This is a genomic window from Ruegeria sp. YKSD179, from assembly GCF_059612885.1.
In genome coordinates, this window is sequence record NZ_JBXWRL010000032.1 from 1 (window position 1) to 57,671 (window position 57,671).

At 53.1% G+C, this 57,671-nt stretch carries 46 protein-coding genes, 1 tRNA gene and 1 pseudogene; 35 read left to right on the forward strand and 13 right to left on the reverse strand.

Annotated features, from left to right (window positions below; genetic code table 11):
• From AC2FNE_RS15090 to AC2FNE_RS15135, 10 genes are all read left to right on the forward strand, one after another.
• On the forward strand, positions 1-1,115 hold a 1,115-nt coding region (locus AC2FNE_RS15090; protein WP_496805699.1), incomplete at its 5' end, for a hypothetical protein.
• A gap of 10 nt (positions 1,116-1,125) precedes the next feature.
• Complete coding sequence (locus AC2FNE_RS15095; RefSeq protein WP_496805700.1) at positions 1,126-2,613, forward strand: heme biosynthesis protein HemY; 1,488 nt, start codon at positions 1,126-1,128, stop codon at positions 2,611-2,613.
• A 466-nt stretch (positions 2,614-3,079) separates the two neighbouring features.
• Complete coding sequence (locus tag AC2FNE_RS15100) at positions 3,080-4,180, forward strand: MHYT domain-containing protein (protein WP_496805701.1); 1,101 nt, start codon at positions 3,080-3,082, stop codon at positions 4,178-4,180.
• Between the two features lie 138 nt (positions 4,181-4,318).
• The gene (locus tag AC2FNE_RS15105) at positions 4,319-5,152 is read left to right on the forward strand and encodes an FAD binding domain-containing protein (protein WP_496805702.1); all 834 of its coding nucleotides are present in this window, start codon (positions 4,319-4,321) and stop codon (positions 5,150-5,152) included.
• 14 nt (positions 5,153-5,166) lie between these two features.
• Complete coding sequence (locus AC2FNE_RS15110; protein WP_496805703.1) at positions 5,167-5,661, forward strand: (2Fe-2S)-binding protein; 495 nt, start codon at positions 5,167-5,169, stop codon at positions 5,659-5,661.
• Entirely contained in the window at positions 5,658-8,075 is a 2,418-nt protein-coding gene (locus tag AC2FNE_RS15115; protein ID WP_496805704.1) for an aerobic carbon-monoxide dehydrogenase large subunit, read from the forward strand. The genes AC2FNE_RS15110 and AC2FNE_RS15115 overlap by 4 nt, the downstream gene beginning before the upstream one ends.
• Positions 8,076-8,129: 54 nt before the next feature.
• A complete protein-coding gene (locus tag AC2FNE_RS15120; RefSeq protein WP_496805705.1) occupies positions 8,130-8,996 on the forward strand; it encodes an AAA family ATPase in 867 nt (288 codons plus the stop codon).
• Positions 8,996-10,183 carry a vWA domain-containing protein gene (locus AC2FNE_RS15125; RefSeq protein WP_496805706.1) on the forward strand — a complete coding sequence of 396 codons (1,188 nt, stop codon included), beginning with the start codon at positions 8,996-8,998 and terminating at the stop codon, positions 10,181-10,183. Before AC2FNE_RS15120 ends, AC2FNE_RS15125 begins: the two co-directional genes overlap by 1 nt.
• Before the next feature lie 11 nt (positions 10,184-10,194).
• Positions 10,195-11,004 carry an XdhC family protein gene (locus tag AC2FNE_RS15130; RefSeq protein ID WP_496805707.1) on the forward strand — a complete coding sequence of 270 codons (810 nt, stop codon included), beginning with the start codon at positions 10,195-10,197 and terminating at the stop codon, positions 11,002-11,004.
• 105 nt (positions 11,005-11,109) lie between these two features.
• Complete coding sequence (locus AC2FNE_RS15135) at positions 11,110-11,562, forward strand: SRPBCC family protein (RefSeq protein ID WP_496805708.1); 453 nt, start codon at positions 11,110-11,112, stop codon at positions 11,560-11,562.
• Between the two features lie 269 nt (positions 11,563-11,831).
• On the opposite strand, the gene AC2FNE_RS15140 is transcribed toward AC2FNE_RS15135, so the two are convergent.
• On the reverse strand, positions 11,832-14,417 hold the full coding sequence (locus tag AC2FNE_RS15140) for a glycosyltransferase (RefSeq protein ID WP_496805709.1): 2,586 nt from the start codon (positions 14,415-14,417) through the stop codon (positions 11,832-11,834).
• 793 nt (positions 14,418-15,210) lie between these two features.
• Between AC2FNE_RS15140 and AC2FNE_RS15145 the strand changes: the two genes are divergently transcribed.
• The 11 genes and pseudogenes from AC2FNE_RS15145 to AC2FNE_RS15195 all read left to right on the forward strand — a co-directional run bounded on the left by AC2FNE_RS15145 (position 15,211) and on the right by AC2FNE_RS15195 (position 27,150).
• Complete coding sequence (locus AC2FNE_RS15145) at positions 15,211-16,983, forward strand: glycosyltransferase (protein ID WP_496805710.1); 1,773 nt, start codon at positions 15,211-15,213, stop codon at positions 16,981-16,983.
• Positions 16,984-17,382: 399 nt separating this feature from the next.
• Positions 17,383-17,514 (forward strand): annotated as a pseudogene (locus tag AC2FNE_RS15150) (Arm DNA-binding domain-containing protein); the annotation flags it as partial.
• 42 nt (positions 17,515-17,556) lie between these two features.
• Positions 17,557-18,447, forward strand: a complete 891-nt coding sequence (locus AC2FNE_RS15155) for a tyrosine-type recombinase/integrase (RefSeq protein ID WP_496805733.1) — start codon at positions 17,557-17,559, stop codon at positions 18,445-18,447.
• Positions 18,434-19,483: a hypothetical protein gene (locus tag AC2FNE_RS15160; RefSeq protein WP_496805711.1), complete on the forward strand. Its 1,050-nt coding sequence runs from the start codon at positions 18,434-18,436 to the stop codon at positions 19,481-19,483. Before AC2FNE_RS15155 ends, AC2FNE_RS15160 begins: the two co-directional genes overlap by 14 nt.
• A 515-nt stretch (positions 19,484-19,998) precedes the next feature.
• Positions 19,999-21,009, forward strand: coding sequence for an AraC family transcriptional regulator (locus tag AC2FNE_RS15165; protein WP_496805712.1), 1,011 nt, complete (start codon positions 19,999-20,001; stop codon positions 21,007-21,009).
• A 106-nt stretch (positions 21,010-21,115) separates the two neighbouring features.
• Positions 21,116-22,180, forward strand: a complete 1,065-nt coding sequence (locus AC2FNE_RS15170) for a DUF1214 domain-containing protein (RefSeq protein ID WP_496805713.1) — start codon at positions 21,116-21,118, stop codon at positions 22,178-22,180.
• 61 nt (positions 22,181-22,241) lie between these two features.
• Positions 22,242-23,750, forward strand: coding sequence for a DUF1254 domain-containing protein (locus AC2FNE_RS15175; RefSeq protein ID WP_496805714.1), 1,509 nt, complete (start codon positions 22,242-22,244; stop codon positions 23,748-23,750).
• Positions 23,751-23,848: 98 nt separating this feature from the next.
• A complete protein-coding gene (locus tag AC2FNE_RS15180; protein ID WP_496805715.1) occupies positions 23,849-25,240 on the forward strand; it encodes a DUF1214 domain-containing protein in 1,392 nt (463 codons plus the stop codon).
• Positions 25,241-25,309: 69 nt separating this feature from the next.
• Complete coding sequence (locus tag AC2FNE_RS15185; RefSeq protein ID WP_496805716.1) at positions 25,310-26,224, forward strand: DUF1254 domain-containing protein; 915 nt, start codon at positions 25,310-25,312, stop codon at positions 26,222-26,224.
• A 144-nt stretch (positions 26,225-26,368) separates the two neighbouring features.
• On the forward strand, positions 26,369-26,734 hold the full coding sequence (locus tag AC2FNE_RS15190) for a DUF1214 domain-containing protein (protein ID WP_496805717.1): 366 nt from the start codon (positions 26,369-26,371) through the stop codon (positions 26,732-26,734).
• 272 nt (positions 26,735-27,006) lie between these two features.
• Positions 27,007-27,150 (forward strand): VapE domain-containing protein, encoded by a 144-nt coding sequence (locus tag AC2FNE_RS15195; RefSeq protein ID WP_496805734.1) that lies wholly within the window; start codon positions 27,007-27,009, stop codon positions 27,148-27,150.
• 766 nt (positions 27,151-27,916) lie between these two features.
• Here the strand turns inward: AC2FNE_RS15195 and gntH are convergent.
• Positions 27,917-29,062, reverse strand: a complete 1,146-nt coding sequence (gene gntH, locus AC2FNE_RS15200; RefSeq protein WP_496805718.1) for a guanitoxin biosynthesis MBL fold metallo-hydrolase GntH — start codon at positions 29,060-29,062, stop codon at positions 27,917-27,919.
• Between the two features lie 308 nt (positions 29,063-29,370).
• Between gntH and AC2FNE_RS15205 the strand changes: the two genes are divergently transcribed.
• Positions 29,371-29,877 (forward strand): TetR/AcrR family transcriptional regulator, encoded by a 507-nt coding sequence (locus tag AC2FNE_RS15205; protein ID WP_496805719.1) that lies wholly within the window; start codon positions 29,371-29,373, stop codon positions 29,875-29,877.
• 646 nt (positions 29,878-30,523) lie between these two features.
• Here AC2FNE_RS15205 and AC2FNE_RS15210 read toward each other — a convergent pair.
• Positions 30,524-31,423, reverse strand: coding sequence for a DUF3387 domain-containing protein (locus tag AC2FNE_RS15210; RefSeq protein WP_496805735.1), 900 nt, complete (start codon positions 31,421-31,423; stop codon positions 30,524-30,526).
• A 275-nt stretch (positions 31,424-31,698) separates the two neighbouring features.
• Positions 31,699-31,785 (reverse strand) — tRNA-Leu (locus AC2FNE_RS15215).
• A 208-nt stretch (positions 31,786-31,993) separates the two neighbouring features.
• On the opposite strand from AC2FNE_RS15215, the gene AC2FNE_RS15220 reads away from it, so the two are divergent.
• A complete protein-coding gene (locus tag AC2FNE_RS15220) occupies positions 31,994-32,977 on the forward strand; it encodes a complex I NDUFA9 subunit family protein (protein ID WP_170606583.1) in 984 nt (327 codons plus the stop codon).
• Here the strand turns inward: AC2FNE_RS15220 and AC2FNE_RS15225 are convergent, their stop codons facing one another.
• A complete protein-coding gene (locus tag AC2FNE_RS15225; protein WP_496805720.1) occupies positions 32,978-33,781 on the reverse strand; it encodes an undecaprenyl-diphosphate phosphatase in 804 nt (267 codons plus the stop codon).
• Positions 33,782-34,010: 229 nt separating this feature from the next.
• Between AC2FNE_RS15225 and AC2FNE_RS15230 the strand changes: the two genes are divergently transcribed.
• From AC2FNE_RS15230 to AC2FNE_RS15260, 7 genes are all read left to right on the forward strand, one after another.
• A complete protein-coding gene (locus tag AC2FNE_RS15230) occupies positions 34,011-35,444 on the forward strand; it encodes an NAD(P)-dependent oxidoreductase (protein ID WP_170481228.1) in 1,434 nt (477 codons plus the stop codon).
• A 28-nt stretch (positions 35,445-35,472) separates the two neighbouring features.
• Entirely contained in the window at positions 35,473-35,910 is a 438-nt protein-coding gene (locus AC2FNE_RS15235) for a GFA family protein (protein ID WP_496805721.1), read from the forward strand.
• The gene (gltB, locus tag AC2FNE_RS15240) at positions 35,907-40,439 is read left to right on the forward strand and encodes a glutamate synthase large subunit (protein ID WP_496805722.1); all 4,533 of its coding nucleotides are present in this window, start codon (positions 35,907-35,909) and stop codon (positions 40,437-40,439) included. The genes AC2FNE_RS15235 and gltB overlap by 4 nt, the downstream gene beginning before the upstream one ends.
• 307 nt (positions 40,440-40,746) lie before the next feature.
• Positions 40,747-41,487, forward strand: coding sequence for a monofunctional biosynthetic peptidoglycan transglycosylase (gene mtgA / locus AC2FNE_RS15245; protein WP_170481234.1), 741 nt, complete (start codon positions 40,747-40,749; stop codon positions 41,485-41,487).
• 58 nt (positions 41,488-41,545) lie between these two features.
• Positions 41,546-42,211, forward strand: a complete 666-nt coding sequence (fzlA, locus tag AC2FNE_RS15250) for an FtsZ-binding protein FzlA (protein ID WP_170606593.1) — start codon at positions 41,546-41,548, stop codon at positions 42,209-42,211.
• Between the two features lie 76 nt (positions 42,212-42,287).
• Positions 42,288-43,325, forward strand: coding sequence for a tRNA epoxyqueuosine(34) reductase QueG (gene queG / locus AC2FNE_RS15255; protein ID WP_170606595.1), 1,038 nt, complete (start codon positions 42,288-42,290; stop codon positions 43,323-43,325).
• A 71-nt stretch (positions 43,326-43,396) separates the two neighbouring features.
• Positions 43,397-45,400 carry a hydantoinase/oxoprolinase family protein gene (locus tag AC2FNE_RS15260; RefSeq protein ID WP_496805723.1) on the forward strand — a complete coding sequence of 668 codons (2,004 nt, stop codon included), beginning with the start codon at positions 43,397-43,399 and terminating at the stop codon, positions 45,398-45,400.
• A gap of 28 nt (positions 45,401-45,428) precedes the next feature.
• Here the strand turns inward: AC2FNE_RS15260 and msrA are convergent, their stop codons facing one another.
• Together msrA and msrB are read right to left on the reverse strand one after the other, a co-directional pair.
• Positions 45,429-45,941 carry a peptide-methionine (S)-S-oxide reductase MsrA gene (msrA, locus tag AC2FNE_RS15265; protein ID WP_496805724.1) on the reverse strand — a complete coding sequence of 171 codons (513 nt, stop codon included), beginning with the start codon at positions 45,939-45,941 and terminating at the stop codon, positions 45,429-45,431.
• Positions 45,938-46,387: a peptide-methionine (R)-S-oxide reductase MsrB gene (msrB, locus tag AC2FNE_RS15270; protein ID WP_170606601.1), complete on the reverse strand. Its 450-nt coding sequence runs from the start codon at positions 46,385-46,387 to the stop codon at positions 45,938-45,940. The genes msrA and msrB overlap by 4 nt, the downstream gene beginning before the upstream one ends.
• Before the next feature lie 143 nt (positions 46,388-46,530).
• On the opposite strand from msrB, the gene AC2FNE_RS15275 reads away from it, so the two are divergent.
• The gene (locus tag AC2FNE_RS15275) at positions 46,531-47,052 is read left to right on the forward strand and encodes a glutathione peroxidase (protein ID WP_496805725.1); all 522 of its coding nucleotides are present in this window, start codon (positions 46,531-46,533) and stop codon (positions 47,050-47,052) included.
• Here the strand turns inward: AC2FNE_RS15275 and AC2FNE_RS15280 are convergent.
• From AC2FNE_RS15280 to AC2FNE_RS15300, 5 genes are all read right to left on the reverse strand, one after another.
• Positions 47,028-47,915 carry a DMT family transporter gene (locus AC2FNE_RS15280; RefSeq protein ID WP_496805726.1) on the reverse strand — a complete coding sequence of 296 codons (888 nt, stop codon included), beginning with the start codon at positions 47,913-47,915 and terminating at the stop codon, positions 47,028-47,030. The two genes, AC2FNE_RS15275 and AC2FNE_RS15280, sit on opposite strands and share 25 nt — an antisense overlap.
• 327 nt (positions 47,916-48,242) lie before the next feature.
• Positions 48,243-48,530: an HU family DNA-binding protein gene (locus AC2FNE_RS15285; protein WP_010442901.1), complete on the reverse strand. Its 288-nt coding sequence runs from the start codon at positions 48,528-48,530 to the stop codon at positions 48,243-48,245.
• Between the two features lie 130 nt (positions 48,531-48,660).
• Positions 48,661-50,124, reverse strand: coding sequence for an AMP nucleosidase (locus AC2FNE_RS15290; protein ID WP_496805727.1), 1,464 nt, complete (start codon positions 50,122-50,124; stop codon positions 48,661-48,663).
• Entirely contained in the window at positions 50,121-51,923 is a 1,803-nt protein-coding gene (gene ade, locus AC2FNE_RS15295; RefSeq protein WP_496805736.1) for an adenine deaminase, read from the reverse strand. The genes AC2FNE_RS15290 and ade overlap by 4 nt, the downstream gene beginning before the upstream one ends.
• A 149-nt stretch (positions 51,924-52,072) precedes the next feature.
• Positions 52,073-52,972, reverse strand: a complete 900-nt coding sequence (locus tag AC2FNE_RS15300) for a LysR family transcriptional regulator (RefSeq protein WP_170606608.1) — start codon at positions 52,970-52,972, stop codon at positions 52,073-52,075.
• Positions 52,973-53,091: 119 nt separating this feature from the next.
• Here AC2FNE_RS15300 and AC2FNE_RS15305 point away from each other — a divergent pair, with 119 nt between their 5' ends.
• Positions 53,092-53,847 carry a class II aldolase and adducin N-terminal domain-containing protein gene (locus AC2FNE_RS15305; RefSeq protein WP_496805728.1) on the forward strand — a complete coding sequence of 252 codons (756 nt, stop codon included), beginning with the start codon at positions 53,092-53,094 and terminating at the stop codon, positions 53,845-53,847.
• A 22-nt stretch (positions 53,848-53,869) separates the two neighbouring features.
• Positions 53,870-54,859 (forward strand): sterol desaturase family protein, encoded by a 990-nt coding sequence (locus AC2FNE_RS15310; protein ID WP_496805729.1) that lies wholly within the window; start codon positions 53,870-53,872, stop codon positions 54,857-54,859.
• A gap of 17 nt (positions 54,860-54,876) precedes the next feature.
• Here the strand turns inward: AC2FNE_RS15310 and AC2FNE_RS15315 are convergent, their stop codons facing one another.
• A complete protein-coding gene (locus AC2FNE_RS15315; protein WP_496805730.1) occupies positions 54,877-55,509 on the reverse strand; it encodes a class I SAM-dependent DNA methyltransferase in 633 nt (210 codons plus the stop codon).
• A gap of 86 nt (positions 55,510-55,595) precedes the next feature.
• Here AC2FNE_RS15315 and AC2FNE_RS15320 point away from each other — a divergent pair, with 86 nt between their 5' ends.
• Positions 55,596-56,486: an SDR family oxidoreductase gene (locus AC2FNE_RS15320; RefSeq protein ID WP_170606614.1), complete on the forward strand. Its 891-nt coding sequence runs from the start codon at positions 55,596-55,598 to the stop codon at positions 56,484-56,486.
• 40 nt (positions 56,487-56,526) lie between these two features.
• The gene (locus AC2FNE_RS15325; RefSeq protein WP_496805731.1) at positions 56,527-57,510 is read left to right on the forward strand and encodes a glycosyltransferase family 2 protein; all 984 of its coding nucleotides are present in this window, start codon (positions 56,527-56,529) and stop codon (positions 57,508-57,510) included.
• Positions 57,511-57,671: the final 161 nt, after the last annotated feature.

The window sequence follows — 57,671 nt, forward strand, 5'->3', positions numbered from 1 at the left end:
CCGAAGCCGAAGCCGAAGCCGAAGCCGAAGCCGAAGCCGAAGCCGAAGCCGAAGCCGAAGCCGAAGCCGAAGCCGAAGCCGAAGCCGAAGCCGAAGCCGAAGCCGAAGCCGTTGAGGAAAAGACCATTGAGCGCCCCGTTGAAAGACGAGGCGGGTTTGTTCCTGCGCTGATTGGTGGCGTGATCGCGGCGGCGATAGGTTTCGTCGCTGGGCGCGGAGATTTTTTGCCAGGTGGTTCAGATTCGACAGACGCGATTGCGACGCTTGAATCGAAATTGCAGGACCAATCCGCTCAAATAGAAAAGCTTTCTGGTTCACTGACCGACGGTTCGGAATTGTCCGCTCTAAAGGATCAGTTGACGGCTCTGACCGCTAAATTGCCACCAATTGAAGCCGATCTAGACAGCGCAAAATCCAATATCGACGAACTGAATAGCAAGTTAGATCCTTTGGCAGACCGTTTGGCCGAAATGGAGAAACGACCAATCACCCAAGGTGCCTCGGCCGAAGCAGTTGCCGCTTATGAGGCAGAGCTCAAAAAGCTGCAGCAATCGCTTGCAGCGCAAAGGGCGGAAGTCGAAAAGATGGTTTTGGACGCCCAGGCCCTAGAAGCAAAAGCTGCCGCTGAAGCACGTGCAGCCACCAACACGGCGACGTTGACTCGGCTAAAAGGAAAACTGGATACCGGACAACCTTATACGGATTTAGTTACCGAACTTCAGTCGGGGGGGTTGACGGTACCGGATGCACTGATTGCGACTGCTGAAAAAGGTGTGGCAACTACCTCAACGTTAAACGCGTCATTCCCTCCGGCGGCCCGAAAGGCGCTGGCGGATGCGCGCCATGCGGAAAAGGGCACTGGTTTGGTCGCATTTTTGCAGCGTCAGACGGGTGCACGGTCGGTAACGCCACAGGATGGGGACGACCCGGATGCAATTCTTTCGCGCGCGCAGGCGGCACTCTCAAATGGAGATGTTTCTGCCGCCTTAAGCGAACTTGAATCCCTGCCTGAATCGGCTCGAAGCGCGATGGCGGGTTGGGAAGAGGCCGCTCAGGCCAGAGTTGCCGCAGTGGACGCCGCAAATACGCTTGCTTCAAGCGTAAACTCGAACTGAAGGACCTGCCATGCTTTGGTCACTGTTAAAGATCCTTGTTTTTGTTGCGATTATCGGCTTGCTGGCCATGGGTGCTGGGTTTCTGATGGAATCCAGCGGAGGCGTGCAAGTCACCGTGGCAGGTACGGAGTACACGCTAGGGCCCCTGCAATCAGTCATCGCGCTGTGCCTGCTTGTTTTTGCGGTCTGGCTGTTCTTCAAATTGCTTAACTTGCTGATTGCGACCCTGAAATTCCTTAACGGAGATGAAACTGCCTTGTCGCGATACTTCGACCGCAGTCGGGAACAGCGTGGTTATCAAGCTTTGTCTGATGGAATGATGGCGCTTGCCTCGGGCGAGGGTCGGGCAGCTATAACAAAAGCGCAAAAAGCGGAACGCCTACTGAACAAGCCTGAATTGACCAATTTGCTGGTTGCGCAAGCTGCCGAAATGAACGGAGATACCAAGAAAGCCTCAGAGACGTACAAGAAGCTGGTTCAAAACAATGCGACCCGTTTTGTCGGCGTGCGGGGTATTATGAAACAGAAACTGGCTGAAGGCGACGACGAAACCGCCCGAAAACTGGCGGAAAAGGCACTTGCTTTGAAACCCCGCCATGAAGAGACACAAGACGTCCTGTTGAACCTGCAGACCAAGGCGCAAGACTGGGCAGGTGCCCGCTCGACGCTGACTTCCAAGCTAAAGGCCGGGTATTTGCCTCGGGATGTCTTTAAACGGCGCGATGCGATTCTGGCTCTTTCCGAAGCTAAGGATATTCTGGACGACTCTGCATCGGTAGAACAGCAGGAACACGCAATTGAGGCCAATCGGCTTTCACCAGACTTAGTTCCCGCCGCTGCAATGGCTGCGCGGGCTTATATCGAAAAGGGCAAACCGCGTTCTGCATCGAAGATCTTAAAAAAAGCGTGGGAGGTTCAGCCCCATCCTGACCTTGCCCATGCATTTGCGGAGATTGAACCAGATGAAACCCCGGAGCAACGCATCAAGCGGTTCACAGCCCTTACCCGGGTCCATCCTCAGGATCCCGAGACTCGTTTAATTTTGGCCGAGTTGAATATTGTTGCCGAGGACTTCCCGGAAGCCCGGCGCGTGTTGGGCGACCTGGTTGAAAATCAAGCAGACGCCCGGGGCTACACCCTGATGGCTGCAATCGAACGGGGAGAGGGTGCGTCGGATGCGGTCGTGCAGGGTTGGCTTGCAAAGGCGCTGAACGCTCCTCGTGGTCCGCAGTGGGTTTGTAACAACTGCCATGACATTCAGCCAGAGTGGGGACCTGTTTGTCAAAACTGCAACAGCTTTGACACGCTCAGCTGGCAAACTCCGCAAACGCCAGAAATTGCCACGGCGACAGGTGTTCACATGTTGCCCCTAATCGTTGGGGCGATTGAGGACCAGCCTGAACCGGAGCCTGAGGAAGCGCGCGAGGTCGACGAACCCGAGATCGATGAGGTGATCGAAGCGAATGCTGAGCCGGTTGAGGCCGAGAAGCAGTCCTGACCTGAGCTAATGTTTTGACGAACCAGATTGCATAACGCTGCGTGGCCGGCGAGTTTCTTTCGCTTCACTCATTGCTTTGGTGAATCTACCTGACCGAGACTTTTTGAAACGGTTGGGGCGCCAATCGAACGAGAATAGCAAACGGGTCCGCAGGAACGAGGCGACGCATATTCAGATCTTATTCTGTAACTACTAGATCGCTGCGGTTAACTGCTTCGGCTACGAAAAACAAACTGCAAAACAAGACATTCTCGTTCTGTATTTTCTTTAATTTTTGAGTGAAGTGAAAGCGGAGAAGCTCTTTTCGGCTTTCTGAAACGCGCCGCGATCGCAGCAGTTCCGTCATAGTGACAACCAGGTTCGGGATCGCTCGCGAAGCCGTAAGTCCGCCACACAATGGCGGTGCCCAATTGTCGCATTCAAATCTGTTTGTTAACGTCCCTCTCTAAGGGGGGTGTAAGCCCGTATGTTGGACTACTCACATAACGCCATTTTGGTGGTGGCGTCGCTTGGCGTTGCATTGATGGCCGGGTTCACTGGGCTGTATTTGACGCATGGCGCGAACAGGCTGGACAGCCAAAGACGCAAGTTTGTCGTCGCGCTGGCTGCGGTCATCCTGGGCGGCGGTATCTGGTCCATGCATTTCGTTGCGATGCTAGGTCTGCAATTACCAATCTTGTTTTACTACGACGCGCTTGTAACACTGATTTCGGCGTTAGTTGCCATTCTGATGGTTGGCCTCGCACTTTTGCTGCTTCATTTTCGGCGGCGCACGATGCAAACAATCGTTGGCGCAGGTGTCATTGTCGGCATGGGGATCGTCGTGATGCATTACGTCGGCATGGCCGGAATGCAACTGTGTCGTCCGGTCTACAGTATTTGGGATGTTGCAATCTCGACGCTCGCGTCGGTCGTCCTGTCTGTGCTGGCGATATGGGTTGCTTATGATAATCGCACACAGCGCAATATTTTGCTGGGGACCTTTTGTTTCGGGGTCGCGGTTTTCACCATGCATTTTGTTGCAACTGGATTGACTGATTTTGTCGTCAGTGACGATCCCAGCGGCGCCGGACCAGAGTTAAATAATCAGGTCCTGGCGATGGGAGTCACGGTTTCAGTATTCTTAATTTGCTCGGCATTTTTGTTAACCGGCATTACCTTCATTGGCCCAAGCCAGGAGGCTGAACCCGCCGGAGACTCCGAGCCTGCGCATGAGCCAGAATTATCGGTTTTGCGCGCGGGCGTCCCGTTCGAGCGGGAAAGTCAGACTTTCTTTGCTGAACCCTCCCGTATCGCCGCAATTCGCGCCGAAGGCCACTACACCATCCTTTACATGGATTCTGAAAAATTATTTTGTCCGTGGTCAATTACTGAGGCTGAAACACGCCTTTTATCGGACGGCTTTCTGCGGGCGCATCGCAGCTATTTGGTTAATCCAAAACATGTGTCGTGTTTCGAGCGTCACAAGGACAACGGAACCTGTTATTTTGACGGTGTCGAGGCGTTGACAAAGGTTCCAGTGAGTCGCTCACGCCTAGCGGATATTCGCAGCGCGTTGGGATTGTGATCGCAACTCGTGCAGCCCATTCGCATTTCGTGAAACAGAAGGCGTCCCCTGTTCTCGTGTGCTGGAACATATAACCCATTAACCTTTTTCCTTACTCTAGGGAGTTTAAGGCGTTTTGCCGTACCCAGGGAGGAAAACATGATACCAGCCGGTTTTGAGTACCACCGGCCAGGCGACATTGCCTCGGCTATTGGCATTCTACAGGAACACGGAGACGAAGCTCGCGTCATAGCTGGCGGGCACAGCCTTATTCCGATGATGAAACTGCGAATGGCAGAAATGGGCCATCTCGTTGATCTTCAGGCGATCGACGAACTCAAAGGGATAGAAGTGGGTGCCGAGTCAGTTACGCTTGGCGCGATGGTAACCCAGCATGAGTTGATAACTCATGGAGGTCTGGCATCCGCCATTCCATTGATACGCGATGCCGCGCTCCAGATCGCGGACCCTCAGGTGCGCTACATGGGAACGGTTGGTGGAAACGTGGCCAACGGTGATCCGGGCAACGACATGCCGGGATTGATGCAGTGTTTGGATGCAACGTTTGAACTCAAGGGCCCCGACGGAACACGTAACGTAGCAGCGCGTGACTTTTACGAAGCTGCATATTTTACCACGCGCGAGGACGAGGAAATTCTGACGCGTATTTCGGTTCCTATACCGGGCGCCGGTGTCGGCCAAGCCTACGAAAAGCAAAAGCGCAAGATTGGAGATTATGCCACAGCTGCGGCGGCGGTCTTGGTCGGTAATGGCAAAGCATCGATCGCCATGACCAATTTGTCCGACACTCCGATCTGGTCTGCAGAAGCCAGCAACGCACTTGCCGGGGGTGACGTCGACGGTAGCGTCGGCGCGATGCTCGATGCAATTGACCCTGTCGCCGACAACCGCGGACCTGTGGAGTTCAAAAAACACGTAGCTGCCGTGATGTTGCGCCGCGCCATTGGCCGGGCGCAAACCCGCGCGGGCTGAGGGGAGTAAAACCAATGTCGAAAATGCACGTCAAACTTACAGTAAACGGCAAGCAGTTCGAAGGTCTGGCCGAGCCGCGTACACTTTTGATTCATTTCCTACGAGAAGATCTAAAAATTACTGGTCCGCACATTGGCTGCGAAACCAGCCATTGTGGTGCTTGCACCGTCGATATTGACGGGAAGTCGGTGAAATCCTGCACAACCTTTGTTGCTCAGGTAAACGGAGCTGACGTCACGACCGTCGAAGGGCTGACCAACGACGACGGCAGCTTAGGCGTCCTTCAAGAGATGTTCCGTGAACATCACGGGCTGCAATGCGGATTCTGCACACCGGGCATGATCACCCGTGCGCATCGCCTGCTGCAGGAAAACCCGAACCCTACAGAAGAGGAAATCCGTTTTGGGATGGCTGGTAACCTCTGCCGCTGCACCGGTTACCAGAACATCGTAAAGGCCATCTCGGCTTCCGCCGACATGCTTAATGCTCAGAAGGAGGCCGCGGAATGAACGACCAGACAATGACACCCGAAGAACGCGCCGCCAATCTCAAAGGAATGGGCAGTTCGCGCAAACGCGTGGAGGACGTGCGATTCACTCAAGGCAAAGGCAATTATGTCGATGACATCAAGTTGGACGGAATGCTGTTTGGCGACTTTGTGCGCTCTCCTTACGCACATGCCCGTGTCGTCAGCGTAAACAAGGATGCAGCGCTTGCTCTGCCAGGCGTAATTGCAGTGCTGACCGCCGAGGACCTGTCGCCGCTGGGTCTCCATTGGATGCCGACTTTGGCAGGTGACAAACAGATGGTACTGGCCGATGGAAAGGTTCTGTTCCAAGGTCAAGAAGTCGCCTATGTCGTCGCCGAGGACCGCTATATTGCTGCAGACGCTGCAGAACTGGTTGAGGTTGAGTACGAAGAACTGCCAGTTCTGACCGATCCATTCGAAGCGTTGAAGTCCGACGTTGTCCTGCGCGAAGACCTTGAGGGTCAAACCGAAGGAGCCCACGGGCCCAGAAAGCACCACAATCATATCTTCACCTGGGAACAAGGCGACAAGGACGCGACCGAGTCCGTTCTGGCAGAAGCCGACGTGGTGGCCGAAGAGATGGTGTATTACCACAGAACACATCCTTGCCCACTGGAAACCTGTGGCTGTGTAGCGTCGATGGACAAAGTGACCGGCAAATTGACGCTTTACGGTACGTTCCAGGCTCCGCATGCGATCAGGACGGTCGTTTCACTGATATCTGGCCTTGCCGAACACAACATCCGCGTTATTAGCCCTGATATCGGTGGCGGTTTTGGCAACAAGGTTGGTGCCTATGCGGGTTACGTTTGTTCAGTAGTCGCATCTATTGTCACGGGAAAACCCGTTAAATGGGTCGAGGACCGGATGGAAAACCTGATGTCCACCGCATTCGCACGCGATTACTGGATGCAGGGCAAGATCGCTGCCACGAAAGAGGGTAAGATCACAGGCCTCTGGTGCCATACGACGGCGGACCATGGAGGATTTGACGCCTGTGCTGATCCAACCAAATTTCCCGCTGGGTTCATGAACATCTGTACCGGATCCTATGATATTCCGACGGCATATCTGGCGGTAGATGGTGTTTATACTAACAAGGCACCCGGTGGCGTAGCGTATCGTTGCTCTTTCCGCGTGACCGAGGCCGCATACTTCATCGAGCGCATGATCGAGGTTTTGGCCATCAAGCTGAACATGGATGCGGCCGAGTTGCGCCGGATCAATTTCATTAAGGCCGATCAGTTTCCGTATCAATCTGCGCTGGGCTGGGAATACGACTCGGGCGATTACCATACCGCTTGGGACAAGGCGCTGGAGGCCGTCGACTACAACGGCCTACGGACTGAACAGGCACAGCGGATTGAGGATTTCAAAGCTGGCAAGACCCGCAAACTGCTTGGGATTGGGCTAACGCACTTCACAGAAATCGTTGGCGCAGGTCCGGTGAAGAATTGCGACATCCTAGGTCTGGGTATGTTCGATTCCTGCGAAATTCGCATCCACCCAACTGGATCCGCCATCGCACGGCTTGGGACGATTAGTCAGGGTCAGGGTCATGCCACGACTTTTGCCCAGATTATTGCCAGTGAGATCGGCCTTCCAGCCGATGACATCACGCTAGAAGAAGGCGACACTGATACGGCACCCTACGGGCTTGGGACGTACGGTTCCCGGTCGACCCCGGTAGCGGGAGCGGCAACGGCAATGGCCGCTCGCAAAATCCGGGCCAAGGCGCAGATGATCGCCGCCTATCTGCTGGAAGTTCACGACGACGATGTCGAGTGGGATGTTGATCGCTTTGCAGTCAAAGGCGCGCCTGAGCGTTTCAAGACGATGAAGGAAATCGCCTTTGCCGCCTACAATCAAGCCATTCCGGGATTGGAACCTGGTCTTGAGGCGGTCAGTTATTATGACCCGCCGAATATGACATATCCATTTGGTGCCTATATCTGTGCTATGGAAATCGACGTAGATACCGGTGAGTGGGAAGTTAGGCAGTTCTATGCGCTTGACGATTGCGGAACCCGGATCAACCCGATGATCATCGAGGGGCAAGTCCACGGTGGCGTGACCGAGGCGTTGGCCATCGCAATGGGGCAAGAGATTGCTTATGATGAAATGGGCAACGTAAAGACCGGTACGCTTATGGACTTCTTCCTGCCGACAGCGTGGGAAACACCCAACTACACGACCGATCATACGGTAACACCGTCTCCGCACCATCCAATTGGCGCCAAGGGCGTAGGCGAGAGCCCGAATGTCGGCGGAGTGCCAGCATTTTCGAATGCTGTGCATGATGCATTCCGCCCATTTGGCCTTGTTCAGAGCCATATGCCGCACGATCATTGGCGCATCTGGAAAATTGCCAATGGTCTAGGGATGCACGGCTAACAAACTCAAGCCGCTGCACTAGAATCCAGTGCAGCGGCTGTTCAGGAGACAGGCATGAGCTTGCAAGACATACAGCAAGGGCTCGCGAAAGTGGGTTACGTTGCGGGCGACCGCTTGACGATGGCGCTTCATCTGGCGCAAAAACTCGGCCGCCCCTTGCTGCTGGAAGGTCCAGCCGGTGTTGGTAAAACCGAAGTCGCCAAAGCGCTCGCCGCTAAACTTGATACGAGGTTGATCCGGCTGCAGTGTTACGAAGGTCTCGACGCCAGCCACGCAATTTATGAGTGGAATTACCAACGGCAGTTGCTTGCAATCCGAGCCAGCGAGTCGCAAGGCGGAACAAGCGAAGCCCATCTTTTCACAGATGACTTCCTTTTAAAACGTCCCCTTCTGGAAGCTATCAGCGAGGAGGTGCCCCCAGTTCTTCTGATTGATGAGATTGATCGCGCCGATGAGGAGTTCGAAGCTTACTTACTGGAAATACTGTCAGATTTCCAGATTACCATACCTGAGCTTGGTACAATCCGAGCCCGTTCAAAACCCATCGTGATACTGACCGCAAACGGAACACGTGACCTATCGGACGCATTGCGACGCCGCTGTCTGTACAGTTTCATCGACTACCCGTCCCATGAGACCGAAATGGCAATTCTCAAGGCTCAAATGCCAAATATCGAAGGCTTGCTTGCACGACAAATTGTTGGAGTTGTGCAATCCCTGCGCAAAGAGGATCTTGAGAAGACGCCAGGTGTTGCCGAGATGCTTGATTGGGCAGCCGCCTTGTCTGGACTGGGGGTAAATGACCTTGCCAAGTCCCGCTCAGAGGTTCAGGCAACGCTTGTTTGCCTGCTTAAAACGGCCGCTGACTTTGATGCTTCTCCGCCCGAAATTATGGACCAGTTCATTGGAAAGGTCGCTTGATGCCGGTTACGCGCTTCCCTTCCCGAGCTGAAGGTCTGGTGGACAGGATGTCCGGTTTTATCGGGCATTTAAGAATGAACGGTTTGCGCGTCGGGCCAAAAGAAACCGGAGATGCATTGGCTGCCTTGTCTGCAGTCAATGCTGCGGATGCAGATCAAGCTCGGCGCGCATTATGCGTTTTGCTTGCAGGAAATTCAGAAGACTGGAACCGCTTTGATGAACTGTTCGACGCTTATTGGTTCAACGCCGGAAAGCAAAGGACGGGAACGGCAAATGCCGTGCATGTTCGGGTGCAGTCTGCAAAACCGATGATCTGGCAGACAGAAAGCCGGGCGGATAAACAAGACGCCGATGGGCCGGATAGCTCTGCGACTGTTGATCCCGGTGAAGGCGAAGCCGAGGATATAGATGGTAAGCTGATCGCTACCCGAACCACCAACCTTGCGCGAAGAGATCTTCGCGAGCTGATGGATGATGAGGCTCTAAGAAAGGCCGAAACAGCTGCGATGTTGATTGCACGCGCGATCCGTGACCGTCGGTCACGGCGTCGCAAACGCGCCCTGCGGGGACCGGCGCTGGATATGCGGCGCATTCAACGAGCGAGTCTTGCACGTGGCGGTGAGCCAATCGACCTTTACCGCCGTGCGCGCCCACCTCGCCCTATGCGAATAGTCGCTTTATGCGATGTCAGCGGATCCATGACAGTTTACTCTCGGGTTTTTCTGGCATTCCTCAAAGGACTTGTTGGCAGCGGGACAGAAGCGGACGCTTATTTGTTTCACACCCGTCTGATGCGCGTCACAGATGCGCTTCGCGACCACGACACCTTGCGAGCAGCAGGAAGACTGTCGCTGATGGCCGAAGGGTTTGGTGGCGGTACGGATATCTCTGGTAGCTTAGAGAGTTTTCTTAGCGGATATGGCGCAAGGGCGCTTAATGGACGGACGGTCGTTTTGATCCTTTCGGACGGATATTGCAGTTCCGATCCGCGGGCGCTGGGCTCAGTATTGGCTCGCATCCGGCGAAAGGCGCGGCGTATTGTTTGGTTAAATCCGCTGAAAGGGTGGGAAAACTATGAGCCTGCAGCTGCTGCGATCCAAGCAGCTTTGCCTCAACTGGATGCGCATCTGCCTGCTAATACTCTGGACGCTTTGGCGGCCTTAGAACCAGAGTTCCAAAAGTTGTGAAAGGAGACGTAATGCCCGGTTTCGACATTTTCGACACAATCGACACGTTACGCTCAAAAGGCGAAAGCTTCTGCGTTGCCACAGTATTGCGAACCGCGGACGTGACGTCGGCTAAGGCCGGGGCCAAGGCTGCAATAACTGGGACCGGCGAAATACTGGGGCATTTGGGCGGTGCTTGCGTGCAACGTGCTGTTCGCGCCTCTGCTGTCAAGGCGTTATCCGGCGGCGATCCACAAATGATCCGCGTTAAACCTTCTGACAAGGTGGTTTCCATGGCGGACCTAGACGGCGTGCAGACCTTCAAAAGCGGATGCCCGTCGGGCGGAACTGTCGACTTGCTGATTGAGCCGTATCAGCATGCCCCTAAGTTGGTGATTTTCGGGGATACGCCAATTGCTTCGGCGCTTCGGGCTCATGGGACACTGGCCGGACTTCGGGTTTGCCTACCCAAAGGGACTGTTGGTGAAGCCTATTCTGAATTTGACCCAGACGACCTGCCTGCGCTGGGCATCCTGCCTCGTGACTTTGTTGTTGTCGCCTCGCAGGGCAAGGGTGATGCCGTAGCGTTAAAGTCTGCACTGCAATCACCTGCCAGAAGAGTTTCAATGGTGGCCAGCCACCGCAAGGCGCAGGTCTTGTGTGACAGGTTGATTTCACAAGGGATGAACCCCGCCCGAGTCGAACAATTGAAGGCACCTGCGGGGCTTGATATTCGCGCGGTCGATCCACACGAAATCGCGTTGTCGATTTTGGCTGAGATCATTTTTTGGCGAAATATCGACAAATCGGAGGAAGCATCACATGATGAAAAGATGGCTTAAACCGTAGTGAAATCTCCAATTCAAGCAACCCGAAATGACGGTGATAGAAGCGGCAGAATAGGCGCTTTGTGTCTACCTAAAATGTTGTTGAGAAAGGAAACCTAAATGGAGCTGACTGACGAAATCCGCATATCCGCGACGCGGGATGTGGTATATGCGGCCTTGAACGACCCGGATATTCTGCGAGAATGTATTCCCGGCTGCGAGGAACTGACACAGGCTGCGCCCGATCAGCTCGAGGCTAAAGTGGTTCTTAAAATCGGTCCGGTAAAGGCGCGTTTCGCCGGCGAGGTGACCTTGGACACTACGAACGCACCGAACGGCTTCAGCCTGTCAGGCGAGGGCAAGGGTGGTGCGGCCGGATTTGCCAAGGGTGGCGCGGACGTAACCCTGACCGAGGACGGCGGCGAGACGGTTCTGACTTACACTGCAAAGGTTGATATCGGCGGAAAGATCGCCCAACTGGGCAGCCGTCTGATTGCAGGGACTGCAAAGAAACTTTCAGGTAAGTTCTTTACCAAGTTCGGAGAAGTTGTATCCGGTTTCTCAACGTCTTAGAGAAAAAATACTTAGTCTGGTAGGCAAACAAAAATTGCCTACCCTCATCGTTCAAAATATAATGTTTCCCGTAACCAAATGAAATTCGTTAATTATTATCCAATCTTTTCATTTCCAAAGAACTACGTGTGTAAAGACATTCAACTCGAACAAAGTTTTTCCAATAGAACAAGCCTGCAAGGTCAGCAATTTGCCATACTGGATGCAGTTTTCGGCGCACCACTTGCTCCAAGTGTCTTACCCAAAATTAGTGCGGCATTGTTACAAACTTACGGATTCGAGGTAGTTTCGCAGTTTTCCATCATGAGTTCGCGAAATTGCATGCCGGTTGGGGACAGCGTCAAAGACTGTTGTGGCAAAACCGTTGCTGCAGTTGACAGATTGGCTGTAGCCAACCTTTCCGCGATCTGATGATTACCAAATAGTTGTGCGGCCAAGCATTGTACTTCCGACAAATACTCGACCCGGGAATCGTCATGACTCGCCAATCTTGTAATCAAGGATTCAACGTTGTTAGGTTTACTGTAAAGTGGCAGATTACCGAATGTCGCGGAGAACCTGTGCGGCAGTATTACCGGCACCCCCATTAGCATTGCCTCGACACATGTCCGCCCAAAAGCTTCAATTAAGTCGCTGTGTGGGAAATAGACAAAAGCATCAAGTTCGGCGAGATAGGATTTTACGTCGATTGCTCCAAATTTTCGCACATTCCAGTTCCGAGGGAGTGTACCAAGTATCTCTTCCGCTTTGGTAGCGCCACCCAAAATGGAGATTGTGAAATCGTCACTTTCTGGATAAACACGTCGTAGCTTAGCTTGATCTTCAATCCATTTCTCCCCACCGTCGCGGCCGTGACGGCCAATTTTAAAGGGGCGCTCAAATTTTGGTTTGGGGGATGTCTGAAATTTGGAAACATCGAACACAGGTGTCCAATCTACTGAAGAAAGTTCCATTTTACTACCGCTTGCAGCTAAGTGTGTTTCGATCTCACGCCGAACAAGCGGACCAATTGGGCAGATCGAAACGGAATTAGATTCGATCAATTGGCATACATCCACTAATCGAGAAAGCCTGTAAACTGGTTCACCATTGGGTCTTTGAACCGAATTGTTGACAACAACAAACGTGCTATCTGATTTCACTTTCGGCAACAAAGTGCTGAAATAGCGCGATGTGACCACAGCGGGATGACGACAAATTAGAATCTGGCAACGCAGATTTCCAACCTCACTCCAATTGTAAATCTGACTGTCTAAAGACCTATATCGATCCGAGGATACTTTCCCTAAATTTCTTTCGGATGGGCAATGCACGATTGCGATATTAAGACCCTGACTTTCAAACCATAAAATTTCATCAAGCGATGTCGCAGCTGTTCCACCAATAAATGAAGTGTCAGTAATCAAAACCACGTCGGCGATGATGTCTTTCGTTAACGACACTCCGTCCATTCTATAACTGCGCAATAAGTCAACGAGACTATTCGGGTCCGTCATTATCTCCTTGGGTGCTGCGAACGGTCTGTGTACTTCTAGAGCGTCGAGCCTAGCATCCAATTTGTCGAAATTTTCGTGCCATTCTTGATAAGCCAGTTTATACTGCGTGCGTACTGGGGAAACACCGGAACGTTCGTTGTACCCAAGTTCCGGATCATTCGTGAGACCACTTGGATTGTCCAAACAAAACATCGTAACAGACCTCAGTTGCTGAACACGCATACCGTCAATACTTTCGATCCGCCTTAACAACTCGGAATCTCCGCTGGTTCGTACTTTGTCCCAACTACCCAGCACATCTCTAAAATAACTGGATTTCACCATTAAAGAAATCAGCCCGCTTCGGCACGCACCGTCATAAACAAAACCACCAATCGGGTTAAGTCGCACAAATGAGCCGCTAGAGCTTATTCGGAGCATGCCTGACATACAGCAGTTTAGCAGATTGCTTTCGCAAAACTCTACCTGCCGCGCGATCCTTTCGGGATGCGCCCAGTCGTCCCCATCATGCCCGGTGATCCACTCTCCTCGCGCTTGGGTCATTGCTATATTCTTTGATACGTATGGCCCGACGTTGATTTTATTGCGCAACAGTTTGACTCGACCGTCGCCGGCCGCAAGATTCTGCAAAACGGTCCAAGTCCCGTCCGAGGAAAAGTCGTCGACGATGATCAGTTCCAAATTGCTCCACGTTTGGTTCAAGATGGATTGTGCAGCCATTCGCACTGTGTTTTCGGCATTCCAGACGGGCATGAGAATAGAAACTAGAGGGCCTTTCACCTCTTCAAGGTCGCCGGCAGCGCAAAGTCGATCTAAAATACTCGCACCTTCGCCTAGCCGGATCGGGGCAATCCCAAAGTTAAAAAGATACGCGTTTACGCATCTTTCCCACTTCCCGACATCTCCTGCTGCGATCGCAGCATTAGCGCGGATAATATTAGCAGTATAACTAAGCTCGGCCGGCAATTGTTTATGCACCAAATCGACGGCGCGCGTAAAATCACCAGCTTCCGCAAGTTCGCCCGCGTTAGCAAGAACGAACCTTGATTTCTTTGAACCATCGTCCGCCTCGAGTTTGCTAATTTCATTTGGTTCGAGCTGCTTTCGTCGTTTACTAATATTCCGAAGCACGACCAATGGAAGCAATATGGGTGACAAAAGTACAAGAATTGGAAATGAAAGTAACAACGTGAGCGACTTGAGTTTTTTGTATTTTTTTTTCAGTGATCGAATTTCGCGAGACTGTTTATGAACAACCTGTTTGAGGCTCTTTTTGTCTTTGCCGCTAAGCAAAATATCATCGCTCACGTAAGACTTTTTTTTCATTCGAATATTCCTGCTATCGACGCTGGCCAACATCAGGGTGCTGATTAGCGGTTTTTTGGTAGGAACGCAAAGAATGCCCGAAGTTTGATACGGTGACTTAAATCAATCGCGCCAAAAACTCGCAACACACAAATAATGGTGGCATTGCATTCTTGCGTTTTGGTTTCGCAAATAAATGCAGCGCAAAGAAATCCCGCCTCCTGTTTGACACGTATCCAGGATTCTTACAAATAATTCAACGTCAGCTCGGAGCGCGCCAATACCACACTTTTGGATAGAGTTGGGTTCGCGCGCTGATAGCCTCTACTACGATTGATTGCGACTTGCGGCCACTCAATTTGCTTTGGCATAAAAGGGGGGTCCAGGAATCGCGTGGACAGTAGTTTCAGGCTCCACCGACTGAATGGAGGTTTACAATAGGCAAAACATGATCCCAGGTTTCCTCAAAAGTACTTTTGTAAAAAAAGAAAAAGAGCCGGCGCAAGCGAAAGCCGCGCCAAAAACCACAAAAGATGAGGTTGCGGCCATACGCAACCAATTACGATCCGCAATCGAGGAAGGAAGTGCAGTTCTTGCCCGCCAACTCTTTCGAAAGCTTTGGAAGCAATCGCTTGCAAAGCGGTCTGATTTCAGGTGGCGAATTGACTTTCTGCGAGACTCTTGCTCACCCGAATTAGTTTCTCGATACCAAAATTTGCTTAAGCGAGCCCGGCCCGAAGAAAAAGAACACTTATACCAAGTCGCATTGAGGTTTTGGGCATGCCAAAATTTTACAGCGGCGATAGCGGAAATCGAACAGGTACCAACAGTCCAACGAACCCGGCAAATGAAAGCCCTTGCAGAGGATTGTCGGGAGAAGATTCAAAGGGCTGAATTGAAGACGGCGCTGTCCAAGAGGGACTTTCAGCGTGCTCGCGATCTGTTACGCGAACTGTGCAAAGCATCCAAACCCAACCTGCGGGATTTAAGGCAACGCGCTGACGCTTTGCACCATTTGGACAAATCCAATGTGGTCGCACGCTACGCGAAGTGGCTAGAAAGCGCTTCACGTAAAGGCCGGATTCCTATTGATGCTGCGGCCCCTCGGCTGTGGGCCACAGGGGATTACACCGCGGCGCTGGACTTAATCCCAGCTCAACCTCCGCCTAGCTTGGCCCAAGTCGCTTTGCTTTGCTACTTAGGGAAACGAACCATTTTTGATGCTATGGAGTTTCTTTCCCGATCCGATCAGAATTTGACGGCGGAACCTTTTGCGCTGGATGCTGTGCAAATTTCAAATGCAGCCAAACATTCGAAATTAGAATTACGTCCCGGTGAGGACGTCACCCCCATTTTCGTGCAGCATTGGCTAGATCAACTCGTTGCGTCCGACGGTCCGACATACGAAGCGCGACCGAGGACTGTGATGGTCTACTCCCATTCGCTATCGATCGGCGGTGCCGAAAAACAGACGCGCAATCTTTTAGAAGGGTTGTGTGCTGACCCTGAAGTGGAGGGCGTCGCACTCGTTCTCAAGCAGACTGACAATCGCGTCGGTTTTGTATTGGACACGAGCAACGAGAAACTCTCGATTCAAGAGTTGTCATATTTTGCAACAAGTTCTTTTGGAAACGGGCATGCAAACAACTTGCAGGAGCAGGTTAAGACACTTTCACGCCCACTCGGGCTGGTCTTGCTTCCGCAGCTCGTTACAGCAATACAAAGAACCCGACCCGAAGTTGTTCATGTCCGTGGCGGCCTTCACGCCGAAGTGCTTCTCGCGGGAATGATCGCAGGTACACCGCGCATAGTAGTGCATTTTGGTTCAATGACCCGTGGGCAGCAATCTACAGATCGCGAGCGGGAACGGCTGCGTGAGAAACTGGTCGAAACTGTAGTTGCTTTAGGAGCTGCGGCGCCAAATGTTGCCCTAGTTGCAAATAGTCGTGCAGCAGCTGAGGACTGGCGTCGAGCGTGTGACCTTCCCCCAGGCGGTGTTGGGGTGATCTACAATGCCATCGAACCGGAGGAGTTGGGTCAAAAAACTAATGCGCTCCGAAAAGTGAAAAGCGCTCCGCCTTTAGTAGTCGGAAGTGTCTTTCGTATCGCGGCCGTGAAGGACCCTCTCTTGTGGGTAGACGTTGCGCGGCGCGTCGCTGAGTCGATCCCGGAAGTGCGCTTTCTGATCGTAGGAGACGGTCCCATGCGCCAAGAAATGGAACACGCAATTGCCGCCGCTAGTCTAGAGGAAAAGTTTGAACTGCCAGGCTTCATTACAAAAGGAATTAGTAATTATCTAGCCAGGATGGATCTTTTTCTTGCAACGTCACGGACTGAAAGCCTGCCAAACGCCGTTATCGAAGCGCAACTGGCCGGCTTGCCTGTCGTTGCCACTAATGTTGGCGGAGTCAGTGAAGCTGTCGCAAACTCCACTACGGCGCGCCTAACTAATCGGGCGGCTGAAGACCTTGCGCGCGAGGTAATTTGCGTTCTGCTTGACACCGATCTGAGGCAAAAGATTGCTCAAGAAGCACCCGCGCAAATCCTGCGCCGCTTTTCGGCAAGTAAGTTTCACCATGCAGTCCGCCGCGCCTACGGCTGGGATGAAACCTCAGCCTAAAAACCGCCCTGCTGGGCCCGCGATGCCTCAGCATCCTACGACGGGCGCGTTTTTGACCCATTGCCGCGCAAGCGCGATCGAGAACGCAATCGATGGGCTAGTCCTGCTCGTTCATCATACTGGCAAGGACACGTCGCGCGGAGCACGCGGTCATTCTTCTCTCAAAGGCGCCGTCGATGCGGAAATCTCAATCACCTGAGACGGCGATATAATTACGGCAGTCGCCGAGAAAGTGCGGGATGGAGAAGGTGGGGCTAAATTCTCTTACTAACTCCAGCAGGTGGCGCTGGGTCTCGAAAGCGACGGAGAGCATGTAACGTCGTGCTTTATCGAGCCGATGTCCAACTCACCTCATGAAATTGCTGATGCAGCGGGGCAGCTGCCGGACAGTGGTTCCTCAGGATCACGGTGCATGGCCGACGGCGTGAGATGGGCTTAGGTTCCAGCTCTGAAGTTTCGCTAAAGGAGGCCAGACAGCAAGCTGATCATTGGCGTGGACTTGCTCGTCAGGGCAAAGACCCCATCAAAGAACGCGAGAGGCAGCGCCGCGACGCCGAACGCAATCTGCATTGTCTGGCCGATGTCGCGCTTGATGCGTTCGAAAGCCGCAAGGCCGAACTGAAAGGCGACGGCAAGGCCGGACGGTGGTTTTCACCGCTCAAACTTCACGTCTTGCCGAAGCTGGGCAAAGTTCCCGTCTCAGATATTGATCAGATCGACATACGCGATGCTCTGAAGCCCATCTGGCATTCTAAGGGGGAGACGGCCCGAAAAGCCATCAATCGCCTCAGCATCGTCCTCAAGCACGCTGCGGCCCTCGGGCTGGACGTGGATTTGCAGGCGACCGAGAAAGCGAAAGCGTTGCTCGGCAAGTCCAGGCACACGCCTCAGCACATTGCCGCCATGCCGTGGATCGAGGTTCCAGAATTCTACCGAACGCTGGAGGTGCCCACGACGACCAACCTAGCGCTACGTATGCTGATCCTGACAGGTGCGCGCTCCGGCCCAATTCGGTTCATGCGGTACGATCAAATCGAAGACGATACTTGGACCATTCCGGCAGAACAAATGAAGGGAAGGCTAGGACAAACGTCGGACTTCCGCGTACCGCTATCCGATGAAGCCGTTCGCGTAGTTGAATTGACCAGACCTTTCGACCGTGACGGGCATCTTTTTCCTGGCCTTAGCAAAGGCGTGATTTCCGACATGACCATGGGCCAACACATGCGGAAAGTTGATTTGCCCTACAGACCACATGGATTTCGGTCCAGCTTTCGCGACTGGATGGCCGAACAAACCAATGTCCCACGCGAGATAGCCGAGACCTGCCTTGGCCATGTCACAGGAAGCCAAGTCGAGCGAGCGTATCGCAGGACAGATTATCTAGAACAACGTCGCCTGATCATGAACGAATGGGCTCGCTATGTGACAGGCGAGAACGGAAGCATTTATGAAGATTTCTGAAACGTCCGCCCGAACACTGGCTACTGCTCCGAATGAAGCATCGGCAAGGCTACTATCAGAGTTCAGGAAGGCTGCCGTACGTGGCGATCCGACTGCCTTGTATCAGGCGATCATCCTCTGCGCTGACTATCAGCTTGCCATGCCGGATTGGCTCGTAGATCACCTCCTGAAACTCACAGCGGACTACCATCTGGGAAAGAAGCCGAGTTGGAAAGGGGCGGGAAAACGGCCATTGATCGTCATCAGACGCCGATTTGAACACGAAGTTCGGCGGCGGGCGGTAATCGCAGTTAAGGCGTGGATTAAGGACAAGAACAAGTATCAAGAGATGCCCACCAAGTGCATTCGCGCCTGGAACCGGCAGGACTACCTCCATTGCAAATTTAAAAACCAAGAAGACACCTTGGATTTTGCGTCATTCGGTCTGCAAGGCATCAAGTTGCAAAACGATGGTCCCACTATGAAATGCAGCCCACGGACGTTGAGGCGCGCCATGGAAGACAAGAACGCCAGTCATGTACCTAAAGATGCACACAACCTCGCAATCGCACTCGAAGCCTTGCGTCTTGGCATCGCCAAGCTACCGGGCGGGGCATTCTTAACGCATCCGGAAAAATCTGAGTGCAACATTGTCTATCCAGTCACGCAACCATTCAGGATGCTTGGCTGCCACATCGTAAAGACGAACGACGGTGTCGATGTCTTCCCGACTGAGACGAACCAGGAAAGGCTCGGAGGGCGTGTCGAGTTCGGACTGCAGATGACAGAAGCCATGCTAATCGAGGCTTTCAAAACTTCAGACAACAATCTGCGCCTTGAGGGTCTTCAAGAATATCTTCGGCTTGAGAGCTATATTCATTCATGGCTACAGGCATTTTCTATGTGCTCGGACATAGAAGTGTTTCGATCTGACCTTTATTATCGACTTCACACATTGAAGAAGGCCATGGCTATCGAGGCAGACGAGCTGGAGGACGCCAAAGATACTTCTACGGAATGCCACTACTATCCCAGTTCCGGAATAGCTCATTCTTAAGTCGGCAAGGACGCACAACAGGTCACCAGCCTGCTCTGTGTGAACGCAAATTCACTGAGAAACTGTGATGCCGCGATCTCAAAAAACACTCAAGCCGAATGAACCTAGTTCATCAGGTAATCAACCATGGGCAACAAACGCCGACAATAGCAAAGGCGTTTCTTTCAGTTGTCGAACCGGGGTTCGGAATGCTGCGAATTGAAGGGAGGTTTAAGCAAGATCAATAGTTTAGCATTGGTCAATGCATGAGTTCATCGGCCAGCAAAAGGGGTACTTTTGAATGCATCGAAAACAGCGCAATTCGGTGAACTCGAGTTCACTCGTCTCGATGCACTTGCATTAATCAAAGCATTAAAAGCAGCCATTCATCCAACCCGCAGCGAATTACAGCTTCGAGCCCGAAGCGGGCGTTCCCGTCGCTGCGCACATACTCTCTTTGGCTATCCGGCAACCTGGGATACATTTTCCTGCACTGACGTTCGTTGCAGTACATTTCGAGTGGAGGAAACAAGTGCATGAACTTCCAAATCGCCCAAACATTTCAGCGCGGCAGTTTTTCGACGGATGACCCGAGCGAATTCGAGATTGCTGTTCAGCCTTGGGACCTCTTGATTGACAGCCGTGATCAAGGAAAGAGCAAGTTTGGGTTGGACTTCATCAGCTTCCCAGGACTGTCGGTGCTGCGAGAAAGCTATGGAGATGACGTCCGGTTGATAGGGATGCCGCCGCCTGACCACCTTGTCCTAGCCATACCTTTTGGAGGCGATGGTCAGTCAGTTGCCTTTGGTGAACCGGTTATCGACCACCAACTCTATTCGCTGGCCGGTGATCCTCTAGAAGTGAGATACCGCGGAGGACAAACGGTACTGACAATTGAGATAGAAATTGCACAGGCTTTTGAGCCCACGCTTGAGCTTGTCATGGAGAAGCTCGCTTCGCGTGGCCGGCATTCGGCATTTTCACCATCGCCTCAGAAGGTGCGTGCAATTTCTCAAAAGCTCGAAGCGCTATTTCAGCCGGCATACACAGACCGAGCAACTCCCACAAAAGGAACCTCGGACGTGATACGGGAGTTCATCGAGGACGCACTGATCGATGCAGTCCTCCCAGACGGACTTGATTCAATTCATGGGAAGAAGGTCGGTCAGAATGCGGCTGTAGTGGCGGCCCTTGAGTACCTTCGCACCCCCGACATCGAGTGCGCGTCTGTTGCAGGCCTGTGCGAAGCGATAGGTGTCAACAAGAGAACACTCGAACGTGGAGTGCGTGAGAAATTCAATTGCACCGTCGTTCAACTGTTGCAGAAATGGAGGATGCACGCGGCGCGGCAGCGCTTGTTGGAGGCCGGACCGCAGGATAGAACTGTCGCTCAAATCGCGACATCACTTGGCTTCTATGATCTTGGTCGCTTTGCCTCTCGGTACCGCTACAGATTCGGGGAATACCCTTCGGATACCTTGTCGGCAGCATCCCGGTGGGTTGTCCGGCAAAGCCGTAGCACAGTTCCTCGGCGCTCGCCGGTCTGAAAGGCGAAGCCGAACAAACTACTTGGGAGGCATCTGAGGCGCGAAGGAACTGTCGCAAATTACGCAGACGGCTTTCATGTGGCTCGCTAGAACCAGTAGAGACCATATGGAAGAGGAAGAAATGCGTGAGTTTGTGAGCATTATGCCTTGGACCGCAGTGCTGATTGGTGGATCGGTCACTCTTGCTGTTGCCAGCGAAACTGACAGCGCTCAGATCATGCCGGTGACCGAAGAAACTTTCATTCGCGCCGAAGTGGACGCGCGCATTCTGCGCTTCATCGAGGCTGGTGGAATGAACAAGGGGCTGGTTTACGACGCGCCGACCCCGGTCGATAACCAGGCCGTCCCGCGCATGAACCGGGACACGCTATATGCTGGAATTCCAATCGACACCTCCGAAGGTTTCACGATTACGGTGCCGGAGGTCTCTGATGGCCGCTACATGTCGGTTTACATGATCGACAACGACCATTTCGCCATCGATATCCTGTCCGAGCCAGGCATCTACGAATTCGGGCCGCAGGATACGCGCTACATTGTGGCGTTGCCACGTGTACAGGTGCTCAACGCGAACGAAGAAAACGACGTGGAGATTGCCCGCAATCTACTGGCTCAGTTCAAGGTGGCGTCTGGCAGCATGGAGCCCAAGACCGCCAATTGGGACTGGGCGCAGATGATGGCGATGCGCGCGGGTTATGAGGCGCAGTTGGACGACTATACCCAGTTTCCGCCCACATTTCAGGACACGCGGGCCTCGGGCAAGGTCACACCTGAGCATCACCGGATTGCCGTTGCCACCTCCTGGGGCCTGTTTCCGAACTCCGAGACGGTCTACATCAACGACACCGGTCCCGAAGGGCCAGCGGGTGTCGAGCAGTGCTATACCGCAACATACACACCGCCCGAAAACGATGCCTTCTGGTCTATCACCATGTACGACGATGAAGGCTACATCTTCAGCGACGACCATGCCGTACTGAACAGCGCCAATACGCAAATGAACCAGGACGGCACATTCACCGCCTTCTTTGGGTCCGAAACGGTGTGCGGCAACGTGCCCAATCGGCTCGACACGTCCGAAGGCTGGTCGTTTCTGATGCGTGTCTATCGCCCCGGCGAAAGCGTCAGCGCTGGGGAGTACGTCCTGCCCGATCTCACCCCCGTCAATTAAGCGCCGCAGAGCCGCAGAGCCGCAGAGCCGCAGATCACAACACAATGGGGAAATTGTCGAAATGCTGATGTTCCGTACCGCCCTGCTGGCAGCAACACTGGTGGTGGTCCCGCAATTTGTCGCGGCCGATGGGCCAACCTATGCTGCCAACGTGCCCGAAAAGCTTCTGACGCCTGATGTAGTCGAAACGGAACGCCTTGGGACGCTCAACTTTTTCGACGGCTTGCCCTCGGAAGAGACCATCAACAAGCTCTGGGACAATCTCGACTTCATGCGCGGGGTCGATGCGTTTTTGCACGGCATCCCGGCCACCTCGATCCATGCCTTCTGCGAAGGTCTCAAGGCAGCCGGCGTGCCACCCTTTGTGGCAGGAATAACCGAGGGTTTGCTTGACGCGCGGAGCCTCATGCTGACGGCAAACTCCACGACGATGTATGTCCTGACCTGTATCGACACCAAGTCAGGCCCGGTTGTCATGGACGTCCCGCCCATCACGCTTGGGCCGATTGACGACGCCTATTTCCGCTGGGTGACCGATGTGGGCTTCACCGGTCCCGATCAGGGCCGGGGCGGTCGGTATCTGTTCGTTCCACCTGGATACGAGGGCGCGTTGCCGCAAACCGGTTTCCATGTCGTTCATTCACCGACCTACAAGAATTGGATGTTGATGCGGGCTTTCGTTCTCAATGACGGCCTGGAGGGGACCGTGAAGCGGGTCAAGGACCATCTTCGGATCTTTCCCTTCGCCGAGATAGAAAACCCGCCAGAACAGCAATTCGTACAGCTAACGGGCAAGCAGTGGAACTCTATCCACGGAAATGACTTCTCTTTCTATGAAGAGTTGAATGCAACGGTGCAGTATGAGCCTCCTGATGCTTTCCCGCCGGAAATTGCCGGTATTTTCAATAGCATCGGCATCCGGCACGGGCAGCCGTTTGAGCCCGACGAGCGGATGCGAAATATATTGATGGAGGCGGGAAAGGTCGGCAACGCCACGGCCCGGGCGCAGTCCTTCAGTCCACGTGATCCCGGTGTTTACCTTTTCGAAGGGCGCCAGTGGACAACGCCGTATGCTCGTCTCAGCCACGAGTTCCTGGAAGACGGTGCGCGCATTCTAAGCGATCGGACGTTCTTCCACTACGTGGCAACCGGCGTCACACCGGCCATGGTGAGACCCCGGGTTGGCTCTGGGTCGGTTTATGGCCTCACCGCGAAGGACTCGGAGGGCAACTATCTCGACGGAGGCAAGACCTATCGCATCGATCTGGAGGCACCTGTCCCCGCCGGCGATTTCTGGTCGTTCACAGTCTACGACAACCAGCACCGCTCGATGCTGGAGACGGATCAAAAGCTCGCCGGAATAGATAGCACCGTGCCTGGGATCGAACCGAACGCGGACGGCTCATGGACCATCTGGTTCGGTCCGGAACCTCCTGAAGGCAAGGAAGGCAACTGGGTTCAAACCATGCCGGAGAAATCTTGGTCATCGATCATTCGGCTTTATGGGCCGGGCCAGGAATGGTTCGACAAATCTTGGGTTCCCGGAGATTTCGTGCGGGTTGAGGAGTAATGCCGCGGATCTGCGAGCACGTGTTGGGGGAAAACAGCTCTGAGATGAACGCGGTTGAGTACAAGGCCCCCTTTGATCAAACAATCGTGAGGCATAGGATGCGACGGATTGCGACGCTTACAACATTTTTAGGACTTGCGATATTTGCGGGTTCAGTTTCCGCCGAAGAACGTGATTTCGAGAGAGAGAGGTTTGAGCGGCGCGCCTACGAAAGCGCCCTTTGGGCGCAACCGCTCGTGGCGGGTAACCAGATGATTGCGGGCGCGATAGATGCAGGTCAGGCGCTCAATCAAGTCGCGTATTTCTCACAACCGCCCAACTGGAAATTTCAGTCGCCCACGCCGAATAACTCTACGCCCTATGTTCAGCTCATTTACGATGTGAAAGATGGGCCAGTAGTAGTGGAACTTCCCGCAGCGACCGAAACCTACAGCATCTTTGGCACGTTCCTCGATGTCTGGCAGCGACCGATTGTCGATGTTGGTCCCGATGGCGATGACAAAGGCGAAGGGGGCAAATACTTCCTGTACGCGTCGAATGCGGACACCGTGGTGCCGGAAGGGTATCTCCCCGTGCCGCTTGAAACCTATCGCGGTTACGGGACGTTGCGCGTCATCACGCCGGATTTGGAACCCGCAACTTTGGAAGGTGCAGCGGCCTATATCAGAGACGGGATCCATCAATACCCCTACGGCAGCGATGAGCGATTGCCCCATATGGACATCTACGATGTTCTGTATACATCGCAGTTTCCGTTCGACAGCAGTTTCTTTGACCGGTTGCAGGAGATCGTCAATCACGAGGAGGTTCGCGAGGTCGATAAATACCCGATGGGAATGCTCAGCAGCCTTGGCATTGAACGCGGCGGGTTTTTTGATCCCACCGATGAAGAACGCGCCATACTCAACGAGGTGATGGGCCGCATTCATCAAGAGTTGCAAAACAGCCTGAGCGTCATTCCCCCGCTTCGCTGGGGTGACGAGACGCGCTGGACGCAACCGGTTGCGAACTCGATGATCGGAACGATGATGACCTATGAAGATGAAAACAAGGTCTATATCGATGATCGGGCGTTCACCTATTACACGTATATTGCACCCCCAGTGAAGCTTGGCTCTGCCACTGCTTATCTGATGGTGACAAGAGACAAAGCCGGGGCGCCGCTGGATGGCAGCAGTTCGTATAAACTGACCGTTCCCGCCAATGTGCCTGTTGAGCAATTTTGGTCCATTCTCGTCTACGACGTGGCGACGGCCTCCTACATCCGTGGGGCGGACCCTATCGGCCTTGCCTCGACAGAAAGCCCCCCGCCTCTGGTCAACGACGATGGCAGCGTGGACGTCTATTTCGGCCCCGAGGTGCTGAATGACGGCGTGAACTATCTGCCGACAGGGGGAGCCGAAAATTACTTCTTACTGTTCCGCTTTTATGGACCGACAGAAGCCTACGGGACCAACGCTTGGAAACTAAACGATCTCGAACCGATGTGATCGTCTGTCGAGCAATGGCGTTGATGCCCAATCTTACACCTCACAGATCAGCTAGCCGGAGATGAAAAGATGCACAGGCTCTTCGCAGCGACCGCCTTTGCCATTGGATTGGCCTCGTCCCTATCCGCACAGCCCGATGGGTTTCCACCACTCGATCCAACGGAAATTTACCGGGAAATGGACTTGCAGACGCTAGTGCGCGCCTATTCTGAGATGCACCCAGAGGTCGGCTTTCTCTCTGTCTACAACGCCTACCTGAGTGAAGGCTCGACCCCACAGAACGTCGGGATCATGGAAACTTCAGTCGACAGTCGCCATATCGTTCTGACCGCCAATTCCGAGACGATCTATGCAGTGCATCCGGTGAACCTCGTGGAACAAGGCGGCGCTGTGGTTGTTGAGGTGCCGCGCGGCATGCAAGGCATGGCGAATGCGCCAGGTTGGTGGAACATAACCGACATTGGCGGACTGGGGCCGGACGAGGGTCAAGGCGGCAAGTATCTCTTCACGGCTCCCAGTTATAGCGGCGAGATCCCGGACGGTTACTTTCACTTCGAAAGTCCCGCCAATACGATACTTTGGTTGTTGCGAGGTTTTGTTGAGAATGGCGATACCGCGGCAGCGGTGGCCAATATGCAGGCCGGGATAAGAACCTACAGCCTATCGGATGCGGACAACCCACCCGACACGACCTTTTACAATACCTCCGAAAGCATGACCAATGTTCACCCAATGGACATGCTCTATGAGAAGGAGGATGTCCTTCCCATGGTGAGGCAGTATTTCGAATTGAATGGTCCGCATGCAAACCCGATGCATGTTGGTCTCTATAGCCTGTTGCTCGATATGGGCTTCTTCGACGGAACGGTCGATCCTGCCCTGATGGAGGAGGCTGCTTCCATTGGTGACCTCAATCAGCGCACACGCAGCTTCAACAACCGCGCGAAAGATGCCTTCAAGTGGCCGGGCGAGAGCCTTTGGTAATGGGCGAACAATTTCGTAGACGAAAACTTCACCGATCGGACGAGCGGGGTTTATTCGTCTTCTCAGCATCAAGTCTATTCGCACATGGCGACCTTCAATTCGGTCGGCATGACGCGCGCGCCAAAGGGAGCGGGGTCGCAATACGTGTTCACGTCGAAGGATTCTGACGGCCAATGGCTCGATGGCGCGAACTATTACAAGTTGACTATCCCAGCTGATCCGCCAGCCAATGACTTCTGGGCGATCACTCTCTACGACGCCGAGTACCGCTCGATGGTGCAGAATGAGAGTTTCCAGTGGGGGGTGAACTCTTATGCTGAGGACCTCTTTTTCGAGGAGGACGGCTCCGCTGTGCTGCACTTTGCACCGGACCAACCCGAAGGCGTAGCAGACCGCAACTGGATCGAAACGAACCCCGGGCAGGGATTCATGGTCTGGTTCCGGACTTACGGGCCTACTGACGCATGGTATGACAACAGTTGGATTTTGCCGGACGTATCCAAGCAGTAATCTCACGAACTATCTTCAAAGTAGCGCCTGCTTGTAACCTCGAATGACTGTCACTTTACTCTGGCAGATTATCCACCGCGACTGACCCCTTCGTCCCGCGATGCGGTCATAGGAGAAGTGTCCAAATCCTGCTGCGTGCGCACGCAGCGCGGATTATTCTGCGGTTGCTGAGCTTTGGTTGTCGCAACGCGGCAAGAAAACCGGCCATTCGATCAGAGCGCGACGAAACTGGCAACCGGCGGTTCTGGCCAGTCAAGGTTGGCACCATTGACGTGGATGCCATCACGCGCGACCGCGACCAGCTTTGGGCCGAGGCTGCCCACCATTTCAACAATGGTGAACTTTGGTGGCTGACCGGCGAAGCAGAAGTCGCGGCCCAAGAAGCGCAAGGGGACCTGGATTTCTGCCGAGCCTGACCATTCGTCTTCTTCCCAATCGTATGGAACCTTCAAATCCAGCTTTGCCCAGTAGTCGGTCGCAAATGGTTGCAACGCAATAAGCCTCAGTGCCGTCTGGCTGATGTCAGTGTCGCCATTATAGTCAAAGAAATGTTGCACCAACGGAATGAGCGAGAGACCGGTATCCTGGTTGCCGAAGGCAACACCGGCGAACGGTCCGAGCTGATCTGATCCTGTTCCGATGCCTTGGTCTTCATTGCCGAACTCGACTATCCAGTCGAGACCCAGTGCGGCACGATACCCCCAGGTCTCGTTCAGCAAACCTTCTGTCGGAAAGTAGATTAATTTGATGACCGTTTTTTCCCAGTCGCTAGATGACGAACCATCCTTGGATATATCGTTGTAGTGGAGCTCGTATTTGATCTTCAAATTGTCCCGCGCCATGAACGCGCCGTCAATGAAGTAATCCGTTTTTTCGCCGTTATCGCCGTCCGTATGCTGTATTCTGAAGTCGGTGTTCCGACCTTTGGATAGTGGGTTTGAAGCGTTTTCTGCTGCACTGCTTTGAACAAGAGCAAAGACCAAAAAACACGCGGTACCGGTTATTCTAAAACTACTGTTTTTCATCTTTTGTTCTTCGGCGCTCGGAAGCTTGGGAGGATGTTTTCTCGCGTTCAGTGTTTGCGCCTCCGATTTTACGGGAGCGCATCAAAACAGTTTGTGAGACGAGCTTTAGTTGTCAGCCAGATAAAGGTATTGATGTCGCGATTTGCTCTTTTGCTAGTCAGTAAGCAGGTTCCGCGTTGGTACCGTAGCGAGAATTTATGTCGTCATACATTTGACTAATTATGTCAGAGAAGTGCAAGCCGCCATCAATAACGAACTGAGAGTTGGGTATCCGTTCGCTGGGATCCGGTGCCTCTTGAGGATTAACACGCGCGGGCGGCCAGATTTCTTCATCCACTACCGCCATTCGAACCTGAATGTCGTCTTTCGTTACATTCCAGACCATGTAGTCCACCGCATAGTCGACCTGGCCGTCGTAGGTTTCGCTAATGCCCGGAGCAATGTCAGCTATCGTGTCGAAGTCGTTGAAAAAGTTGTAGCCGACAGCCCGACGCGGTTTGAGCTCACTCATCACCTTGCCGAATTGCTGAGGAGAAGTATGTATTTGGGTCCCCACCTGAAGCGCCGTTTCCGGGGCAAAGCCCATGAAATTGATCCAGCCTTCCGGCGTATAGAGCACTTCGTGCACCAGGATATCGGCTTCTTTTCCAAACTCAGCCATCCACTTGTTTGGGTAGGTGTCGCTGCTATAGACGAACTTTAAGCCGTTCCACTCAAGCGAATAACTGACCGCTCCGTCGAGGGCGTGGATTGCCGGGAACGAGCGAATGACAACGCCATTCTCTTCGTAAACTACTTGATTTTCGCCTCGGTAATCAAACTCGGTCACGTCGAACGCAAGCCCGCGAGTATCCGTGTGGCCAACACGTCCGGCGACATCCCAAGTCAAAAATTTCTGCAGGTGGTCGATGGCATAAGCGGTGCCAAACTTGGGTTCCGATCCGCTAGGCCCCCATACGCGGAGCGGTTTGGTCCGGCCAGAAATGACACCGCCCACCCATAGCGCATCAAGGTCGCCAATATGATCGGAATGCAGGTGACCCAAGAAAAGTTTGTCGAGGTAATCGTATGGTATGCTCAGCGCGGAAAGTCGTTCGGCTGAGCCGGTTCCAATGTCAAAGATGAACTTATCACCATTCCCGAGTTCAACCAACCAACAGGCGGCGGCCTGCTTGGGGCGTGCGTTGGGCATACCGGTACCGCAAGCGACAACTCGCATTTCGTCTGGCGCCAAGTCCTCAGTGCCCGGGAAATAGGCGTCTCGGTCGCTTGTGGCAGTCACCGGAGAAACCTCTGTCTCCAACGATCCCTCTTGTGCGGACGCAGCTCGCAATAGGCCCACAGCGGATTGCCCGCTGCTACCGTTCGCATAGCCCCATATATAGATCCCAGATGCAACAATCGCTATTGAACAGGGGAGTACCGTATTTCTTACTAGATTTTTCATTTTCGTGCCAACTGACGGGGGTGTCTATTCATTCAAATTCATACTAAAAAGTATGATGGTCTAGTCAACCGTCGAACGGTTACACCCCGATATCTTGAGGCAAGCTGAGGATGAAGCGAGAGAGGAAAAAACACTTAAACAGAGAGGCTTGGCTAGAAAAGGCTATGCAAGTCCTGTCCCAAAAAGGTGCGGCCAAGCTGAATATCGAGAGCCTTTCAGAGGCGATGGGCCTAACCAAAGGCAGCTTCTACACCCACTTCGATGATCGTGCGGACTTCGTTCAGAAGCTCGTTTCATTCTGGAAAGAGAGATTTACTCTTTCCGTCATCCGTCAAATCGACGCCTTGCATGATGCCGATGCAGAGAGACGGCTGCTGGAACTGGCAAGACTGCTACAGAGGCACAGAATGGCTCGATTCGAAAACGCTATTCGAGCATGGGCGAACCGGGAACCGGAGGTCGCTGAAGCCGTAGAAAAGGTAGACGAGGAGAGGTTCGCCTGGGTGCAAAGTCTCTTTTATGAGATCGGATTTCGAGGCGTCGACTTAGACACTCGAACGCGGCTCTTCGTCGTCTACTATAGCTCTGATCATGGCTCTCACCTTCCTGCATCTGGGGTAGCGGAAGACAAAGAAATCACGGCCCGCCACGAGTTTCTCGTACGCCCTTGAGTTATTCATTGCAGGACAGTCGCAATCCTCACTCCCCAGTTTGCCGCTAGCAGTTGGTTTTGAAAGCACCAAACTGCGAATGTCGATTATAGAACTTCCCCTCCGGTGCAGACCGCGACTCAAGTCGGCAGAACTGCCGCCATAGACCTCAATGATTGACACACTGTAAAAACTGGAAAAAGTGAATGAGTTTTGCTGTATCTGCGTTTGTCTACTCCGTTCGCGAAGCAGTCGTTCATGCAGGCGAAACGTGCTGCGGTGCGGCTAACGGCGGGTTTGTCCGCATAGCAGTCATTCATTCCAGGCAAAACGAAAGTCCGCTTTCTTTCTTCTTCCAGAATGAGAAGTCGGTGAACTTGAGTTCACTAATTGCAAATCAGTGCTGTCCGCGTGGAATTGGTGAACTTACGTTCACTGGCAAAAAATGAACCTGTGAAGGTCAGTGAACTTGAATTCACTTGTTTTCCCCACTGATGCTCAAAGGCAGTTTGTTCCCGCTGTCTCTAGCACCTTGAGTGAACCCAAGTTCACCAGCTAATTTTGGTCAAAGGGTCAAGCTGCATCCAACGGCTAAGCTTTTGGTGAACTTACGTTCACTAGATGTTCGAAAAAAACGGGTCTATTTCATTTATTGATTACTGCGTCCTCAGGCTTCCCATCTTAAGAGGGTTTCGGCCTGACTTAACACAGTGTTTATCGCCACAGGGGCTAGGTCTGGTGGATAACCGTGCTTTCTCAGGATGCGGCGGACAAGCACACGTAGTTTGGCGCGCGCGCTTTCTTTTCGGTGCCAATCGACGGTGACGTTATTCCGCAATTGCTCTACAAGCACATGAGCGATTTTGCGCAGTTCGTCGTTACCCAGCACATCGACGGCACTTTGGTTCTCTGACAACGCGTCATAGAATGCCAACTCTTCATCACCCAAGCCAAGGTCATCACCTCGCTGCACGGATGCCTTGAGGTCCTTCGCCATGTCGATCAGTTCTTGGATCAACTCGAGGCTGGTGATGGCGTTGGCATGACAGCGCGCTACTGCTGCCTCGAGGCGCTCCGAAAAGGCTTTAGCTTCGACCACGTTCCGTTGCTGCCGGGCTTTGATCTCTCCAGCCAGCAGCTTTCTGAGAGCCTCCAGCGCGAGGTTCTTCTGCTCCATGTTCTGGATTTCAGCAAGGAACTCTTCGGAGAGCACAGAAATCTCGGGGCTGTCAATGCCTGCTGCCGCAAGCACGTCGATTATGCTGGCGTCAGCTATGGCATCTGAGATGAGTTGGCCGATGGCGAACTCTTTCTCGCGTTTGCTCATTCCGGTCTTCGGCGACGACTTGGACAAGGCCGCTCGAACAGCTTGGAAGAAACCCACCTCCGCTTTCACCGATTGTGCGTAATCGCTGGCAGATGCCAAGGCGAAGGCTTTGGAGAGACTAGCGACCAGATCGGCGTAGTAGTTCAATTCAGCCTTCTTGGCCTTATCGTCTGTTGCCTTGTTTGCGCGCGCCTTTTGCTTCTCAAGCGCCCATTCAATAGCCCCTGCAAGCGCCTGTATGCAACCATGAGTTCGCTGTCCAACAAGTTACTTCAACTGAATGGAAAAAGCTTCTCAGGTTGAGCCCAGCTGCATTATTTTGATCGGAGTGCGTTGGATTGCTGGCGTCGCCTGCCTCCAAACACGGGCCGTGTGTGTGAGGGGGTTGTTGGTGGACACTTAGGTCAATAGCTCCATGCAGCGAACACCAAGACAGAAAAGGTGGGCACGTGGGTGGATCAAAAACTTTGGTTTTTGATTAAAATCTTGTTTTATAATGGTAATTCTTGATTTTGTGGTGCCCAGGAGAGGACTCGAACCTCCACGTCCATACAGACACTAGCACCTGAAGCTAGCGCGTCTACCAATTCCGCCACCTGGGCAGGTGTCGTGCAGGCGCGTTTAAGCCGACAGGCCTAAACCGTCAACTGGATTCGCGAAGAATCTTGAAAGTTTTTTGACAGCAACGGGCACACACAGTTTTCCAATGTATTTCGGCGATCAAATTGAACTAGGGTAGCGTTATTGCGACTTGTTTGCTGAGCGTGCGGATTGTAGATCAATCAAGACTAAGACAGCAGGAGCGCCAACATGTCTAAAATGGTCACTATTTACGGTGGATCAGGCTTTGTCGGCCGATACATAGCCCGTCGCATGGCCGTTGAAGGCTGGCGCGTAAGGGTCGCCGTCAGGCGACCGAATGAGGCGATGTTCGTCAAAACCTACGGGGTAGTCGGTCAGGTTGAGCCAATTCTATGCAATATTCGCGATGATGCTTCGGTTGCCGCTGCGATGCAGGGCGCTGAAGCCGTGGTGAATTGTGTTGGAGTTTTGAACGAGCTAGGCAAAAATGAATTCGATTCTGTGCAGGCCCAAGGCGCCGAGCGAATTGCCCGGCTGGCTGCAGAGAACGCGGTACTTCGCATGGTTCATTTATCCGCCATCGGAGCTGATGCTGGCGCGGACAGCGTGTATTCGCGCACAAAGGCGCAAGGCGAAGCCGGGGTTCGGGAGCACTTTCCAAATGCATTGATACTGCGCCCGTCGGTTATTTTTGGGAACGAAGATCAGTTCTTTAACCGATTTGCAGCCATGGCCAGAATGGGGCCGTTTCTTCCGCTGGTCGGGGCCGAAACACGGTTTCAACCGGTTTATGTCGATGACGTGGCCTGGGCTGCTGTAAAAGGTGTTTTGGGCGAGGCCGACGCAGGTGTTTATGAATTAGGCGGACCTGAAGTTAAAACTTTTCGCGCGCTGATGCAGCAGATGTTGGATGTTATTCACCGTCGGAGAGTCGTCGTGGGAATGCCGTTCTGGGCAGCACGGATAATGGCCGGAGTGCTGGACATTGTTAAGTTCGTAAGCTTTCAATTATTTCCCAACAACATTCTTACGCGCGATCAGGTTAGGAACCTGCGTCGTGATAACATCGTTTCGGATAACGCAAAGGGTTTTGACGATTTGGGTATCGAGCCGGCAGCGTTAGACTCTATTCTGCCTGAGTATCTTTGGAAGTATCGCCCCTCGGGTCAGTATGACGACATCCAGAATTCGGCAAAAAATATGCGGACTTAGTCACCAATATGCGATGCCCAAAAGGATGATCCCAAGAACTACCCGATAGATCACGTAGGGCGTAAAGCTGACACTGCGCAGAAGTCGCATCATCAGGCTTAGCGCAAGCAGCGCGGCAATGAACGCAAACGCTGCGGCGATCGCCCCATCGCGTGCTAGCTGAGCATCTGCATTACGCACAACGTCTACCGACAGCAGCGCGCCTGATGCCAAAATCGTAGGGATTGACATTAGCATGGCTAAGCGGGCGGCATCTTCGCGGCGATAGCCCAATTGCCGTGCGCCAGTGATTGTTATTCCGGATCGGGAAGTGCCTGGAATCAAAGCAATAACTTGCCACAACCCCATGATAACCGCGTCCCTGAAGCTCCAGCCCGATGCCTGTTTTGTTTGCGGTCCTTTCTGATCCATCCAGTACAGCAGCAATCCGAATCCCAGCATCGCCCAGCCGATCACGGCAACCGAACGAAGAGAGTGACCTAGGTCGTTAAAGAATAGGATTGCCCCCACAAGGACGGTCGGTATCGTTGCAAGGATCAAGCACATTGCAAGTTTGGCCTGCGGGGTTTCGATTCGACCTGCAAGGGCGGCAGGCAGGCCAATAAGGGCCTTTTTCACGTCGGTCCAAAAATACAATACTACGGCACCCAGTGTGCCAACATGGACCGCGACATCAATCGCAAGCCCCTGATCGTTGAGCCCGGTCAAGCCTGGTAGCAAGATCAAGTGACCAGAAGAAGAAATGGGCAAAAACTCAGTTATTCCCTGAATGATCGCAACAAGAATCAATTGAAAAAGACTCATTACCTGTCGTACCGCCTTCACGTGCTCTTTGTTTTCAATGGGTATAAGCGTGTTGCCCGAAAGGAAAGCACACAAATAGGTCCGATTCGGAACTAAATTTGCGATATTTTTTTACTGAATCCATGGTGGAGCGACTGTTTTTTTTCAAATAGGTAACCAATACTGACTTTTCAACTGCCTCACCTTCCCTTAAAGAGGCCGGACCAAACCATTTCATGGAGTCTGACCCGTGGCCAAGCAACCGATGCTGAAATTTGTGCAGATCGATCGTGCGATGCCTGAAAAGCGAGCCGCCGATGACCGCAAAGAAGACTTTGACGAAATCTATTCTGAATTCGCGGCTGAGAAAGCCGCCGAGCAGGCGAGCCGTTGTAGCCAGTGCGGAGTGCCATACTGCCAGTCACATTGCCCGCTGCATAATAATATTCCCGATTGGCTAAGATTGACCGCGATGGGCCGCTTGGAAGAGGCGTATCAAACCAGCCAAGCGACTAATACTTTCCCCGAGATTTGCGGCCGAATTTGTCCACAAGATCGCTTGTGCGAGGGTAACTGCGTGATTGAACAGTCGGGCCACGGAACAGTTACAATCGGCACGATAGAAAAATATATCACTGACACCGCTTGGGACAAAGGGTGGGTTCAGCCGGTCGCGCCCAACGCGGAACGCAGCGAAAGCGTCGGAATAATTGGGGGTGGACCCGGAGGTTTGGCCGCTGCTGACATGTTGCGCCGGGCGGGTATTCAGGTCACAGTCTATGATCGCTACGACCGGGCAGGAGGTCTGTTGATGTATGGCATCCCAGGCTTCAAGCTTGAAAAAGACATCGTACAACGTCGTAACGATCTGTTGGCAGACGGGGGAGTTGAATTCGAACTCAACTGCGATGTTGATGCTGCGAAATTCGCGGATATTCGAGCCAAGCATGACGCGATTGTAATAGCGACGGGTGTCTATAAGTCACGGGACTTGAATATGCCTGGAAGCGGATTGCCCGGAATTGAAAGGGCAATAGATTTCCTGACTGCTTCAAACAGAAAGAGCTTTGGCGACACTGTTGAGGAATTCGACAATGGTCGCCTGAACGCCGAAGGCAAAAAGGTCGTTGTGATCGGAGGGGGCGACACGGCAATGGACTGTGTGCGCACTTCAATCCGTCAGGGTGCGACATCTGTGAAATGCCTTTATCGCCGGGACCGTGCCAATATGCCAGGCTCGCAGCGTGAAACGCAGAACGCTGAGGAGGAGGGCGTGGTCTTTGAATGGCTCAGCGCGCCCAAAGGCTTTACCGGAGACGAAAAAGTTTCGGGAGTGATGGTGCAGAAAATGCGTTTGGGTCAGCCGGATGCGTCCGGCCGCCAAGCTCCTGAGGTAATTGAAGGCGCGGACTACGTTGAAGACGCTGATCTGGTGATTAAAGCATTGGGTTTCGAGCCCGAAGATCTTCCTGCACTGTTTGGTCAGCCAGACCTCCCAGTCACGCGTTGGGGAACGATTAAGGCCGCGTTCCAAACCGGCGAGACCGAGATGGAGGGCGTCTATGCCATCGGTGACATCGTCCGTGGTGCGTCTCTGGTCGTTTGGGCTATACGTGACGGGCGCGATTGCGCAGAAGCGATCATCGACCGCTTAAACGTAAAGGCATCGATAGCAGCCGAGTAACTTTAAGCCAGCGACAGGAGCTTTCGTAATGCCCGAATTGCAAGGCCAATGTATGTGCGGTGCAGTTACACTTACCGCGACCCCGGCAAAGGATGCGCTGGGCGCGTGCCATTGCGACCAGTGCCGCCGTTGGACAAGCCCTATGCTAATAACTTTTCCGGCTGAGCAGGGATACGCCGCGTTGGGTCCGGTCAAGGTACACAAATCATCAGATTGGGCCGAACGCGCATTTTGTTCGGAATGCGGATCGGCACTGTGGTACCGGATTACTCTTTCCGGTGAGATGCATGGACACACGCAAATGGCCGCCGGTTTGTTCGAAAATGCTATCGGCAGCCCACTGAAACTTGAACTTTATATCGACAAAAAACCTGAGGGTTACGCGTTCGAAGGCGAACGCCGACAAATGACGACTGCTGAGGTGGAGGCAATGTACGCCCAGCCGGAAGAAGGAGACAGCCAATGACCAAATACGACGCGAATTGGGTGCAAGCCGAAACAAATAAACGAGCTTGGATGGCCGAAAACAGTCTCTATTCTAAAGAGGAAGAGCATTCCTCGTGCGGAGTCGGACTTGTTGTCTCGATCGACGGAAAGAAAAGCCGAAAGGTTGTTGACGCGGGCATCGACGCGCTAAAGGCTATTTGGCACCGTGGGGCCGTTGATGCGGATGGTAAAACTGGTGACGGTGCAGGCATCCATGTTCAGATTCCGGCTCCATTCTTTTACGACCAAATTCGTCGAACAGGGCATGAACCCAAGTTGGACGAGTTAATTGCTGTAGGTCAGGTATTTCTTCCGCGGACAGACTTTGGCGCTCAGGAACAATGCCGCACTATTGTGGAAACCGAAGTCCTTAGAATGGGGTATTACATTTACGGCTGGCGCCACGTCCCAGTCGATGTGACCTGTTTGGGAGAAAAGGCTAACGCAACAAGACCCGAAATTGAACAGATTCTGATTTCGAATTCCAAGGGCGTAGACGAAGACACTTTTGAACGCGAGCTGTACGTGATCCGCCGCCGAATTGAAAAGGCGGCAATGGCGTCAGGGATCTCCGATCTGTATCTGGCCTCGCTCAGCTGCAGGTCAATAATTTACAAGGGCATGATGCTTGCCGAACAGGTTGCTGTTTTTTACCCCGACCTTATGGATGAGAGGTTCGAAAGCGCATTTGCAATCTATCACCAGCGCTACTCGACCAACACATTCCCGCAATGGTGGTTGGCGCAGCCGTTCCGTATGTTGGCTCATAACGGCGAAATCAATACGCTGAAAGGCAACATCAACTGGATGAAAAGCCACGAGATCCGCATGGCAAGTGGCACATTTGGCGACTACGCAGAAGACATTAAGCCAATCATCGCTGGCGGATCGTCAGATTCAGCCGCATTAGACTCTGTATTCGAAGTTTTGGTGCGGGCCGGTCGATCTGCCCCAATGGCAAAGACAATGCTGGTACCGGAAAGCTGGTCCAAGCAAGCGGTCGAACTTCCTCAAGCGTGGCGCGATATGTACTCCTACTGCAACTCAGTGATGGAGCCTTGGGATGGTCCCGCCGCATTGGCCATGACCGACGGCCGCTGGGTTTGTGCAGGGCTTGACCGAAATGGCCTGCGTCCGATGCGTTATGTCGTGACAGGGGACGGCCTTGTGATAGCCGGTTCCGAAGCTGGCATGGTTCCCATTGATGAAGCCAGCGTGGCTGAAAAAGGCGCACTGGGCCCCGGCCAAATGTTGGCTGTCGACATGAAAAAGGGAAAGCTGTTCCGAGATAAACAGATCAAGGACAAGCTGGCTGCAGCTCTGCCGTTTGGTGAGTGGGTCGGAAAGATCAATGATCTGGACGACACTTTGGCGGGTGTAACAGAAACACCTAAGTTTTCTGGCGCAGAACTGCGGAAGCGACAGATTGCAGCCGGATATTCCGTCGAAGAACTGGAACAGATACTCGCGCCCATGGCCGAGGACGGTAAAGAAGCGTTAGCGTCGATGGGCGATGACACTCCGTCTGCCGTCCTTTCAAAACAGTATCGCCCGCTTAGCCATTTCTTCCGCCAAAACTTTAGCCAAGTGACTAACCCACCGATTGACAGTTTGCGTGAATACCGGGTCATGTCGCTGAAAACCCGGTTCGGCAACCTTAAGAATGTGCTGGACGAAGACAGCAGCCAAACCGAGATCATCGTATTGGAAAGCCCTTTTGTCGGGAATGCGCAATGGGACAAGTTAGTCGAGAATTTTAACGCTCCTCAGGCCGAGATTGATTGCAGCTTTGAACCGGGCTCAGGTGCACTAAGCGCCGCTTTGGCCCGAGTTAGAGCCGAAGCGGAAGAGGCCGTACGCTCGGGTGCCGGGCATCTGGTGTTGTCTGACATGCAGTCGGGCGAAGGTCGTGTTGCGATGCCTATGATCCTGGCGACAAGCGCGGTGCACTCGCATCTTACTCGACAAGGTTTGCGGACGTTTTGTTCGTTGAACGTCCGTTCTGCGGAATGTGTCGATCCACATTACTTCGCGGTTTTGATTGGCTGCGGCGCGACCGTAGTAAACGCCTATCTGGCTGAAGACTCGCTCGCCGACCGAATTGAGCGTGGTCTGTTGGATGGCACCTTGACCGAAAACGTTGCTCGGTATCGCGAGGCGATTGACCAAGGTCTGCTGAAGATCATGGCAAAGATGGGGATATCAGTGATCTCATCTTATCGTGGCGGTCTGAACTTCGAGGCTGTCGGGCTAAGTCGGGCAATGGTCGCAGAATATTTCCCGGGCATGATCAGTCGCATCTCGGGCATAGGTGTTACCGGAATTCAGGCAAAGGCAGAGGAAATTCACGCCAAAGGATGGGAAGACGGCCTGGACGTATTGCCCATTGGTGGGTTCTACAAGGCCCGTCAGTCGGGTGAGACGCACGCTTGGGAAGCGACTTCGATGCATATGATGCAAATGGCCTGCAACAAAGCGTCGTATGAGCTTTGGAAGCAATACTCAGCGAAAATGCAGTCCAACCCACCGATCCACCTACGTGATCTGATGGACTTCAAACCTTTGGGTAAACCAGTGCCGATTGAAGAGGTCGAATCGATTACCTCGATCCGCAAACGGTTTGTGACCCCTGGCATGTCGCTGGGCGCGCTAAGCCCAGAGGCACACAAGACGCTGAACGTGGCAATGAACCGGATCGGCGCAAAGTCCGACTCGGGTGAGGGAGGAGAAGACCCGGCGCATTTCATTCCGGAACCGAATGGCGACAACCCTTCGGCCAAAATTAAACAGGTCGCGTCAGGCCGGTTCGGCGTGACGGCCGAATACCTTAACCAGTGCGAAGAGCTAGAGATCAAGGTTGCTCAGGGTGCGAAGCCCGGCGAGGGTGGTCAGCTGCCTGGTATGAAGGTCACGGATCTGATCGCGCGTCTGCGGCATTCGACCAAGGGCGTGACTTTGATCTCGCCCCCGCCGCATCATGATATTTATTCGATCGAAGATCTGGCCCAGCTGATCTATGACCTGAAACAAATTAACCCTCGCTGCAAAGTAACCGTGAAACTGGTGGCGTCTTCTGGTGTAGGCACGATTGCCGCCGGCGTGGCCAAGGCGAAGGCGGACGTAATTCTGATATCGGGTCACAATGGCGGCACTGGCGCATCTCCTGCGACCTCGATCAAGTATGCAGGTCTACCTTGGGAGATGGGCCTGACCGAGGCTCATCAGGTTCTGGCGATGAACAACCTGCGGGATCGCGTAACATTGCGCACTGACGGTGGGTTGCGAACGGGTCGCGATATTGTCATGGCTGCGATGATGGGGGCTGAGGAGTACGGCATTGGAACCGCCGCTCTTATCGCTATGGGATGCATCATGGTGCGGCAGTGCCAGTCGAATACCTGCCCGGTTGGTGTCTGTACGCAGGACGAAAGCTTGCGCGCCAAGTTTACCGGTAATGCGGACAAGGTGGTGAACCTGATCACTTTCTATGCTCAGGAAGTTCGCGAATTGCTTGCCAGCCTTGGTGCGCGTTCTGTTGATGAGATTATTGGCCGAGCAGATTTACTGGCGCAGGTCAGCCGGGGATCGGCGCATCTCGATGATCTGGACCTCAATCCACTGCTAATCACGGTCGATGGAGCGCACGACATCGTCTACAATCGTGACAAGAACAGGAATGCCGTGCCGGATACGCTTGACGCCGAAATCGTACGAGACGCCGCAAGGTTTCTTAAGGATGGCGAAAAAATGCAGCTTTCCTATGCTGTCCAAAATACACACCGGACCGTAGGTACACGTGTATCCAGCCACATAGTGCAAAATTTCGGGATGCGGAACACGTTCCAATCGGACCACCTGCACGTGAAACTGCAAGGTTCCGCGGGCCAGTCACTTGGGGCATTCGCAGCACCGGGACTTAAGCTGGAAGTGTCGGGCGACGCTAACGATTATGTCGGTAAGGGCCTTTCAGGTGGTACTATTGTTGTGCGTCCTCCGCAGGTCAGTCCGCTCAAGGCAGATGAAAATACCATTATCGGCAACACTGTTTTGTATGGTGCCACAGATGGTTACCTATTTGCGGCAGGACGTGCTGGTGAACGATTTGCTGTCCGAAATTCCGGTGCAAATGTGGTGATCGAAGGCTGCGGTTCGAACGGATGTGAGTACATGACCGGCGGAGTTGCCGTGATTCTAGGTGACATCGGAGCAAATTTTGGCGCGGGTATGACAGGTGGTATGGCCTATCTGTATGACCCTGAAGTCAAGGCGCAGTTATTGATGAACACGGAAACGCTTGTGGTTTGTCCTGTAACGGTTGATCATTGGGAAACACAACTGAAGTCCCTCATCGAACGACATGCTGACGAAACCAAGAGCCGAAAGGCAAGCGATATTCTGCAGCATTGGGAAGTTGAAAAAGGTAATTTTCTGCAGGTTTGCCCTAAGGAAATGTTGAATAAGCTGAGCTATCCATTATCGGCTGAAGTCACAGCGGTGCCCGCAGAATAATCGGCATTGCCTACGAAATATTCGAGCCTCCACATGTTGTTCACGCGACGCGGAGGTTCGATTTCCCAGACATGTACAACCATCTTGCAGTGCTTAATGTACTAGGCCTGACTTAAGTTATGGGCGAAATTGGGTCCTCATCGCGGCCCACCGACTTATAGGCGGCAAGACGCAGACTGAAATTTAGAACTTTTCCGGGAACTACAGACGTTGGTGGGCAAATGCTATAGACATTTCGCTGCGCGAGGCTTGCAATACGGTGAATTAGGCCTTTCCTCACGTCCCCGCGGCGGCGTATAGCAGGGGCATGGCAAAGAAAGCAGTCCGCAAATCTCGCGGTCGAAAGAAACAGGTATCTCAGTCAAAAAAACGAGCCTCGTTTCTGGGGTTGATCAGGCGCTGGGTTGTGCGCATCGCGCTGGGATTTGCAGTACTATTTTTAGTGCTTGTGCTACTCTACTCTGTTGTTAATCCACCCATTACGCATACGATTTGGTCGGAATGGCGTCGGTTGGGTCAAGTCGAACGGGATTGGGTTTCTTTCGACGAAATCGCGCCTGTAATGGCGCGTTCAGCTGTTGCGGCCGAGGATGCAAATTTCTGCCTACACTGGGGGTTTGACGTCGAGGCGATACGCGATGCTTTGGAAGATGGAGGGTCAAGGGGGGCTTCTACCATCTCTCAACAAGTGGTGAAGAATGTCTTTCTTTGGCAGGGACGTAGTTGGGTTCGAAAGGCTTTGGAGACTACGATGACTCCGGTGGTTGAAATAATCTGGACCAAGCAACGTATTCTTGAGGTGTATTTGAATGTTGCCGAAACTGGACAAGGCGTTTTCGGGGTCGAAGCAGCCGCTCAGAGATACTATGGCGTAAGCGCCGCCAAGTTGACACCAGTTCAGGCGGCGAGGTTGGCAGCAATCCTGCCCTCGCCACGTAACAGGTCGGTTACAGACCCCTCGACGCGGACACGCCGACGCGCAGCATCAATTTTGGATGGTGCGGCCACCATCCGCGCAGATGGTCGCGCGGATTGCTTCGAGGATTGAAACTTCTGTCCATCAAAGGCTAAAGCTGAAGCAGGTTATCTGGTTTGATTGGAAGTCCATGGCGCGTTTGTTTCATGTCCCCTTGTCCCCATTTTGCCGAAAAGTCCGGCTTTCATTGGCAGAAAAGAAGATCGAAGTCGAATTGGTCGAAGAAAGGTACTGGGAGCAGGGTTCTGATTTCTTGCGCCGGAACCCGGCGGGTAAAGTGCCTGTGTTGCGACTTGATGGGAATGTCATGGCAGAGAGTAGTGCGATCTGTGAGTATATTGAAGAAACGCGTCCAGATCCCCCACTGATGCCCAAAACGCCAGAAGCCAGATACGAAGTACGGCGACTGATTGGTTGGTTCGATGACAAGTTTCACAACGAAGTCACTTCGAAGCTGTTGTATGAGCGGGTAAACAAAAAGGTGACTGGCCAAGGTTACCCGGACAGCAAGAATGTCAAAGAAGGAGCCCGCGCAATCAAATACCATTTGGACTACATGTCATGGCTATTGGATCATCGCCGGTGGCTGGCCGGAGATCAGATGACTTTGGCGGATTTTACTGCAGCCTCGCATTTGTCCGCTTTGGACTATATTTCAGACGTTGATTGGAACCGAAGCCGGGCAGTTAAGGATTGGTACGCGAAAATCAAATCCCGACCGGCGTTCCGATCAATTCTGGCCGATCAAGTGCCAGGGTTCCGTCCTCCGGCCCATTACGCTGATCTGGATTTCTGATAGGATTGTTTAAAAGGGTCGGTCCGCCATCGTTAGCCCGCGGATTTAGTTCACCCCCAATGGGTTTTTGCGACCAATGAAGAGCGGATTGGAGTTGAAAGAACGGCTGGTGGCCCAAGCCCTGTCGGAGGGGTTTGTCTCGTGCCGCTTATGTCGGCCATGGGATGTCCCTCATGTTCCAGCACAGCTGCAGACGTATCTGGAAAAAGGGTATCATGGGCAGATGACATGGATGGCGGAGCGTGTTCACTGGCGTGGCGATCCTGCCAAGCTATGGCCCGAGGCCAGGTCCGTAGTTATGTTGGCTGAAAGTTATGCACCCGAGCATGATCCGACCGAGGTGCTAAACCATCCGGATCTCGGCGCGATATCAGTATACGCCCAGAACAAAGACTACCATGATGTGGTGAAAAAACGACTGAAGCGATTGGCGCGGTGGCTGATTTCAGAAGCAGGGGGCGAAGTGAAGGTGTTTGTAGACACCGCTCCGGTGCCAGAAAAGGCGTTGGGCCATGCTTCGGGGTTGGGATGGCAAGGGAAGCACACGAACTTGGTCAGTCGAGAATGGGGAAATTGGGCCTTTTTGGGCTCTGTTTTTACTACATTGGACATACCAGTGGACGTTGCCGAGATTGACCACTGCGGATCGTGCCGCGCTTGTTTAAACGCCTGTCCCACGAATGCATTTCCAGCCCCTTATCAGTTAGATGCTCGACGTTGCATCTCATATCTGACGATCGAACATAAAGGGCCGGTGGATGCCGAACTCCGTCCCTTGATGGGCAACCGGATTTACGGATGCGACGATTGTTTGGCGGCATGTCCATGGAATAAGTTTGCGGTCTTGGCCAGCGACATGCGTTATGCAGCGCGAGATGATCTTGCGGCACCAAGTTTGGCGAAACTCGCCAAGCTGGATGACGCTGAATTTCGCAATAAATTCTCGGGTTCTCCAATCAAACGCATCGGTCGGAATAGGTTTGTTCGCAATGTATTGTACGCGATTGGCAATTCAGGTTTGACTGAATTGCGAGTGACAGCGCAAGCATTGTGTGACGATCAGGATCCTGTTGTGGCAGATGCCGCGCGCTGGGCTGTAAATCAGCTGTCATAAACGCCGCAAACAGGCTGGACGCGGCGTATTTAACCGCTACACCCGACGTTAAAGAAGAAATGGAGGGCCCGATGGCTTTGGCTTTGGGTGTTGATACGGGCGGTACTTTTACAGATGCCGTTCTGGTACGGGATGAGAACGAAGTTGTGGCCTCTGCCAAGTCACTAACGACCAGAGAGGATTTGGCAATCGGCGTGGGCAAAGCGATTTCTGCCGTTTTGGATGCAGCGAAGGTCCAGCCTGAACAGATTGCGTTGGCGTCCTTGTCGACCACACTTGCAACCAACGCGCTGGTTGAAGGACAGGGTGGACGTGTTGCGCTGATATACATCGGTTTCAAAGAAAGTGATCTTGACAGACATGGTTTGAAGGACGCTCTGAAAGGGGACCCGGTATTAGTATTGGGCGGCGGTCACAATCATGCAGGCAGCGAAGCCGCACCTTTGGACGAAACCGACCTTTTGAATTTTTTAGACTCTGATTCAGGGGTTTCAGGCTATGCTATTGTCGGGCAGTTTGCGACTCGAAACCCTGTGCATGAACTTCAGGCCGCGAAAATAATTTCGGATCGGACGGGGGTGCCGGTTACGTGTTCGCACCATCTTTCCGCTAAGCTGAATGGGCCAAAGCGGGCGGTTACTGCGGTGCTGAATGCCCGATTGATTGGCATGATCGACCGCCTTATCGGGCGGGCGCAGGATAGATTGACTGACTTGGGTATAACCGCTCCGATGATGGTGGTGCGCGGCGACGGTGCGCTGATGAGCGCCGAACAGGCGCGAGAGCGACCAATCGAAACCATTCTTAGCGGACCGGCTGCGTCGATAGTTGGGGCACGATGGTTGACTGGCGCGCAAAACGCATTGGTGTCGGATATAGGTGGCACGACTACTGATGTCGCGCTGATACGCGATGGGAAACCGGCCATTGATCCTGCGGGTGCGCAAGTGGGTGGATTTCGCACCATGGTCGAAGCAGTTGCCATGCGGACCCAAGGTTTGGGCGGCGACAGTCAGGTTCATGTCGTTACAGAAGGACTGCAAGGTGGGGTACTTCTTGGCCCACGTCGCGTACTGCCAGTTTCGTTGATCGCCATTGAAGCACCTGAGATCGTGCATTCTGCTTTGGATCAACAACTTCAGGCGACAACTGTGGGTGAGCACGACGCCCGGTTTGCGCGGAGGGTGCCCGGTATCCCAACAGACGGCGCTGGAGAACGGGAAGAAAGGTTGCTTGCACGAATCGGTGATCAGGTTTTGCCGCTCGATCAACTATTGCGGACCCGAATGGAGTACGCTGCTTTGAACCGGTTGGTGGACAGGGGGATAGTGCAGGTGTCTGGCATCACTCCATCTGATGCCAGCCACGTTTTGGGCCGCCTTTCCGAATGGGACGAGAAAGCAGCCCACAAAGCACTCGAACTTGTTGCACGCAAAAGAGTGGGATCAGGAGATCCATTGGCAGCATCACCAGAAAAGCTGGCTCAGATGATTGTGGATCAGCTTACAGAACAAACGTCATTTGCCTTATTAGAGACTGCTTTCTCGGAAGAGTTTGAAAAATTTTCGCTGTCGCCGAAAGAATTGGCGCACCACGTCCTGACAAGACTAGGGCTGGCAAAACACCGGGGCCTGCTTGCGCTGGATGCTGCGTTGAATGTCGATGTAGTCGGGTTAGGGGCGTCTGCTCTCAGTTATTATCCTGCTGTCGGAAAGAGGCTGCATTGCCAGATGATCCTACCGGATCATGCAGGGGTAGCCAACGCAATTGGAGCTGTCGTTGGTAGGGTGACGCTACGAAGATCGGGAACAGTTACATCGCCTTCCGAAGGGAGTTTCCGGGTTCATCTGGAAGACGGTCCGCAGGATTTTTCCGACGTACAGGTAGCATTAGAGCTTCTAACGAGCGTTCTGCGGCGCGATGCTGAGAACGCTGTGAAAGAGGCCGGAGCCGAAGATATTCGCATGACAGTGGCCCAGGATATTCGAACTGCAAGTGTCGAAGCGCGGGAAGTTTTCGTGGAGGCGCTGATTACCGTCGAAGCTAGCGGCCGGCCTCGGGTTGCCTTGGGCTAGCGCCCCTATCTTGCAAGGGGCGCTTGTATTATTCAGCTGCGCTTGATCGTTTGGGCACAACCCAGTTGGCTCGGGGGAAATGACAGGTATAGCCGTTGGGAATTCTGACCAAATAGTCCTGATGCTCAGGTTCGGCCTCCCAGAAATCGCCAACTGGCTCGACTTCGGTAACTACTTTACCCGGCCATAAGCCACTAGCGTCAACATCTGCTATTGTGTCATCAGCGACTTGTTTCTGTGCGTCGTCCGAACAGTAGATCGCTGAGCGGTAGCTCATGCCGATATCATTTCCTTGGCGATTCACCGTAGTTGGATCGTGAATCTGGAAGAAAAATTCCAGAAGTTCACGATAAGTGATTTCAGAGGGGTCGAACCAAATCTCGATCCCTTCCGCATGGGTGCCGTGGTTGCGATAAGTGGCATTTGGCACATCGCCACCTGTATATCCGACGCGGGTGCGTTTCACCCCGGGTAGCTTACGGATCAGGTCTTGCATTCCCCAGAAGCAGCCACCAGCCAGAACAGCGCGTTGTTCGGTCATTGGATTTCCTCCACATGGATCAAATATTCACCGTAGCCTTCGGCCTCCATCTCGTCGCGATGAACGAACCGCAAAGCCGCGGAATTGATGCAGTAACGTAGCCCGCCATGTTCGCGTGGGCCGTCAGGAAAAACATGCCCAAGGTGGCTATCCGCAAATTTAGAGCGAACTTCTGTCCGGATCATACCAAGCGAATGGTCTTGAAGTTCCTCGACATGCTCGTGAACAATCGGCTTGGTAAAGCTGGGCCAACCGCATCCGGATTCGTATTTGTGAGTCGAGGCAAAAAGCGGTTCTCCGGAAACGATGTCCACATAAATCCCCGGTTCCTTGTTATTCAACAACTTACCCGTTCCGGGTCGTTCGGTACCACTGCGTTGTGTGACGTGAAATTCTTCGGGAGAGAGGGCTGCAATGGCCTCGGGGTCCTTGGTGTAACGGGTCATGGCTCCTCCGGTGATGATCCAATTGTCCTACTAATTTGGTATATTCCGGCGAAAATCAAAGTCATATTGCAGGCATTTTCCACGGACTTGCGGTGATCTGCCAGTCAATTTGGCGCGTATTAACATATAAAGGAGGTAACGAAATGCTCAGACTGCTTCTACTGACCGCGTTGTTGTTGCTTGCCCGTATCGTTCAGGCAGCTCCGCTAACTGGTACTTTCGAGTCAATAGACGGCGGAACGCTGTCTATCGAAGATTGGAGAGGGCAACCAATCCTGGTCGTAAACACAGCTTCCCAGTGTGGTTTCACAGGTCAGTATTCGGCGTTGCAAAACCTGTACGAAACGTACTCGGAACAAGGCCTTGTCGTCCTTGCGGTTCCTTCGGACTCGTTCAAACAAGAATTGGCGTCGGCTGAAGAAGTGAAACGCTTCTGTGAAGTCAATTTTGGGCTGACACTTCCAATGACCGAAATAACACCCGTCAAAGGTGAAAATGCTCACCCTTTTTACAAAGCGGTTGCTGATCAGACTGGCTTTGCACCAGCATGGAACTTTAACAAAATTCTGATCGATTCAGAGGGATCGGTTATTGCGACCTGGGGAGCGAATACCAAACCTAATTCACGAAAAGTTGTGCGTCAGATCGAGGCTTTGCTGCGCTGAACTGGTTGCCTGGACAGTTGAACCGCTAAAATACCCACCGTCGTTATGGCGACACCCACGGCGTCAAGGTACCCGAGTGTTTCGCCGAGAAGCAGAGCGGCAATCGTGACGCCAAAGACCGGGTTCAAGAAGTGGAAAGTTGCCGCGCGAATGGCACCGATCCGATTGAGAAGCTGAAACCAAATGAGTGTGGCAAGCAGGCCCGGGAACAAGATTGTGTAGGTAAATGCTGTCATCCACTGCAAGTTTGGCCGGATGTAAATCGTTTCAAAAACCGGCGCCGCTAAGAAAAGCACAGCTGACCCTATGATCATTTGAAGCCCAACAACCATCATGAAATTGCCACCGGAGGTAGCGCTGCGCACGGCCAGTGTGGCAAATGCCAATGCCAATGCTCCTATGCCGCACAAAGCGACTCCGAACAGGTCGACACCTGAACTGATCCGATTACTCATGATCAATGCGACCCCGGCGAATCCAGCAATCAAACCAGCAACGCCTAACGGGCGCAGTTTTTCTTTGAGAAATAGCCAGCTTGCCAGAGCGACAAGCAACGGCATTGTGGATGCTACTATCGCCGCGACCGAAGCTTCGACTGTTTGCATGGCATAGAAATTCAGACCCAAGTAAAGGGCGTTCTGGCAAATTCCAAATAGGATCGTTGCCCGCCACTGGTCACGTGTCAGGTTCCAGCTCTGGCCCATGGCACGCGCTATTGCGATGCCGATCAGTCCCGAAATGAGAAATCTGAGCGCCAGCGAGAATAAGGGTGAAGCGTCCGCCACTATGATCCGGGCCGACGTAAAGGCTGAGGACCAGATAAGGGCAAAAACCAACCCCATACCGATGGCACGCAGATCCATCTGAGACTCCCGAGAAATTCCAGGGGACTGTTTCCCATTTTCAGTAGGGTCGCAAGCGTCAATCTGAGGCATAGTGACCGGGCTGTTGACGTTTTCGATTGTTAATGAGGTGTGTCGGTATGGTGGAGTAATATTTGAACGAATTTCTTGGCACGCGGTCCTGCAAAACACCAACCAAACAAAGGTTGGTAGGCAGGCGCGTTACAAATCTCAGGGAATTTGGATGTTTCGGTGTCGGCTGTTTCGTGCAGTTAATTCTCAACTTCTGTCATGCATGGAAAAGGGGCCACCCGACGGCAGCCCCTGAACGCTTTCGTAGAAAACGAATTAGCCGTTTACGCTGTCTTTCAACGCCTTTGCGATAGTCATCTTGACCACCTTATCGGCTTCTTTTTTGAACTGTTCGCCTGTGGCTGGGTTGCGCACCATACGCTCTGGGCGCTCGCGGCAGTAGATTTTACCGACGCCAGGCAGGGTCACTGCACCGCCCGCCGACACTTCGCGAGTGATCAGGCCGGTCATGGCCTCCAGCGCGGCGTTCGCGGACTTCTTGTCGGTTCCCATTTCCTCAGCGAGAGCAGCAACCAGCTGAGTCTTTGTCATAGGCTTTGCCATTTCTTGGTCTCCTTAACGTGCCCGATAGATAGGGTCTCACCGCGTAACTTTAACGGGATATTGTGGTCAAACACAACGAATAGTAGCGCCAAAAACCATAAAAATATGGGGAAATCGTTGCTTTTTTACGTCAGAGAAAGGCAGTTTCGTCGAAAGAACGCAATTTCCGACTGTGCAGACGCTCTAGGGGCATGCCGCGAAGGTGCTCCATCGCGCGAATTCCAATCGCTAAATGGCGGCTTACCTGAGTTGTGTAAAAGGATGAAGCCATGCCTGGCAATTTCAGTTCTCCGTGCAGTGGTTTGTCTGAAACGCAAAGCAATGTCCCATACGGAACGCGAAAACGATAGCCATTTGCGGCGATCGTCGCGCTCTCCATATCCAACGCAATCGCGCGCGATTGGCTGAGCCGTTGCACTGGCCCGGACTGGTCGCGAAGTTCCCAGTTGCGGTTGTCAACCGAAGCAACAGTACCGGTACGCATTATACGCTTAAGTTCGTAACCCTCCAGTTCGGTTACTTCTGCCACTGCGCGTTCCAGTGCGACTTGAACCTCAGCCAGAGGCGGGATAGGAACCCAAACCGGTAAATCGTCGTCCAGAACCTTGTCCTCGCGCAGATAAGCGTGGGCCAGGACAAAGTCGCCCAATGCCTGCGTATTCCGCAGACCTGCGCAATGTCCGACCATCAACCAAGCGTGTGGGCGCAAAACTGCAATGTGGTCTGTTGCAGTTTTGGCATTCGAAGGTCCAACGCCAATGTTGACCAAAGTGATACCGGATCCGTCAGCACGCTTTAGGTGGTAGGTCGGCATTTGAGGCAGCTTTAACGGCTGTTCGAGCTTTTGGTTAGGTTCAGATATTTCCACATTTCCGGTTGAAACAAAGCTGGTGTAGCCACTGTCGGGGTCGGCGAGTTGCTCACGAGCATAATTTTCGAACTCGGACACGTAAAACTGATAGTTTGTAAACAGGACATGGTTTTGGAAGTGGCTGGGGTCGGTCGCCGTATAATGAGCAAGCCTTGCCAGCGAATAGTCGATGCGCTGAGCGGTAAACAGAGATAACGGACCCACACTGTCTTCGCCGTCATAAACTCCGTTTACGATGTCATCATTGGTGGTAGTCAGATCAGGAACATCAAAGACATCGCGCAACGTGAAACCAGCTGCGCCCTGATGCGGAACGTGAAGACCCGGATTATTGGCAACCGCGAAATGAACCGGGATTGGTGTATCTGACGCACCGATTGAAACCGGTTGATCATGATTTTTGATCAACAAAGCAATCTGTTGGGTCAGGTAAGATCTGAACAGATCCGGTCTTGTTACTGTTGTTGCATGAACACCCGGTTCCGAGACGTGACCGAAACTCAAGCGGCTGTCTACTTGTGCGTATGATGACGTTTCTATTCGAATCTCTGGGTAGTAGGCTCTAAACCGAAGGTTTGGAGCATCCCCGTCCATTGATTTAGCAAAGTTTTCGCACAAGAAACGGGTTGCTGATTGATACAATTCTTCGAGACGGGCAACCGCCGCACCCGGATCGGTGAACTGTGCAGATTTGGGAATGTCGGGCGTTACAATTTTTGTCATGCTAACGGTTCCAAAAGATCAATCTTTTTAAATGTGCGGACATCCACCAACCCAATGTCTGAAATCCGCAGCTCGGGGATCACGACAAGCGCCAGCAGAGAATGTTGCATGTACGCGTTGTTGAGGCGGCAACCGCAGGCTTGCATGGCCGCGACCATGTTTTCGGCTTTGGCTGCGACTTGGGCGGCGGGGCTGTCTGACATTAGGCCAGCAACGGGAAGCTCTACCAAAGCAAGCTCTTGCCTATCTCGAAATATCGTGATGCCGCCGCCCACTTCGGCCAATCGGTTAGCGGCCATCGCCATTTGTTCACGGTCGGTGCCCACGACGATCATGTGGTGGCTGTCGTGCGCCACCGTCGAGGCCATCGCCATTTTGCCTTGATACCCAAAGCCTGAGACAAAGGCGTTGGTTACACCTCCGGTCGCGCGGTGCCGCTCGACCAAGGCAATTTGGCAAACCTCATCCTCGCCCTCCACCAAACCCTCGATGATAGGCAGTTCCGCCTTCAATGCTTTGGTTGGCGCCTGATTTTCCACGACTCCGATAACATTGGCCTTCACTCGGTTGGCTCCTTTAGGAGCTTGAATCTCAAAATCTGAGGAAGTCAGCTTATGTCCCAGATGTACGGTATTTCGTGCGGAGGCCGGCCAATTCAAATGAGGGCAATCGACGGTGATCGAGCCGTCTTGAGCCACTATCTGACCACGCGCAATAACAGTCTCGATGGGAAGCAGAGATAAATCTGAGCTGAGAATCACGTCGGCCCTACGTCCAGGGGTAATAGACCCAATCTCTCGCTCCAAACCAAAATGAGTGGCTGTATTGATTGTCGCCATCTGTATGGCAACCAACGGATCGCAGCCACAAGCGATCGCATGCCGGACGACTCGGTTCATGTGTCCTTCATTGACCAGCGTACCTGAATGGCAATCATCGGTACAAAGAATAAAGCTGCGGGGATCCAATCCTTTTTCGGTCACCGCGGTGATCTGGCTTTCTACGTCATACCATGCCGAGCCGAGTCGCATCATCATTCGCATCCCTTGGCGGACCCGCGCAATGGCATCTTCCTCACATGTACCTTCGTGATCGTCGGCAGGGCCACCCGCAGCATAAGCCGAAAAAGCAGACCCTAAATTGGGCGAAGCGTAGTGACCGCCGACAACTTTTCCAGAATTCTGAGTTGCTGCGATTTCGGCCAGCATTTTGGCATCGCCATTGATGACACCCGGGAAATTCATCATTTCGCCCAGCCCAATTATGCCGGGCCAGCTCATAGCCTCAACGACGTCTTCGGGTGTGATTTCGTATCCGGTCGTCTCCAATCCCGGCGCGGATGGCGCACAGGATGGCATCTGAGTGAATATGTTCACCGGTTGCATCATCGCCTCGTCATGCATCATACGCACGCCATCCAGCCCAAGGACATTCGCGATTTCATGAGGGTCTGTGAACATGGAGGTCGTGCCATGAGGGATTACTGCACGCGCAAATTCGGCAGGGGTTAACATGCCAGATTCAATATGCATGTGCCCATCACACAAACCCGGCATCATATAGCGCCCGCTCGCTTCAACGATCTCGGTGTTTGGACAGATGCAATGACTTGCATCCGGACCAACAAACGCAATACGCCCTTGTGCAATTGCTATGTCATGGTCGGGTAACAACTCTCGGCTGTGCACATTTACCCAGACGCCGCCGCGAATAACCATATCGGCAGCATCCCGGCCTGCGGCAACAGCGATCAGACGATGGGCGGAGTCGGGCCAACTGGGGAGAGGTGCAATTTCCATGGCCCAACTTTCACCAATGCGGAAGAAGGTGCAACCCCGCAAAACGGGTATCATAAAACCATCATTAAGTGCTGACCCAGGCAGTACTCAAGGACGTCGTTGATCGTTAGTGCCCGACAGACGGAAGCCCCGAAAAGTTCCGAAAATGATCAGTGAGTCTGGCTAGGAACCGTTGGTTTGTGCTGCTGTGGAGGCAATTGGCTCCGGATCCAATTGGCAAATACAACGGCTCCGGGTGTCTCTTCGGCGGCAGGCGATAACAATAGGTAGTAGGCTTCAGCCATGGGCGCACGATGATCAAACGGTGCGATCAAGCGCCCCTCGTCGATTAGGCCCTTGGCAATAGCGTCATGAGCCAGGCAAAGGCCGCCACCCGCAGCAGCAACCGAAAGGCAAACCAGATAGGTCGTAGCATATGTTATTGGTGGATTTGTCCATGTTAGAGCTTGGTCCTCCGCCCAATTCGCCCAGCTTGACAACAAATTTGAACAGTCGAACAATGGTTTCTGCTGCAAAGTATCCAATGTGACTTCAAAGCCCGGAGCGCAGACCGGGTAGTAGTGATCAGTATGCAAAAGTTCAGTGCGAACTGATTCTGCGGGGCGCAAAGAGTACCGGATTTCTACAGCCGCGCCCTCGGCCATTTCTCTCGGCTCCCACAATTCGGTGAAGATGTTCAGTTGAACATCAGGATGCAAGGTCCGGAATTTATGCAACCGCGGTGCCAGCCAGTTGACCGCAAAGGTGAGATTGCATTGTACTTGCACTGCGTTTTGCTGCGCACCGGTCACTGCGCGTGTACCTCGAAGCAATGTGCGGAATGCTTCACGTACTACAGGCAGATAAGTAATACCTGCTTCTGTCAGTTCCAAAACCCTTGGGCGCCGCAGGAACAGCGGCTGGCCAAGATACCCTTCCAAAGACTTGATCTGCTGACTAACGGCACTTTGCGTCATGTTCAGATCGCGTGCTGCGCCAGTAAAGGACAGGTGCCGAGCGGCTGCCTCAAAAGTACGTAGCCATCCAAGTGGCGGAAGTGAATTTTGCATTCACATAACCTTGCCATAAGTTCAGCTAATGGTTTAATGGCACATTTTTCGTTGGTCAAACGTTGCGACCAGATGCACGTTTGTTACCAAGCCGAATTCAGGTTCCAAGGGAGGACAAAATGAGCGTCGCAAACCTGCGCCCGAATATTGACCATTGGTCTGAACGCGTTGACTTGGCAGCAGCTTTTCGCTGGACAGAGCGTCTAAACATGCACGAGGCGGTGGCCAATCACTTTAGCCTGGCGGTGAATGAGGACGGGACTCAGTTTCTTATGAACCCCAACCAAATGCACTTTGCCCGAATTCGAGCGTCAGACCTGTTGCTATTAGATGCCAATGACCCAGAAGTCATGACTCAACCCGGAGCGCCAGACCCAACGGCATGGGGATTGCACGGATCGATACACCGCCACTGCCCGCACGCAAGGTGCGTAATGCATGTGCATTCCATTTTTGCGACTGTGCTGGCAACTTTGGCCGACAGCACATTACCACCAATCGACCAGAACACAGCAATTTTCTACAACCGTTATGTGATCGATCAGGAGTTTGGAGGTCTTGCTTTTGAAAGCGAAGGCGAGCGTTGTGGGTCCCTTCTGTCGGATCCGAAGAACAAGGTCATGATCATGGGAAACCACGGCGTTCTGGTTATCGGCAGCGATCCGGCAGATACATTTAACCGACTATACTACTTCGAACGCGCGGCTGAAACTTACATTCGCGCATTGCAAACCGGCCAGAAGCTGCGGGTTCTGTCAAATGAGGTTGCTGAAAAAACCGCGCAAGAAGTCGAAGTTTATCCCGACCAAGCTGTTTCCTTCATGCGTGATATCAAGGCGCTGCTGGATGCCGAAGGTTCGGATTACGCCACCTGACATCAACCGCAGAGATTAAGCGATGAGAGAGAATTCTCCAGATCCCGAAGCCGCCCGCTGGAATTACCACCCCGACGGACCTGTGGCGTTGAACCCGCTGTTCAATTGGCCTCCCCGCCCTGCGGCAGTTTTTAAGTGGTATAGTGGCGCGTGGTTGCAGATTACGTCTCTGACGCTGTGTATGGTGTTGGCAGTTACGGCCTATGCTTTCTTCTTTCCCGCCCTTGAGACGATGAAAACGTTTTCACCCGGCTGGATGTTTCGCATTTGGCTATTGAACATGATTCCGCAAATTCTTGTGGCGGGTGGCCTGCACTGGTGGCTTTACATGCGCAAAGGTCAGGGCATGTACAAAAAATTCGACCGTCGTGACCTTATTCGTGACAACAGAACATTCACTTTTCGCAATCAGGTCTTGGACAATATCTGGTGGACTTTAGGCAGTGCGATGACGGTCGCAACGGCCTATCAATGGCTGATTTACTGGGCGATGGCCAACGGATGGGCGCCCACGGTCACTTGGGTAAGCGCGCCTGTTTGGTTCGTGGTTTGGATGTTATTCATCCCTATGTGGTCAGGCCTGCATTTCTATTGGGTGCATCGGCTGGAGCATCACCCAAAGCTGTATAAATACGTGCACGCAGTGCATCACCGAAACGTCAATATTGGGCCCTGGTCAGGAATTTCCAATCACTGGTACGAGAACTTTTTTTACTACTCCACCTACTTCATCCATCTGATAGTGCCGTCTCACCCATTGCACCTGCTGTTTCATTCCTATTTTCAACAGGTCAGCCCGGTTCTTTCCCATTCTGGCTTTGAAAAGCTAAAGGCCGGTGACACCGACGCAGCGCGTGCCGGAGACTTTTTTCATCAGCTGCATCATCGTTATTTCGAATGCAACTACGGTACATCCGAAATTCCGTTCGATAAGTGGTTTGGAACTTATCACGATGGGTCCGCCGATGCCACGACGCGAACGCGGGCATACAAAAAGCAAATGTATACTTAAGTCTGCGAAAAGACGGTTCAGTTTCGCTCAAACAACGCAATAAGCGCTGTGTCGTCTTTGTTGGGGCCAGAGGCCAGATCGCCAAAAATCGGCACCTCAGAAAGTGTTAAGTGAAGAATGTTGCCTTGTTCCAACGCATGGAATGTTTCGGCAAAGCCGCGTTCAGTGTAGTGTTTGGCATTGATGGACAATGCAAATTGTGCCCCCGGGCGTGCGACACGCAACAAAACGGGTAAAACCTCGGGGCCGAGATGCCCGTGGGTAAATGTGCCGGAAGACACAACGCCTGAATAGCTTTCGGGTGGAACCGGAATTCCCAGATTCAGGTCAGCCTCTATCGCGTCGCGATAAAGGTCCTTTCGCATCGCCTGGCCCAGCATCTCTGCGCTTATATCGGTGGCGTCTATTGGACCGACCCCTAGGCTTGCCAAAACCGAGCCACACAAACCCGTACCTGCGCCCACGTCCAGAACGGGACCTTGACCGCCTGCACTTACAAAAGCGCGCGCCGTGTGAATGTGCAGTTGATAATCCTCACGCGAAGCAAAACCATCATCATAATCGCCCGCCCATTCTGCGTATAGCCGTTTACTGTCTTCTGGTGAGTTCAGCGCATAGGCTGAATGCAAGTTCGGTGTATTTTGGGTCATGCATCATTGAATGCCGATTGGCGGATTCGAATCAAGGGTGTCCATACGCACTTGCATCCCACGTTATCGCGTTTCATCAAGGGGCCATGACTGGCACACTCTTTTCATTTGGGCATGGATACTCGGCCCGCGCCCTGTCGCTGCGCCTTGCACCACAAGGATGGCGGATCATTGGAACATCGCGCGATGCGGAACATCTGGATGCCATTCGCGCATCCGGTGCCGAGCCTTTGATCTGGCCAGGACAAGTGCCCGATTTTGACGGGGTGACGCATCTGCTGGTATCGACGGCTCCGACTGCGGATGGGGATCCTGTTTTGGCCGAGCTTCGCGAGGAGATCGTCGCGCGCGCAGCGCAATTTCGATGGGTTGGCTACTTGTCGACGACCGCAGTATATGGTGACCATAACGGTGAATGGGTTGACGAGGCGACGCCGATAACCCCAACCGCCGAGCGAGGCCGATGGCGTGCCCGAGCCGAAAGACAGTGGACTGAAATCGAAAACTTGCCTCTGCACATTTTTCGCTTGGCCGGAATCTATGGGCCTGGAAGAGGACCGTTTTCTAAGCTGAGGCGTGGTGGGTTGAGGCGGATCATTAAGCCCGGTCAGGTCTTCTCGCGCATACATGTTGACGACATCGCACAGGTTCTCGCCGCGTCGATGGCGCGGCCTAACCCGGGCGCAATATACAATGTCTGTGATGACGAACCGGTGCCCCCACAGGACGTGATCGCATACGCTGCCGAGCTGCAGGGGTTGCCTTTGCCTCCGGCTGTATCATTTGACCAGGCAGACCTGACACCAATGGCACGCAGTTTTTACAGCGAAAATAAACGCGTTAGAAACGAACGCATCAAGAATGAATTGGGTGTTACGCTGCTTTACCCAAATTACCGTGTTGGGCTAGAGGCGTTGTTGAATGTTAAAGGCGCCAGTGAGACCACAAAAGACTGGAATGGGCGAAAGCATTCCTAAGATGCTAAGAGTCGATAATCAAAGATACTGACGCACCCATATGACCGACCGTTCCGCCAACTTAAAGATTACTGTATCCACCTTAACCCGGAAGCGTCCGGAAATGTTGGCCGCGCTGGTGAGGAGTTGGGGCGATCTTGTCATTCCGTCAAATTGCATCGTTCGCTTCCTTGTGGTCGAGAACGAAAAAGTTGCGAACAGCAAACAGATTGTTCAGGAAGCCGGCAGTTCTTTGGCCAATGGATGCGCGATCGAATATGTGTTGGAACCAGAGTTGGGCATACCATTTGGGCGCAACCGGGCGGCGCGAGAGGCTATTGCCAATGGATCTGATTTGTTGTGCTTTGTCGACGACGATGAGGTTGTGGCGCAAGATTGGCTGGAACGGCTGGTTGCAGGGTACAGGTCCAGCTCTGCGGTGTTGCTTGGCGCACCGTTGAGGGCAGCTGGTCCGTCAGGTCGCGAAACAGGTGTGCAGCGACTGATGCTTAGGAATATCAGCAACCGTTATTTGGCGAAGGAGCAAGCCGCCGCCAGGCGTAGCGCTCTGAACGATACAGGTGGTGTTACGGTAGTTACCAACAATTGGCTGGGCGAAACGCGGCTGTTTAGCGAGGTTGGACTTTGGTTTGACGAAACCATGCGTATGACAGGCGGCACTGACGCAAAGTTTTATGCCGATGCGGTAGGCCAAGGCCTGACAGTGGGCTGGGTCCCTGACGCTTATGTATACGAGACCATTCCTCCTGAGCGGCTTTCATTCTGGTATCAGGCCGCACGTGGACGGGATCAGTCAAACACATACATGCGACGCAAGCTCAAAAACAAACCGGTCAGCGCGGTTCTGGGGTTTCTTAGCATTCCGATACGATTTCTAGGATTAGTAGTTGCCATGATTCTGATGCCAATTCAGCCTGACCGAAGGTTTATCCAAATTGCTCGGACCTTGGGATGGTTGGTTGGTGTCATTGGTATTTTCTTTGGGTACAAGTCGGCTCTGTATAAAAAAGTAAGTGGTCACTAAGCTGAATTCCGAAACAGTTTACCGCTGAGCAAGCAGGTGATTAATCAGACGAGCAGAGTGATAATTATTTCCTATTGATATCATCCGAAAACAAAACTTATTTGCATAGAAGTAAGTTGCTACTTTACGGCATACAGGAAGAACGAATCGCTGATACAATT

What these genes read in the sequence shown, in the direction of transcription:
- AC2FNE_RS15160 (WP_496805711.1), top strand. Translation starts at nt 18,434, where the DNA reads ATGAAGATTTCTGAAACGTCCGCCCGAACACTGGCTACTGCTCCGAAT.
- AC2FNE_RS15290 (WP_496805727.1), bottom strand. Translation starts at nt 50,124, where the DNA reads ATGACAAAAATTGTAACGCCCGACATTCCCAAATCTGCACAGTTCACC.
- AC2FNE_RS15125 (WP_496805706.1), top strand. Translation starts at nt 8,996, where the DNA reads ATGCCGGTTACGCGCTTCCCTTCCCGAGCTGAAGGTCTGGTGGACAGG.
- AC2FNE_RS15105 (WP_496805702.1), top strand. Translation starts at nt 4,319, where the DNA reads ATGATACCAGCCGGTTTTGAGTACCACCGGCCAGGCGACATTGCCTCG.
- AC2FNE_RS15170 (WP_496805713.1), top strand. Translation starts at nt 21,116, where the DNA reads ATGGAAGAGGAAGAAATGCGTGAGTTTGTGAGCATTATGCCTTGGACC.
- fzlA (WP_170606593.1), top strand. Translation starts at nt 41,546, where the DNA reads ATGGCGCGTTTGTTTCATGTCCCCTTGTCCCCATTTTGCCGAAAAGTC.
- AC2FNE_RS15095 (WP_496805700.1), top strand. Translation starts at nt 1,126, where the DNA reads ATGCTTTGGTCACTGTTAAAGATCCTTGTTTTTGTTGCGATTATCGGC.
- AC2FNE_RS15115 (WP_496805704.1), top strand. Translation starts at nt 5,658, where the DNA reads ATGAACGACCAGACAATGACACCCGAAGAACGCGCCGCCAATCTCAAA.
- AC2FNE_RS15225 (WP_496805720.1), bottom strand. Translation starts at nt 33,781, where the DNA reads ATGAGTCTTTTTCAATTGATTCTTGTTGCGATCATTCAGGGAATAACT.
- AC2FNE_RS15300 (WP_170606608.1), bottom strand. Translation starts at nt 52,972, where the DNA reads ATGCAAAATTCACTTCCGCCACTTGGATGGCTACGTACTTTTGAGGCA.
- AC2FNE_RS15235 (WP_496805721.1), top strand. Translation starts at nt 35,473, where the DNA reads ATGCCCGAATTGCAAGGCCAATGTATGTGCGGTGCAGTTACACTTACC.
- gltB (WP_496805722.1), top strand. Translation starts at nt 35,907, where the DNA reads ATGACCAAATACGACGCGAATTGGGTGCAAGCCGAAACAAATAAACGA.
- AC2FNE_RS15220 (WP_170606583.1), top strand. Translation starts at nt 31,994, where the DNA reads ATGTCTAAAATGGTCACTATTTACGGTGGATCAGGCTTTGTCGGCCGA.
- AC2FNE_RS15140 (WP_496805709.1), bottom strand. Translation starts at nt 14,417, where the DNA reads ATGTTGGCCAGCGTCGATAGCAGGAATATTCGAATGAAAAAAAAGTCT.
- AC2FNE_RS15315 (WP_496805730.1), bottom strand. Translation starts at nt 55,509, where the DNA reads ATGACCCAAAATACACCGAACTTGCATTCAGCCTATGCGCTGAACTCA.
- AC2FNE_RS15110 (WP_496805703.1), top strand. Translation starts at nt 5,167, where the DNA reads ATGTCGAAAATGCACGTCAAACTTACAGTAAACGGCAAGCAGTTCGAA.
- msrB (WP_170606601.1), bottom strand. Translation starts at nt 46,387, where the DNA reads ATGACCCGTTACACCAAGGACCCCGAGGCCATTGCAGCCCTCTCTCCC.
- AC2FNE_RS15305 (WP_496805728.1), top strand. Translation starts at nt 53,092, where the DNA reads ATGAGCGTCGCAAACCTGCGCCCGAATATTGACCATTGGTCTGAACGC.
- AC2FNE_RS15275 (WP_496805725.1), top strand. Translation starts at nt 46,531, where the DNA reads ATGCTCAGACTGCTTCTACTGACCGCGTTGTTGTTGCTTGCCCGTATC.
- AC2FNE_RS15310 (WP_496805729.1), top strand. Translation starts at nt 53,870, where the DNA reads ATGAGAGAGAATTCTCCAGATCCCGAAGCCGCCCGCTGGAATTACCAC.
- AC2FNE_RS15280 (WP_496805726.1), bottom strand. Translation starts at nt 47,915, where the DNA reads ATGGATCTGCGTGCCATCGGTATGGGGTTGGTTTTTGCCCTTATCTGG.
- AC2FNE_RS15260 (WP_496805723.1), top strand. Translation starts at nt 43,397, where the DNA reads ATGGCTTTGGCTTTGGGTGTTGATACGGGCGGTACTTTTACAGATGCC.
- AC2FNE_RS15180 (WP_496805715.1), top strand. Translation starts at nt 23,849, where the DNA reads ATGCGACGGATTGCGACGCTTACAACATTTTTAGGACTTGCGATATTT.
- msrA (WP_496805724.1), bottom strand. Translation starts at nt 45,941, where the DNA reads ATGACCGAACAACGCGCTGTTCTGGCTGGTGGCTGCTTCTGGGGAATG.
- AC2FNE_RS15100 (WP_496805701.1), top strand. Translation starts at nt 3,080, where the DNA reads ATGTTGGACTACTCACATAACGCCATTTTGGTGGTGGCGTCGCTTGGC.
- AC2FNE_RS15135 (WP_496805708.1), top strand. Translation starts at nt 11,110, where the DNA reads ATGGAGCTGACTGACGAAATCCGCATATCCGCGACGCGGGATGTGGTA.
- AC2FNE_RS15145 (WP_496805710.1), top strand. Translation starts at nt 15,211, where the DNA reads ATGAAAGCCCTTGCAGAGGATTGTCGGGAGAAGATTCAAAGGGCTGAA.
- ade (WP_496805736.1), bottom strand. Translation starts at nt 51,923, where the DNA reads ATGGAAATTGCACCTCTCCCCAGTTGGCCCGACTCCGCCCATCGTCTG.
- AC2FNE_RS15130 (WP_496805707.1), top strand. Translation starts at nt 10,195, where the DNA reads ATGCCCGGTTTCGACATTTTCGACACAATCGACACGTTACGCTCAAAA.
- AC2FNE_RS15165 (WP_496805712.1), top strand. Translation starts at nt 19,999, where the DNA reads ATGAACTTCCAAATCGCCCAAACATTTCAGCGCGGCAGTTTTTCGACG.
- queG (WP_170606595.1), top strand. Translation starts at nt 42,288, where the DNA reads ATGAAGAGCGGATTGGAGTTGAAAGAACGGCTGGTGGCCCAAGCCCTG.
- mtgA (WP_170481234.1), top strand. Translation starts at nt 40,747, where the DNA reads ATGGCAAAGAAAGCAGTCCGCAAATCTCGCGGTCGAAAGAAACAGGTA.
- AC2FNE_RS15320 (WP_170606614.1), top strand. Translation starts at nt 55,596, where the DNA reads ATGACTGGCACACTCTTTTCATTTGGGCATGGATACTCGGCCCGCGCC.
- AC2FNE_RS15205 (WP_496805719.1), top strand. Translation starts at nt 29,371, where the DNA reads ATGCAAGTCCTGTCCCAAAAAGGTGCGGCCAAGCTGAATATCGAGAGC.
- AC2FNE_RS15120 (WP_496805705.1), top strand. Translation starts at nt 8,130, where the DNA reads ATGAGCTTGCAAGACATACAGCAAGGGCTCGCGAAAGTGGGTTACGTT.
- AC2FNE_RS15185 (WP_496805716.1), top strand. Translation starts at nt 25,310, where the DNA reads ATGCACAGGCTCTTCGCAGCGACCGCCTTTGCCATTGGATTGGCCTCG.
- AC2FNE_RS15175 (WP_496805714.1), top strand. Translation starts at nt 22,242, where the DNA reads ATGCTGATGTTCCGTACCGCCCTGCTGGCAGCAACACTGGTGGTGGTC.
- AC2FNE_RS15285 (WP_010442901.1), bottom strand. Translation starts at nt 48,530, where the DNA reads ATGGCAAAGCCTATGACAAAGACTCAGCTGGTTGCTGCTCTCGCTGAG.
- AC2FNE_RS15325 (WP_496805731.1), top strand. Translation starts at nt 56,527, where the DNA reads ATGACCGACCGTTCCGCCAACTTAAAGATTACTGTATCCACCTTAACC.